The organism is Pseudoalteromonas sp. P1-9 (assembly GCF_001399975.1).
Taxonomy (GTDB): Bacteria; Pseudomonadota; Gammaproteobacteria; order Enterobacterales; family Alteromonadaceae; genus Pseudoalteromonas.
The window spans coordinates 1-57,671 of the sequence record NZ_LKBD01000009.1 but is presented as its reverse complement, the minus strand read 5'-3'; the positions used below and the strand labels follow the sequence as shown (position 1 = coordinate 57,671).

Below are 57,671 nucleotides of genomic sequence, written 5' to 3'. Positions count from 1 at the left end.
AAGAGTTCTACCACTCGTACAGTTTGTTATGGCAAGACATGCCAAGCACTACTGGCATTAATGTAGTAATAAAAGAAGCGGTTGTACCGCGCGCTGGTACTAAATTGTTTGTTGAAGTTAATAGCAAAGCAATTTATGCCACTTACATGGGTCGTCGTATCGAGCCAGTAAAAGATAAAGTAGAACAAGCGATTTTCGCGACAATTGACGCAATCGCCAAGTCTAAGTTTTCTGAGCAAAGTGAAGACTTAGCAAGCAGTGGATGGTAACCATAAAAATGATAAATAAAATAATAGTAAGCAGCGTTTTATTGGTATTTTCAAGCCGTGTTGTCAGCACCGAGTTGGTGTATACGCCGGTTAATCCAAGTTTTGGTGGCAGTCCGCTCAATGGCGCGATGCTGCTAAATAAAGCACAATCACAAAACAAACACCGTGCGCCCATCAACGAAAAAACCTACGCCGAAAAATTTCAAGAATCATTAGAGCGTTCTTATATTAACCGCATGGTGCGCGAAATCACCGATCTCGCGTTTGGTGAAGGTGTAGAAGACAGCATGTTCAATCAAGACTCCATTTTCACCAGCGGTGACTATGAAATTCAAATCTTAACCAGTGGTAGCGACACCATCACGGTGCAAATCACCAATATGGTTACGGGCGAAGTAGTGGTTGTTGAAGTACCGAGGTTTGGCGAATGATTTGGCGTGTATTTATTAGTATTGTGTTGGTGTTATTAGCAGGTTGCAGCACCATCAAAAAAACCTTACCACCCGAGCTTGAAGTGGCACAGCAGCTTGCTCAAACAAAAACCTTTAGTGAGCTGAGTGGTCTTCCCGCGCCCGCTGGCAGCATTCCTGTATCGGTTTATTCTTTTCGCGACCAAACCGGACAATACAAACCGCAAACCAATGTCAGTTCATTTTCTACCGCAGTAACGCAAGGGGCGAACTCGATTTTAGTGCAAGCACTGCACGAGTCAGATTGGTTTATTCCGGTTGAACGTGAGGGCCTGCAAAACATTCTCACCGAACGAAAAATTGTGCGTGCAGCGCTATCCAACAAAGAAGATGAAGCTGCCCAATTACCGCCACTGACCACAGCAAAAATTATCCTTGAAGGCGGTGTGATTAGCTATGACTCAAACGTAAAAACTGGTGGTTTGGGTGCCGAATATTTTGGTATTGGTGCATCTGAGTTATATCGCGAAGACATTATTTCAATTTACCTGCGCGCGGTTGATGTGCGTACCGGGCAAGTGTTGCTTTCCGTTGCGACCACCAAAAAAGTACTCAGCGTAGAAATGCGTGCAGGCTTTTTCCGTTATGTAAGCTACAAACGTTTAGCCGAAGCGGAAGCGGGCTTTAGTGAAAACGAACCAATGCATATTTGTGTCAAACAGGCGATTGAAAAAGCACTCTCTGAATTGGTGCATAAAGGTATTGATAAAGGGGTGTGGACTACTAAACAGCAAAGCATTGCCCTTGCTAAAGCACGTCAGCAAAAACAGCTGCAACTTGCCGCGTTAAAAGCAAAACAGCAAAAAGCACAAATTGCAAAACGTAACGTAGCACCAAGCATTTCATTTATGGTGCAATTTAGAACGGCAACCGCTGAAATCGAACCGCTATATAATACCCAATTAGAGCAGGTATTAGCGTTATTATCACAGCAAAAATCAGCTCACGTTGAACTATTTGGTTACGCCGACAAACGTGGTGACGACCAAAGCAATCATGCGCTCTCGCTTGCTCGCTCAAATGCCATCGCCAACTACCTCATTACTAACGGCATTGCCAAAGAGCGCGTAAGTATTATGGCCCGCGGTGATGATGATGCGCAGTACGACACAGCAGATAACGAAGGTTTATTTTTCGACAGACGTGTGATTATCAATTTAAAGTCGAGCTAATTGCGCGAGGCGAAAATTAACACGCATCATGCCGACTTAAACATGGTAAAAAGTTGGCATGATTACTTTTTGACTTAACCTAAATACGCGCTAGTTGGCATAACCAAAAACCGATTCGAAACTTTCACCTTCGTTTAACCGCTCGATGCCTTTATAAAATGTTTTAGGGTCTATGCTCTCAAATGCAACTCGTGATGCTTGATAAGCCCATGTATCGCTTGGCGAAAAATCGGATAACATTGTTACTTTTTCTACTAAAGCTTTATCGAGCGCAATATTTTCTAACTTTAGGGCGGCTCTGTAATCAACATATGTGCCAGCCCCTTCCAGCAACCATGGTTTGATTTTGAACGTTTGAGTTATAAAATTTGCGCGATAAAACACTTCTGCATGAGACGTTTCATGGGCGATAACATCGACATTGATGCCTTTAGGACCAATAAAAACACACTCTCGTGTTAATGAGCTTCTGGCCATACCTGTTGGGTTAAAGCCAAATTGAGCACTCTTTTTTGTCACTATATAACGAGGTTTTGAACTCATATCACCAAAAGCTGCACTAACCCTTTCTTGCGCTTTATCAACAAAGGTTATCAGGGCGTCTCGTTCTGTTTGACTTAATGTCGCATCGACATAAATTTCCGCATCAATTTGCTCAAACCCAAGCAGCGGAGCAGCCTCACATGCAATCCCATGCTTATTGTAAAAAAGCATAGATGACAGTAACAAAATACCTGTAGCGGTCATCGCTAGTTTAAATAACCTCATCTAACCCCCGTTAAAAACTTTTTTAGTTTCCAAGTAATAATTTTAACATCATGAAGTTGGTGTATTACCCTAAAAATAAGTATAAAAAAATCCGATGCTGTTAATTCATCGGATTTTTCTCGTTTTATGCTAAATGTCAATCACTTAAGCGATTGCCATAGCTATCCAAAAGCGCTATTTCTTGGATTTAACTTTGATGACTAATATCAATGCCGCTTTTAACCAGCGAAGGCAAAAACTGTTGTGCCCAGTTAACCAATTCAATGCGGTTTCGCGCTTTGGTTTTGCGAAACGCACTGTAAAGGTGGGTTTTGACCGTATGGTCACTAATATGCAGCTGCTCAGCAACGTCTTTATTTTGTGCGCCTTGCGACACCAAGCGAATAATTGTGCGTTCGCGGTTGGTAAGCTTATCTAACGCTTCGTTGTGCCCACTGCTATCTTGCCGTTGTAACTGTAGCGCCAACAGATTTGAAAATGCATCACAAATTGCACCACGTTGAAACCACAACTCGCTGTTCAGTACTTTTTGTACGCCTTTAAACAATACATCGGGTGTATCGTTTTGGTAAAAAACACCTTTAACATTAGCGAGCAGTAGTAATTGTTCGCAAATATTATCTTTATGCGCGTCATAAATCACTACTTTATGATGACGCGCCAGATTAATAAGCGCGCTGGGCAACATATCATTCCACGGCGCATCTTTAGCGCAAATTAAATACAGTTCTGCACTGTCCGATGAATCGATTATTGCTGGGAACAGCGACTCTACCTTTACGTTTAAGCACAATGTTTCGAGTACTTTAAGTAGAATTTCCGTTGTGTTTTGTTGTTGCGCATTAGCGGCAACTTGTAAGTAAACTTGAGATTTCGTCCTTGTCACTTATAACGTCCTTTAGTTAATTGTCATAAGAATGCCATCTCCAGATTATGTGATTTTACACCGCAAGTAAAACAATAAGTTATAACAATATGTAATTAAAACGGGTACTAAAATTCTTTTCATATTGAGGTAAATTAGCAACTTTATACTAGAAAAGTGTAAGGCATAAAACGCAATTAAACCTTAGTTGTAAATCCTCGATATTTAAACGCATTTAATGACGTTTAGAAATGATAAAAGCACATCGTTAATTTAGGCATAACCGATTGATAAATAAACACTTAGATGTTTACTCGTTGTTTGAAACACTTGTATTCTCGCGTTTCATTTTGTACTTAAAATAGGCAATCAAGACGTCTAGATATTATTAAATCTCAACATCTAGCCAGCTAAATTTTTAATTTTCAATAGAGGGTAACTTTATTTTATATCCGAGCCCTTTGCTTGCATCGCGGTAACACTCAATACTGCCATTAAGGTCTTGTGTTACATTATTGTAGGCAATGTGCAAACCAAGTCCTGCATATCCGCACTGACGTTTTCGTGTATAGAAAGGTTCAAATATCCGTTTTTCATCGCCAACCTCAATGTTTTTACCGTTATCATAAAAATTTATTTCAACACCTGAGCCTACTTTAGACAGTTCACAGGTTATTTCTACATACGGTACATCAGCATGCAGTAACGCATTTTCTACAATAATATTAAATACTTGCGCTAATGTTGCCGCAAAACTAACTAACTCCACATCACCACTGATGGTTAAGTTGGCAGTTTCAGGGTCACGTTGCAGCGTGTTTAACGCCACTTTAAAGCTTTCTAATAATAGGGTCGAAAGGTTTATTACAGTCGGCTTTTGTTCGCTATTTTTACCGGCAAGCAGTTTAAACCGCTCTACCAGTTCGCCAGCCTTACCAACCCCACTTTCAATTAATTCGCTACTGTTATTTACATCATTTAAGAAACTCTCAAACGCTTGGCTTGATAAGGTTTTACTTTTAAATTGTGACTCAGTGGTCACTGTTTGCATTTTAAGATGACTTACCGCAGTAATGGCAGTGCCAAGAGGCGTATTTATTTCATGGGCAAGCCCCGCAACCATGCTGCCTAGTGCTGCGTGTTTTTCGGCTTCAATAATGTACTCCTGAGCAACTTCTAATTTTTCAATTGTATGCATCAGTTGCTGATTCATTGTTGCAAGTTCAGTCGTTCTTTGCGCAACGCGCTGCTCAAGCTCGCTGTTTAACTCTAATAGCGCAACTTCTTGTTGCTTTAGTTTTGTAATATCTCGTTGCGTTCCGGTAATGCGCAATGCTTTACCATGTTCATCGGTATCAACTACTTTGCCCCTATCAAGCAGCCAGCGCCATTCTCCTTGTTTGTCTAGCACCCGATAATTTGCTTCAAAAAACGGTGTTTTTTTATTGATATGCGCATCGAATGCTTGAGAAAGTGATAGGTAATCATCAGGGTGTACGTAGTCTTTAAGTGCCTCAGTATTTAAGCCCAAGGTTCGCTCCGCAAGACGGGATTCCACTGGCAAATTATTACGAGTAATTTCGCCATGGCTTAAGTCCCAGTCCCACAGCGTATCGCCGCTGCCCCAAAGTGCGAGGTTGAGTCTTCGTTCGCTTTCCTCCAGTGCTTCACGCGCCTGCACTTCCATTTTAATCCGGTTATGTTGCTGCACTTTGCGGTATATCAGCCAGCTAATAATAAAAATAACAACCAAGGTAAAAGCACTCCAGTTTCGGTGCGTTTCTACCCGCTCCAACTCGGCCTGCTTTAGCTTGCCCTCTTGCTGAGCCAATTTTAATTTTTGCTGTGCGTGAAATAATTGATTTTCTACAATTAAAGATTCAAGTCGCTGTTGGCTTTGCTTATCAAATAAGGCCGATTTTAACCCTTGATAGACAATTAATGCATTAAGCGCTTTTTGGTAATTTTGCTGTTGTTTTAACGCGTTAACTAAGCCCTCATAGGCGGCAAAGGTCACGACATTTTTTTGCACAGCCTGACTTAGTTCAATTGCGTGTTGATAACTAGTTTCAGCTTTTACAAAATCGTCTTGCGCGAAGTAAATATCTCCATATTCAACCCATGCTTCCGATATACGAGCTTTCGAATTTCGTTTTTGGTAAATCGTCATGGCATTGTCTAGATGCGTTAACGCTTGCTCTAACTTGTTGTTTTCTTTAGCTATGCGTGCTCTATATAAATAAGTAGAACCAAGTAACATAGTATTATTAAGCTTTACCGCAAGGGCTTGTGCTTCATCTAAGTAGCGCTGCGCTTGTACTTTATCGCCTTTTAGTCGATACGTTTCGCCCAAGTTATTGTAGGAATAAACCATGCCACGCTGATAGCCAATTTTTTCTTTTAGATTGAGCGACCGTTTGTGTAAGTTAATCGCTTCATCATAGCGGCCTAAGTCTTTATAGATAATTGCGGTGTTGTTATAGGTAATAGCAACTCGCCTTTCAGCCTGGGTACCCTCTAATGCTTTGAGTGATTTAAGCATATTTTCAAGGGCTTTATCGAAATCCCCAATTGAACGATACACCGAACCAAGGCGACCATAGCTCACAGCGAGCATGGTTTGATCTTTAATTGCCTTAAAAACAAATTGGCTTTTGTATAGCGCATCAAAGGTATTTTTGTAATCATTTATCTGTAGATACGTATCTGCGAGGGTTTGATAAGTCTTACCAATATTTTTGTTATTACTATCTTTAGGGTAAAGTGCAATAATCATATTTAAATCATTTATTGCTTGTGTGTATTGTGTCGTTTCACTGCTTATTGCAGCGCGCACAAACAAGGCAATTGCCTGTGTGTCAGCTGATACATAGCTCTTACTGATTATGGTAAATGCTTCAGTTAACATAGCGTTGGCTTTTTCAATTTCGCCTATAAACTGATTTGCCTGAGCGTAATAACTTAATACTTTAATTTTCTCTTCATTGCTAAACGCTTTTTGCGTTAACTTGTTGTCTTCTATATAACTTATGACTATTTTTGGACTGTTGATGGAATTTTTTTTAAGAAAATGGATCACTTCAGAAATATCAGCGTTATTTTTTGGCAGCGAAACCTCGTTGGCATGCACAAAAAACGCTAAGCAACACATAACAAAAAAACATAATACACAACGTGACATAGCATTAACCTACGGCTGATTCATCTAAAGTGTAGACCACTTTTTCACCCTATGATGTGCAGAAAGGTAAAGTATAGAGGTAGATTTATGGTTTTTTTAAACGGGAGATTAAAGCTTGGCAACTGTGTATTTGCCAAGCCCAATAGCCGTATTAGTTCACATGAAAGCGATTTACTAGGCTGCGTAAATCTTCCGACAATGCAACGAGTTGCTGAGAGCCTTCGGCTAATTCATCGGCAGAACCAGCTGTGTATTTTACCGAATCGCTAATACCCGTGATGTCGCGGTTAATCTCATCGGCGGCATCATACTGAGACTGCGCGGCATCTGAAATTTGTGAAATCAGTTGCTTAACTTTACTAACCGCACTACTAATGTCATCAAACGAGTTATGTGCTTTTTCTGCCTTTTCGATGGCGTCTTGTGATCGCGTAACACTGCTTGCCATTTTATCTGACATCAAGCGGGTTTGTTCAATTAAGCTGTTGAGAACTTTGTCGATTTCTTCGGTTGATTCGTGTGAACGTTTTGCCAGTGTACGTACTTCATCTGCGACCACCGCAAAGCCACGCCCTTGCTCACCAGCACGCGCTGCTTCAATCGCCGCATTCAGTGCCAACAAGTTGGTTTGTTCTGCAATTCCACGGATCACATCAAGTATCTTGGTGATATTTTCACTTTCTTTTTCAAGTTGCGTCATGGCCTGTGATGATTCGCTTAACGAGTCGTTTAAACTAGTTACTTCATTCACCGCGAGCCTAACATCATTATTACCTTCATCAGCAAAGTTTTCTGCTTGCACAATATCACTCATAGCAATAGTACAATCATCAGAGACTTGTTTTGCTACGTCAGCAAGTGATGCCGTGCCTCTTGCAGCTTCTTCACTGCTTCCCTCTTGCTCGTGACTTGCGTTCATAATCTCTGTGACTTTTGCGCCCGACGCAGTGGCCGCATCATTTAGAATTTGCGATTTATGATTTATATCTTTAACAAGATCGTTAATTGTAGATAGGAACTGATTAAACCACTTTGCTAATTGGCTAATTTCATCATTGCCAATCACATCAAGGCGTTTCGATAAATCCCCTTCACCTTGCGCTATTTCTTTTAGGCCTTCAGATACTTTTTCGATTGGGTAAACAATGCGATTGGCTAAGATAACGCCAACTACCACAAATAGTGCAATCATTATCAATGCGATAATGCCTATAAACACCTTCATTTCCGATGCAGATTGTAGAATTTCATCTTGCTCTATGACAGCCACAAAACGCCAATTTAGATCATCTGAAAAATAAGTAGTTGCTTCTAACGTGTTATTACTGGTTTCGATGGTAAATGATTTGCTTGATAGGCTATCCGCAAGCGATGTATAAATCGGTGACGACAATTCAGAAATAGCTTTAAAATTGTTATCAGCATTTTTAGGGTCAGCAAGCACAGTGCCCGAGCCATCAACCAAAATTAAATAGCCTGTTTCCCCAATATTAATGCTCGATACAATATCGGTCAGTGTGGCTAAGGTCACATCAAGGGATTGCACACCAACAAATTGACCATTGTCATTATTAATCGCTTTGGCCACTGACACCATAGCTTGTCCTGTTACACCTTGATAGGGTTCGGTAATAACGGTTTTGCCTTTGGCGCTTTGTGCTAATTTATACCACGGGCGCTGACGCGGGTCGTAATTTCCAAGTGGTTCTGCTGGGTATTGAATAAACCCGCCTTGCTCTGTGCCCAAATAAACAAACAGCAACTCTTGATGGGTTTTGCCAAAGGTTTCATACAGAGTAAAAATATCTGCCTCACCGGCCACTGCTGCCAGCGGGTCCATCGACTTTTCAGCGCCCATATATGTGGTGACATCTGTTGGCACATTTTTTACAACATTGGCCTGTGCTAAAAAGTCAGCATTGTGTTTAACTTGTTGAAAAAATAGATTAAAGCCTTTTTCTACTTGGCGGATCTCAGCATGGGTGGTTGCTAAAAATCGGGTGAAACCATCACTTTTCGCCTGCGAGAGTGCGAGCATAGCGATTGCCAGAATAGGCACAATTACGGTGATGGCGAATCCCGCAATTAACTTGGTGCGCATTTTCATAATACTGCCTTTATTATTGTTTTGTATAACAGGTTACAAATTTAATATACCTATTTGGTATCGGTATTAACACTCAAAATGTTAACGATATTTACACCTGAATATAACATTCAATAAATAAATATTAGAGCATTCGGCTGCATTACGATTTATGTATTAGCAATGCGGCATACGAATTGATATGAAGTATTCTGGGACTGGTTACCTTTATTGATATTTTAATTTATGTTTTTAACAAAACAGAATGAGTATAGTTTGCTTGTCCTAAATGAACTAAATGGCAATACAGGCAAAAGAGGAAATCGCTATTTCCCTTAGTGCTTAAGTTGCACTATAAAACAGACCTTAAGGTTTTTTAATCACTTTAGGATGCTTTCGATTGGGATAACAAGTTGTGCAGATCGGGCATACTAAACCGTGGCATCCACGCGCAGTGCAAAACTCACGTCCATAATAGATAATTTGCAGATGCAAATCATTCCAGCGCTCTTTCGGGAAAAGTCGCTTTAAATCTTTTTCGGTTTGCGCCACATTTTTACCATTGGTTAGCCCCCAACGTTGTGCAAGACGGTGAATATGTGTATCGACTGGAAACGACGGTACACCAAATGCTTGCGCCATTACAACACCTGCTGTTTTATGGCCCACACCTGGCAGCGTTTCTAAAATAGCCATATCTTGTGGCACTTGCCCATTATGATTTGCGACAAGCATTTCAGACAGTACTTTAATGGCTTTGGACTTTTGCGGCGATAGCCCACAGGGCCTTATAATTACTTGAATATCCTCAACTGTTTGCATTGCCATATCAAACGGGTTATCGGCTAGTTGCCATAGTTTTGGCGTGACTTTATTTACCCTTTCATCGGTACATTGCGCCGACAAAAGAACCGCTACTAATAAGGTATATGGATCGTTGTGATCAAGCGGGATAGGAGGATTTGGGTAACGCTTTTCAAGTTCATCTAAAATAAACGCGACACGTTCAGCTTTTAATAAATTTTTTTGCGTCACAACTACAACATCCCTAACGATCAAAACTAAAAAGGTAAAATACACTGCTTTTCAGCTGGCTTCCAGCGTAAGCAGTGCATTATATTGTCGCAATTTTCAGTTAAGCAATTATTTACAACATTGGTCGCCGTAGTAATTGTTCGGGTAATTGCATACCTGCTTTGATGCCGTCGCTGGTTGCGTCAGTGCTTGTTTTAACGAATTGATTAATGTACTCATTTTGTTCTCCAGTGTTATCCAAGTAACAAGGCTATTATGAGCAACTCGCCGCTAACAATAAAATTAATTAATACGAACTTTACGTTCACTTTTATCAATCAAAAATAAAGCTCAACAACCCATCTCGCTACAATTCATTGCGACCATCAAAATAGGTAATTGTTAATTCACGCGGCTCAAGATTATCAACACAACCCAGGTTCAAACGATACTCGCCCGGTTTGTATAGGGTGTCGTGGAACGGATAAATGCCGCAGTGTTTGCAAAAATGATGATTTACATCGTGATCACCCCAATGATAGGTATTCAAATCATCCTTGCCAGAAATCAATGTAAACTGCTGCGCGCTAACGTAATGTTTAGACATTATCGCATTTTTACGAATGCAAATTGAGCAATTGCATTGCAACGCATCTTTAATAGGTAGACTTTCAAATTCAAATTGCACCGCTTTGCAGTGACAACTACCTGTATATTTCATAATCGCATTCCTTTTATTTTTACTGTATATCCAACCAGTTAAAATAGAAAGCGATTTTTACAGATTAATCTGTAAATATTGTTGTAACGCGTTAACGTGAAACTGATTATTGGTTGCTTATAACGCTTTATACATAATGTGTTGCGGGCCAACAGGACCACCTAAATAAAGGGATTCAGCCTCAGTAAAACCGCTTTTTTGATAGCAGCGTTGTGCAATGGCATTTTTACAATTAACGGTTAGGTAAAGCCAATTATAATCGCCGTAGTACTGCGTTAAATATTTAAGTAATGCAGCAATCGCCTGCTTACCTAAGCCATTTCCTTGTTGCTTCTCATCAATTACAAACGATCTCAGCCCTAAACCGTCAGTTGGGCAAAAATCGTAATGCTTGCTGTAATGGGTATCGAGCTTAAAAAAGCCAATGATCTCATCATGCTGTTTAATTACATGTAAATGCACCGCTGGATTTGCTTCTTGAATAAACTCCTTAGCACTGCAAGCAAACTTTAATTGCTCACTTGCCAATGTTACGTTCGCCAGTCGATTCAGATGGGTTTGATTCAACTTTTCAATCGAAACCATAGGGGCTTACTCTCCTTTGCCGCTAAAAACCGCGCGGGTCCAGTTGCTGTTACTTTCTAGTTTAAAATGGGCTTTTTCACGGTCAATGCATATAGGCGTAAGTCTTGTAAAATCAATATTGCTGCGTGGTGTTTCAAAATAATGTTCTACTTGATTGTCCTCGATAAAAACTAGCAGAGTCACGCCGTCATTATTTTTAATACGAGTTAATTTTTCAACATCGAAGCTAAACCCTAACACCTTCTGGGCTCGCTGATTATCTGTGTATGGCGTAATAAAACAAACCCGCTGCCACGACCCTTCAACAGTATTAGTTAAATTAAGTTGTTTAGCCGTAGAATCAAATTCGTGCACTGGGGCTCCGAAATAACCACATCCAGCTAACACAGTAACAGTCAATGCACATACCCAATTTTTCAAAGTGATATCCTTATCAATATCGAAAAGTACTTTCATGTATTACAGTTCTGTCGAGAGGGTTACATTCTCTTTACGAGCGACTAATTTGCCAGTAGCGCGGTATTCTTTTAAGCGTGAAAGCGCTTGCTGTGAACTCATTAACGCATAATCCACATAAAACTTAATTTGTTTAAATTCGCGCTCCACACCGTCTAAGTAACGTTCATTTAAATCGCTATCGGAGAATTCACTTAAATCGTCATGGCCTTCAAAAATAAAGGTGTTCACCATGTGTTTGGCTTCAGTATTACTACGATTGGCAAGATCAAGCGCGATTAACAGCTCAACAGGTAAGGTATTTAACTCCTCACGACTTTGTGAAAAACGCCATGCCCCTTGATCAACGTTGAGCATTTTTAATACAAACTCAAACCTTGGCGATTCACCGGTTTCTTCGAGCTCAGCGACATAACGCTGCGACTTAATAATGTTATCGTTATAAGCACTTGCTGCACTTTCTAATCGCTGTATGTTTTGCGTGAGTTCGTAAGCAATTTTACCCAATAACACTTCGGCTTGTTGTCGTTGTTGATACGTGTTGTACCAAGCGTTAATGCCAAGTGCGACTAATACACCTAAGGTGATTACAATTAACTCAAACGCCACCTTGCTTATTATTTTTCTCACAGCGGTCATTTTACAACTCATTAAAAATTATCATATTTTTATTGTACCGAGTTTTTAAACTAAAGCCATGACTTGCTCAATTGTGTAACAGAAACTGCACTTTAAAGGTTGAATAAAATTCATCTAAAGCGTAAATTAATTGTGCTAGTCAATACGTTCACATGGTGTTTTCGATGAAACATAAATACCCGCCGCTTCATCTACTGAGTATTTTTGAAGCAGCGGCACGTCACCAAAACTTTAAAGCGGCCAGTAATGAGCTATGCATTACGCCCTCTGCGGTAAGTCATCAAATAAAAGCACTTGAGCAGCAATTAGGGTTTAGTTTATTTCAACGCAAAAGCCGTGGTGTTGAACTAAACGCTGCAGGAGAAATGTACTTAAATTACGTGCAACAAGGGCTTGACTGCTTTGAACTTGGTACGCGTAAAACCCGCAACCGGTTTTCATCGCAAGCATTAAAAATCTCGTGTTTTACAACCCTAGCAAGTAGCATCATCATTCCAAAACTAGGCGCATTTCAAGCAAAACACCCAGATATTGAACTCAGAATAGAAACCGGTAACCACGTAGCTGATTTGCGCTACGACGACATTGATTTAGCAATTCGCATTGGCCGAGGTAATTGGCCCAATACCACACACCAAAAGCTGCTTGACCTATCAGTATCTGCGGTTTGCTCGGCGCCATTTTTAGCTCAACATAAAATCAATAAATTAGCGCATGTTAACCAGTTGCCGTTAATTGATTTAGCCTACATGGACGATGTATGGCAACAATGGTCTCGTGCTGTAGGCATTACTTTATCCAACACAAAACGCGTGCTTACCTTTAATGATTACGACTCTTCAATTAATGCGGCAACTCAGGGATTAGGCATGGCGTTGGCGATTTTCCCACTTGAAAATCAACGGCTGGAAAACCAATCATTGATTGCACCGTTTAATGAGTTTGTTCCTTTTGAACGTGGTCTTTACGCCGTGTACCGAGAAGAAGACGCAGGTCGTCACGATATTCAGTGCTTTATAAATTGGCTAACTACATCACCAGAGCTCTATGTTGAAAATAGATGAATGCCATTCACCCATAGAGTGAATATTATCCTTTTGTCATGACCACTTATTAGCTCTAAAGTAGCAATTACGCAAACAGTTATACACAGAGCCATTACCATGTTTCAGATATTTCTAATTTCCTATCGTTTACTTGCTACATTGGTCGTTTTAACGCCATTAATGATCAACTTAACCATTAAAGGTGATGTAATTGCATCACTGGTGTATGCGCCCTCTTTAACGATCTTTGCGCTGGTTTTAGCGATTTATTTTGATAGTAAAGTAGCCGACTTTTACGCCACGCGACGCAAACAATCACAGTTAAAAAAAACAACTCTTAAATTTACGCATGCTCCATTACTCTCACGCTTTAAAAGCAAACAATGTTGTTTGAAACATTAAGTCCTAAGCTCGAAATCACAAATTACTCTCTAGCAGCACCTTTTACATATTACTGCATTAAACTTGATGCAATAGACTCGCTTTTGACGCACAAATTTGCCTTTTGCTAAGAAAAACTATCAAGCGAGAGCTATAAAACAACATAGCTCATAGGTGCCTGTGGGCGTAACACCTTAACCCGAGTGCAGGTTAAGCCTTTGCGTTTGCAGCTACAACTTGTTATAAGGTTGAAAAACAATAAAAAGATAATGGATTATGTCTAAGGCTTGGCTCGCTTTTTTTATTCTAAGTTACAGCGTATTTTGTACCTTTACTCATGCGTTACCAACGCAAAAGCCCGAACAGGTATGTGCAACGTGCCACCAAAGCCAAGTTGCAGATTGGCAGACTTCACACCACTTTCACGCCATGGAAGTCGCAAGCGACTCGTCAATTTTAGGTAACTTTGACAACGCAAGCTTAGCTTATCAAAACCAAACAGCGCGCTTTTTCAAAAAAGACAGTGGTTTTTATATTGAAATGCCAAACCTTACTGGCGAATTAACAACTTACGCCGTGGCATATACCTTTGGCTATCACCCTTTGCAACAATATATGTTTGATTTTGGTAACGGTCATTACCAGTTTTTTCCATTTGCATGGGACAGCCGAAGTAAACAACAAGGAGGTCAGCACTGGTTTGTGCTTCACCCAGAGCAAACTAAAACCGACGCCTTTCACTGGAGCCAAAAAGGGCAAAATTGGAACCATATGTGCGCCGATTGTCACTCCACTGACTTTCAAAAGAACTTCGACTTTAAAAGTAACACCTTTAACTCAACGTTTTCCGCTATTAATGTTAGCTGCAACGCATGTCACGGCGACAGTGAGCAACACTTAAAGTGGGTGAGTGGTAATAACAAAATCAAAAACAAAGGCTTTACCCATGCTATTGGGCAAAAAACACCGCTATTTCAAAGCCAGGCTGATGGCACGATGAAAAGTGTTTCGCCTTTAACAGAATCCAAACAAGTTACTATGTGTGCCACCTGTCACGGCCGACGATCAAATTTGGCTGACCGCCAAGGACCCCATGATTTTTTCAACGCATTTCAACCGGCGTTATTAACCCCTGAGCTCTATCAAGTAGATGGTCAAGTATGGGATGAAAATTATGTTTGGGGCTCATTTGTGCAAAGTAAAATGTACCAAGCAGGTGTCACCTGCACTAATTGTCATAACCCGCACAGTGGTAAGTTAAAACTTCAAGGTAATTTAACCTGTACCCAATGCCATGCAAGCACCACGTTTGATACACCAAAACATCATGGCCACACAACAAATGAAATTGGCAGCCAATGTGTAGATTGCCATATGCCCACCACGACTTACATGCAGGTTGATGCCCGTCGCGACCACAGTTTTAAAGTGCCAAGACCCGATTTAACGATTAAAACGGGTGTCAGTAATGCGTGTAACCAATGTCACCAAGATCAAACGGCAAGCTGGGCGGTTTCGCAAATTAAAACGTGGCACCCAAATAGTAAACATATTGGCAAAGCACACTTTGCCACCAGCTTTCACCGTGCCGACGAGCGTGCGCCAAACGCCGCTGAATTACTGACCCGTATCGCGCAAGATAAACAGTATTCGAGCATTGTTAGTGCCTCAGCACTCAATCGTATGCGCGATACTCCCGGTAATAACGCGTTAGTTGCGATTGCGCGGGCAGTAAAAGACCCATCGCCACTCAAACACATCGCCGCGATTAATGCTGCAACACCCTATCCAGTGACCGACCGCTGGCGTCTTTTTAATGTTTTATTAGATTCAACTCACCACAGTATACGTATTGAGGCAGCGCGCGCACTAGCCGGCATGTTGAACGCGCCCTTTCCAAATGAACTATCAGAGCAAGATAAGACGCGTTTAAACGCCGCACTAAACGATTACAAAAAAAGCCAAGAATTTAACGCGGAACGTGGATTTTCACACTCTAATTTAGCCTTGTTAGCGCTTGAGTTGGCAGAGCCTAAAGCCGCAGAAATGCACTATTTCGATGCGATAAAAATTGAACCTATTTTTATGCCAGCGTATGTAAACCTTGCCGATTTATATCGCCAGCAAGGTGATGAATCAAAAGCTCAAAATATTCTTAAGCAGGCGCTCAGTGTCAATCATGAGGCAAGCGATGTTTACTACGCATTAGCAATGAGCCAAATACGCAGCAATGAAAAGAAAAATGCACTTCAAAGCCTAGAAAATGCCACTCGGTTTGCACCTGAAAATGCAAATTACTTATACACTTACGCGTTATTGCTGCAAGACCAAAAGAATATTCGCCAAGCTATTCGTTATTTTGAAAAGGCCTATGCGATTACCCCTAAAAATCCGGATATTAGCTATAGCCTGAGCCAAAGTTACATTGCGTTAAACCAGTTTAAGCAAGCGTTATTTTATGCCGAAAACCTTGCGCGTTTACTGCCAAACGATCGGCAAATAGCGCAAATGGTAAACCAGCTAAGAATGATGCAAGGGGTTAATTAACCTTCGAACTCAAGCAAAGGAAAATGGAAGAGTACCGTTAAATAGGCTTGCGAAAAATTGCTAAAACTGAATTGAAACGACATAAAAAAACGGCAAGCTATTACGCCTGCCGTTTTTTATAAATAATCTGAAACGCGATTATGCTTTTTTAACGAACTTCGCGGTTACCATCATTTCGCCAACACCATCTACTTTACAGTCAAGCTCGTGATCCTTTTTATCAAACACGCGACGAACTTGCGCTTTGGTGCCAATTTTAATTACTTGCGAACTGCCTTTGATTTTTAGGTCTTTAATTACAGTAACTTTATCACCTTCAACCAATAATGCGCCGTTCGCATCTTTTACCTCAATAAGGTCCTCTTTTGCTTGCTCCTCAGGGTTCCACTCAAACGCGCATTCTGGACAAACAAGATTATCTTGATCTTGATATACATATTCTGATTTACAACTAGGACATGGAGGTAACGACATAACAACTCACTACTGCGAAAAAATTTGCGATATTTTAATTGATTTAACCCTATTAAGCGAGGGGCTTTTAATTAACATTTAAGTTTTTTTTAACTAATGCCACCCCGCCTTAGAAGAATAATTCTCACTTAAACATATAGTTAAAATAATTATGTGGAAATAACTTGATCAAACACATAAAAAATACGCTTTTCACAATCAAAGTTTTATAAATGCACTGATTTTTTGATTTAGTGCAGTTTTAGCACTTGCCAACAAATATAAAATATCGTCATTAAATCAATTTGTTGGAACACCCGTCGTGACCAAATTAGCAAGCGCTTCACAGCAAATTCATTTTGCTGAAGACGAACTTATCATTAGCAAAACCGATATCCGTGGAAATATTACTTACGCCAATCGCACCTTTATGCGGGTAAGTAACTTTCCTGAATCAAAACTCATTGGCCAACCACATAACATTATTCGTCACCCAGATATGCCAAGAGGTGTGTATTACGGCATGTGGAAAACCCTAAAAGCCAAGCAAGAATTCTTTGGTTTTGTTAAAAATCTCACCGCCGATGGCGATTATTATTGGGTATTTGCAAATGTCACACCTGATCTGGTTAACGGCGAAATACAAGGCTTCTTTTCTGTAAGGCGTTCTCCGCCTGACGCCGCTATAAAAACAATTAGCGAGGTGTATCAAAAAATGCTTCAAGTAGAAGCACAACATGGCAAACGTGATGGGGCAAACGGCGCATGGTGTTGGTTAAATGAGTATTTGCAAACCTACCACAACACCAGTTATGAAGCCTTTGTATTAGATCTGTACGCAGCCGAATAAGGAGATTTTTATGCCAAATCATACAAGCAATGTAAGCAAAAACATCCCTTTTTTGAGCCAAAAACTGTTTATTGCCTGCGTAACCTTTGTCGCCTTAAATTTACTGGTTGCCATTAATAGCATAGTCACCAGTGGCATCAGCTTAATAAATATCTTATCGCCGCTACTGGCCATGGCGTTTGCCTTTTTTGCTTACCAAGATCAAAAACGCCCACTTAACGCGCTAAAAGCAATACACCTTACTCTCACTGAAGCAATTGCAGGCAAAACACATGTGCGAGTAACCCGCACCAAAGGGCTTGGTGAAATTGGTCAAGTTGCATGGCAGCTAAATGATTTTCTCGATATCGTAGAGACCAATTTTAAAGAATTTTCGAACAGTTTTTCGCGCGCCGGAAAACGCGAATTTCATCGCAAGGGATTAGTGCAAGGCTTGCCTGGAGAATTCGCTTACATCATGAATAACGTTAATGTAGCGATTGAAGCAATGGAACAAGCCGATAACTTTGCAAGGCAAAATCGCCTGCTAAGCGAAATGCACCACCTTAACACCAGCAATTTACTTGATAATTTAAAAGACACGCAACACCAAATGGCTGCATTATCAGCCGATATGGACGATGTTGCGGCCATGGCTATCGAAAGTAAGCAAGGCGCTGATTTTAGTCATAAAACCGTAGCTGAATTAAAGCATGCTATTGAGCAAGTTAACGAGCGCATGCATACAGTAGAAGAAACCGCCAATGTATTAGCGAACGACAGTAACCGGATCGAGCAAACAATACGATTAATTAGCGATATTTCTGAACAAACCAACTTATTGGCGTTAAACGCAGCAATTGAAGCGGCACGTGCTGGTGAATCAGGCCGCGGATTTGCTGTAGTTGCCGACGAAGTGCGTCATTTAGCGGTAAAAACACGTGAATCAACCGACGAAATTACTGCAATTATTTCAGGGCTAACCTCACGCGTGGAAAGCATGGTGCAGCAAACCTATGAAGTGAGCAACAGCGCGAAACAAATTGGCGATGAAATGACGACCTTCTCGGCCGAATTTGACACTATAGCCACATCGGCCGAGCGCACTATCAATGTTGTGGGCCAAACCAAAGATCGTGCATTCGCCTCACTGGTTAAAATTGATCACATCATCTACATGCAAAATGGCTACATTGGCGCTGAAAAAGGCGGGCTTGGTGCAGAATCTGATGCTGTGCAAGAATCTCACTCTGAGTGCCGTCTTGGTCAGTGGTATCATCACGGGGAAGGCAACGCGGTATTCTCGCGTCTAGCTTCATTTAAAGCGCTTGATAAACACCATAAAACAGTGCATCAGCATGTACGCCAAGCCATAGAACTGGTGCAGCAAGACTGGCTTAAAGACGATGGTATTTTTGATGGCATCATACATCATTTCCAGCAAGCGGAAGTGGCAAGTGGTAATGTGGTGCATTGCTTAAATGAGCTGGTGTTACAAAAACACGCACAATAATCAAAGCCAACGACGCGTTTTTAAAGGCCGTGTGGCTTATTGCTATAACGCCACATCATATTGATGTAACATACAAAAACTTCACTTATGTGAGGTTTTTGTATTTCAAACAATGCTGAATAAGGACAATCATGCGTTTTTTCTTTCTCGTTATATCACTGTTACTCTTTGCAAGCCCACTTTATGCAAACCCATTTTTAGGCAAATGGCATGTCACTAAAGTTGAAACACCAAACACTTACTTTGGTGAAATTAAATACCCTAAACACTTTGAATTAACTCAGCAAAACGGACAACTTAGCGGGCAATATCACGACCAACATGGCTATAGGTGTGACTTTTCCTTAATCGAATTAATCAATGCTGGTAATGAGCTGTTATTAATCGGTTGTGGTGTGACAAAACATACCAAATCATGGATGCCAGTGCATAAAGTAAAACTCATCAATGATCAGCTGGTCGGTAAAGTGATCACGCATTCAACACAATTCACTTGGTACGCAGAGGCTGTAAAACCCGACTCACAATAAACCACAAACTTCACCATAAGGACGTGTTTATGAAAAAATGGAAAGTGCTCTTTTTTACAACCTTGTTCGTGCTATTTACAAGCAACCTGTTTTGGCTCTATGTGGTGATTGATCAAGGCGTAAGCTACACCTATTTAAATCAATCATATCAAGATGCAAACCACACTATTGATCACTTAAGCAAGTTAATCGTAAAAGGCAGCGCGCAATACAGTCAAAGCGATATACTTCATTTGCTCAGACAAACTGAGCCCAATATGTTGATTAGTGAAAGTGACAATACCATTACCACTGAGTTTGCGACATTTACGTTTAACAACAATCAATTGATTGCCATCAAACAATCCCAATTTTAATCAGTCTCTTGGCAATCATAGTGCTAGATATATTAAGCATTGCCAAAAAATACTTTTTAACGCGTTGTTCTAAAATAATAAATATTATTCCCATTAACTGGGTATTTAATTCGCCAGAGTCATCAACTCTAAAACTGAATTTGTCTTGGCAAAGCGCAAAACAAATTAAAAAGGCCAGATTATTCTGGCCTTTTATTCGTTTGCTATTGGGCATAGCAATTAACTCAGCGATGAAACCACTGATAAGTACTGTTCTGTTACTTGTTAAGCTGCTCTTTTGCAGCTTCAACCTTTGAAAAATCAAGGCCGAGTTCTGCAACAGCTTCTTTAATAAGTGCAGGGTTTTGCATCACCTGACCCATCACTAATTGCAGTTTATCTTGCGGTAAGCCCAGTTGACTAATGGTTAGCATTGCAGCCATTGGGTTTTCAGTAAGCACCTGAAAAATTTCATTAATACGCTCATCGCTAATGTTGTTTTCTTTTAACAGTGCAATAATTGGATTCATTCTACTACCTTGAATAACATTATTTGTGTTGCAGTGTAGCAGGTGATTAACATGCTGTTAATCACCAAGCTAAAAATCTAATAGACTCTGCGCTATTGTTTTAATGAAGTTTCATTTTTGGCCTGACGCTACGCATTAACTTTTCACACAACCAAAGCGCCATGGTTTTTAAAGGTCCGTGAATGGCATTTTGATGCATGCGATACAAAGACACGTACATTAAGCGTGCTAGTTTGCCCTCAATGAACATACTGTTATTGGTTAAATTGCCCATTAAACTGCCTACCGCACTAAAACGCGATAAATTAACCAGCGACCCATGATCTTTGTACTTAAACGGTGTTTTGGCTTTACCGTTAAGCTCCGCAAGAATATTACTCGCTAAATTACTAGCCATTTGATGCGCTGCTTGTGCACGCGGCGGCACAAAACTTCCATCAGATTGCTCACATGCCGACGCATCCCCAAGTACATAAACATGCTCTATTCCTTTGGCTTGCAAATACGGGTCGACCAATACTTGGTTGCTGCGATTAAACGCTAATCCGTCAATATCTTTTATAAAGTCAGCTACTTTCACGCCCGCCGCCCACAGCATTAAGTCTGCGGCTATCTCCTCGCCCTCAGCGGTGATAAAACCATGCTGATTGGCTTCGCTAATGCGTGTATGTTCAAGTACCTGAATGCCTAAATTAAGTAGTTCACGTCTCGCTGCATCACTGATACGCTTTGGCAATGCGGGTAAAATAGTCGGCCCAGCTTCAATTAAATGAATACGTAACTGCGTACTTTTAAATTCGCTTAAGCCATAGTGCTTTAACAAACCAGAAACATGAATAAGTTCTGCGCTCAACTCCACCCCAGTTGCGCCACCACCGACAATAGCAATTGAAAGTGAATTTGATTTAGTATTTTCTTCACCACTTGAGTTTTGATGAACACGGGTAAAGCTATTTAGCAGCGCATGCTGAAAACGCTCTGCTTGCTGTTGAGAGTCCAAAAAGTAGCAATGTTCGGCAACACCTGGGGTATTAAAATCATTACTAATGCTGCCAATTGCAATAATGAGTTTATCGTAGTGAATAGTGCGCTCAGGCAAAAGTACTTTGCCGTTATCGTCATTATGTTGTTTTAAACTGATAGTTTGGTCGTTGGTATCGAGTTTTATAAACTCGCCCAAAATGAATTGAAAACCGTGGGTTGCTGCGTGAGCTGAATACGACACGCCATCTAAACTGGTGTCGAGCGAGCCTGTTGCTACTTCGTGCAGCAAGGGTTTCCATATGTGCGTGCGGTTTTTATCAATTAACGTAATATTTGCGCGTTGTGACTTTCCTAATTTTTGTCCTAATTTACTTGCAAGCTCAAGGCCGCCTGCGCCACCGCCAATAATAACGATATTAGGATGTGTGTTAATCATAATTGTGCCCTTTAAAAGTTATAAAGAGCTGAATACATAGATTTTTACCGTGGTTATAACGTTGGCTAGGTGAGCCGCTTAATCAGTAAAAATTGGTATAATTAGGCATTCAGGTCATTATAACCTGACACAATACCCTTATGTTACGCCGCAACGTACCTAAGTTAAAGCCATAAAGTATTGCAAAATATGTCGTAAGTGTTACCGCGTGTTCAGTTAATATTCATGGCGCATTTTCTATTTTTGAAACAATTACTCAAAACTGTGAAAGACTATGACCTTATCGACACTTTATAAAACAGCTAGCCTCGCCGTTATTTATTTATCACTTAGCGCTTGCGCAGCTATTTCACCAGAAAAATGTAAAACCGCTGATTGGTATAACTTAGGATACAGTGACGGTCAAAGCGGCTATAAGCGCAGTCGGGTCAATGACTATCGTCAAACTTGTGCGGAAGTAAACGTCGATGTAAACACCAAAAAATGGCAAGAAGGATACGAACAAGGCAACAAAGTGTACTGCACGCCAGAAAATGGCTATCGCATTGGTCGCGCCGGACAAACATACAACGGAGTGTGTTTAAACGAGTCATTCGTTAAAAACTACAATAAAGGTAAACGGCAATATGATATCGACGAGGAAATCAAACAGCTAGAAGACCGCTTATACCGCCTCAAAGAGCAATATCGTAATGAAACAAACGATGATATTAAGCGCGAAATTCGCCATGATATTCGTGATTTAGAACGCGAAATTGACCGTTTGCGCATTCCGCAAGTCATTTACCAAGTAGTGTTTTAGTTATGATGACCCAAGTGCGAATTGTTTTTTAACACCTAGCATCACACCACCAAATGCCACGCTAAAAATGCCAGCCAGCATTGCCAACGACGATAGCGTGGCGTTAGCGATGCCAGGACTTGCCAACACGGCTAATGTGTTAATAAATACTAACATCAACGCAGAGAGCAAATAACCTTGATAGCCAATTACACCGGCAAATATCAAAAACAAAAAGGTAAAACCAAGTGCAGGCGTAAACGCTGCAGTAGCAATCACCCCAACAACTAAAGAAAGCGCTATCACCAACCCTATTACTATTTTATACATCTTTGCCTCCGTGCATATGCTTTTGTTTAGCCAAGTAATTTTTCAAATCGAATTTCATAATCTTGAAAACTTGGCGCTTTTTCAAGATCAATTATCGCATAGTTGTTTTTGATAAGCATTGCCAACATCGCACGAAAACGATTCATGGTTTTTACCTGAACAGCAGTAAACCCATGTTGTTGCAGCCAATTTTCCTGCTGCAATAACATTTTTTGAGCAAGACCTTGACCGCGATGTTCTGGTACCACAGCACCTAACCAGCTGTAAAATGTTGTATCGTTTAACGCATAACCAAGTTTATAACCAATCGGTTCGCCATTGTAATAGGTAATAAGTAACAAATGGCTTTTACCAGCAAGGCGTAATTTAATATCTGCAAGCTTTTTTGGTGATGAAAATTCAGGAATAGCCAATTCGATTTGCACCATTTGTTCAAGTTGCCCAATTTCAATTGTATACATAATTCTTGCTTACTTGGCTTTAAACTGCCGCCAGTATAGAGAATTTAAAAAACTGAATCGATCTTCCTTCACGCTTTTTTCACATCTCTCAGGTTAGTGTAACGGCAAACAACACAACAGGAACTGAAACTATGATTAAAAAATTAGTCATTACAATAGCAGTCATTGCCGTGATTGGTGTTGCTTCACTTTACGGCACCAAAACCTGGCTTAAAAGCTTACTGCCTGATAAAGCCCACTTTACAGCGCTTAAAAATACACAAGTAAGTGATTTACCTTATATCGCCGAAAACTCCGTACCCTATCGCGGAAAAATCCTCGCAGTCGTCACTAGTACTGACAAAATGGCACAAGATAAACCAACAGGCTACGAGCATACCGAACTTGCCAGAGCCTATTGGGTGTTTATTGCCAACGGTTTTGAGGTAGATATTGCAAGCCCTAAAGGTGGTAAGCCGCCAGTGGTTATTGATGGTGAGGATATGGGGGCTTACGATTACGCATTTTTAAACGACAAAACCATTCAAGCACAGGTCGCAAATACCTTGTTACTATCACAAATTGACCCAAATGATTATCAAGCGGTTTATTTTGTTGGTGGTAAAGGCACCATGTTTGATTTTCCCGATAACAACGATGTGAAACGGATCACCAAAGCCTTGTATCAAAATAACAAAGTTGTAAGTGCCGTATGCCACGGTCCTGCGGCACTGGTAAATGTTACCTTGGATGATGGCTCGCATTTACTCGAAGGCAAAACCGTATCGGGCTTTACCAATGAAGAAGAGTTATTTTTAATTCCTGATGCAAAAACACTCTTTCCGTTTTTGCTCGAAAATAAACTGGTTGCACGTGGCGCGATATTTCAACCAGGCCCACAATATCTAGAGCAAGTAGTGCAAGATGGAAAATTGATTACGGGGCAGAATCCATGGTCAGTATGGACCTTGGCTGAGCGCGTAATTGCTGAGCTAGGTTACACACCCAAACCAAGAGCACTTACCGGTGAGGAGCATTCAGTTCGGCTTTTAAAAACTTATCAACAACATGGCTTAGCCGCAGCAAAAGCAGATATCGTTAATAATCCAAAAGCGCATCAACAAATATTAGTCGTGATGCATGCAATATTGGCGTTTATGCAGCTCGATATAGGTAAAGGGTTTGATTTATTGAGCCTCGCCAAAGCAATTAAAGCGCAACACGCTTAAATTGCTTAGTAACGTAACCCTTCAAATAACAGTGGGGTTACGTTATGTCCGATACTACTCTATCACGGCCAAGCTCTTTGGCGTCGTAAAGCAAATCGTCAACACGTTTAAACATCATTTCAATTGCTTCACCGTGTTGATATTGGGTAACACCAATACTAGATGTGATTGTAATGCTGTTTTCATCACTCATTTTTATCGGCTCTGCTTTTAGCGCCAATGCAATTTGCTCAGCACAACTAATTGCTTGCGTGGTGTGTGTATTCGGTAAAATTGCCACAAACTCTTCGCCGCCATATCGTGCAACAATATCATGGCGTGTTAATTTGCTTTTAATAATGTGCGACGCCACCTTTAACACGTTATCGCCTGCAAGATGGCCGTAGGTATCGTTAATTCGTTTAAAGCGGTCGAGGTCAAACATCACTACACTAAAGCCGATATTTTGTTGTTTAAGTTGTTCAATGTGACGCAACATGACGCGTCGATTAATCAATTTTGTTAGCGGATCAACCGTTGATTCACGATACAAATTCATCAACATTGAAAGCTGTGCAATTTGCAACCACAGGCTAATACCGGCAAACAAACCAAATAGCCAAACGCCATTAAACAAATGCCAATAATCACCGTTAAAAAAATGCGCTTGTACTAGCATAAATGGAATAAAAATCAGGCTAATTAAAATCACACCACCGCGAATAGTCAGTGGAAATAACCCGATCATCGCCAATGTTAAATACGGCATCATGGTAAAAATTAACGGCACACTATCAAGGCTGTTAAACGTCAGCATAATGTACAAATAAAACAACGACGGGCATAAAAACGACAGTGCAATCACATGTTTTATTAAACTCACCGAAGACGAGCGTTTTACGCGATAAGCCATAATAAACAGTGCCACCGAGAGCGAAATACGCGCCACAAGTAAGGTTTGAGCATGTGCTTGTGGTAGTGTTAGAAAATCAAAAAAGCCAAATAAGGGCACCGAAAAGGCAAAAAACAAACACATAATCCATAAACGTCTACGAATATAATCTGACCGCTTATGCGTAAAGTCAGTTGAATGGGAATGCGATGAAATAAGCTCGACGAGTGGGTTATTTTCTAAACGAAGGTAGGTTTTGAGTTTTAGCGATTTAAACTTAGATAAGGGCTCTTTTTTGTCACTATACGGCTCGCTTAGTGCGGTTGGCTTCATACTTAGTCTCACTTACGTCTATTACAACGCCAAATAATGTTGACGCAATAATCATCAATTCGAAGCAAGTTTAACCGTTGAACACATTTGCGTGATTATTCTAGATCAATAAAAACACAGTAAACAAAGTACCGAAATTAAACACTTATCCTTTAATTTAATACACCCCTAGGGGTATACGCATGCAAGAATTTGCTAAATATAAAATGCACTTTAACGCAACCTTACAATCTCTTACAAAAGCAATAAAGTTGAGCGGTAGCAGTACGTTGCAATATCTGGTACAACTATAAGTTGCTAAAGCTAGCTAATTACACAGGGATTGGCGCCATTCACAAAGTGTAAAAAGCACAACGGCATTTGAATCATTGTTTGTAACGCAATACTTGCAAGGAACGCGAATGAAATACCTATTAACCTTACTTTTGAGCATATCCGTTTGCGCAGAAGCGATAATCATTAGACACGATGTTGCTGACGCACAATACAAAGTACCAAGCACTGAGTTACCTCAATTAGCAACATTTTATTTTGGCGGCGCACACGGCACGCTTATAGCACCAACTTGGGTATTAACAGCAGCCCATGCAACATTTTGCGTGAGTCCTAACTCTCCCATATTACTTAACGAAAAACACTACGCGGTTAAGCGTGTTTATATTCATAAAGATTACACTCCCGGACAAAGTCACGATATTGCCTTAATTGAATTACAGCAACCTGTTTTAGGCGTCACGCCTTTCTCACTCAATACAGAATCTGATGAGTTAAACAAAAATCTCTGGTTTATTGGTATTGGTGGCACAGGAAATGGGTTAACGGGCCAAACAGTTGATAATTTTGAAAACAAAGGTCAAATGCGCAAAGCACAAAACACAGTGGCATTGGCACAAGGTCCACTTTTAAAGTTCACCTTCGATAAAGGTGAGAACGCGCTGCCACTCGAAGGCGTGTCAGGTGGCGGTGACAGCGGCGGCCCCGCATACACACACCAAAATGACACAGGCGTTATTTACGGTATTAGTTCACGCGTCGAGGGCGGTAACATAGGCAAATATGGTGTTAAAGAAGTTTACAGCCGAACATCATTTTTTGCGCCTTGGATAAACAAGATTATAAATGGCAAGAATATAGACACACTTTCAGACACCAAATTGAAGCAGTTGCCCTCGGGGTTAACAGAAGACATTTTGCCACACGTCTGTAACGACATTCGTATTAAATAAAGCAAAACTAGTGCGGCACATATAAATGTGTTGTATCACCTTAGATTAAAAAAAAAGAGGGATCTTATGAAACGAAATTACATCTTAGCGCTTGCGCTATTGACGACTACTCACTCGAGCTTGGCCTTTGATTTAACCGCCAAATGCTTAAAAGTGAAAGAAATCTTCAACAAGCAACCTCACACTGCAACAACATGGCAAAACTACTCAGCTGGCGCAACAACCCCCTTTAAACAAATAAACGCAAACGGTTTTGGCGCGCCCGTAGTGCTTAAAAATGATAAACAAGTTACCGTTGACCTATTGAGCCAACATCCATTATTGGTGTTCAACTACGCTGAGGAAGAAAAAGCAAACAAGTGGCAAAAAATCGACCTATACGCTCACAAAACCTACCAACAACATACCGACGTTACTAAACAGCCAGATATAGTGACTGTGCTAAAAGAATCGCTCGATTTGTCACCAGAAAGCATAAAATGCAACTACGACACTAGCTCTCCAAAGGACCTACGTAAAAACTTAAATGAACAAGTTGCCTGGTCAACATTACTGACAATTAAGTCGTTTATGATGCCAGAAGATGTGATTGGTGCGATAAAAATTAAAAATCGCAATGCAGTGATTATTCGCAGTAAATCAGGGTTTGAGTATTACGAATCAAACGACGAGAAAGCCATTAAAATTACGGTGAACAGCGAAGAAAAAAGTGATCTCGATAGCTTTATTGCAACAGTTGAAAGTAACCCGCCGTTCACAACACCAACAGAAATTACAGCAAAGCTAATTAGCGGTATTCACAATAATAATATTGCAGACTGGCAAAGTGCACTGACCCTAATGAAACGTGAAAAATACACAGTACCCGCGATGGAACCCGTCCACATACGCATTGTAACGCTCCAACATCAACTTTGATATTCGCGTAAATTTTATCAGCCCATAGCAAAAGGAGTTATTAGATGTTCGAATATTTAGTTGGGTTAGAAGTAACAAACAACCAAATGTATACGCAGTATCGAAATGCGATGACGCCCATACTTGAGCAGTATGGTGGCGGGTTTGGTTACGACTTTGTGGTATCTGAGGTATTAAAATCCGCAGTTGATGTACCGATAAATCGCGTGTTTACCATTTTGTTTCCAACAAAACAAAGCGCTGAGACGTTCTTCTCGTACGACTTGTACTTAGCGGTGAAAGCCGAATACTTTGATTTATCTGTTGCGAATACCACGATTATTGCCGGTTATGAAAAGGCGTAAGAATAACCGCGAATCGTCACTTATACGGCACGCTAGACTTGCGCATTCAGCTCACGATTATATCGAAAAGGTAAACCCACTTAGCAAACGCTAAGTGGGTTTATTTGATTATCGTGTTGTAGAGACTGATTTCGCTTTTTTAATCGCTTCATTAATATTTAGCGACGCTGCTTCTTGGCGCGGTGGGAACTTTTCAAATGTTTTAATATGCTCCGTTAGCATCGCGATTGCAGGTTGAAATACCCAGCTTTTTCTCATGATTTGATGAAAGCCTGTTACGCCATCGTAATGTTCCATTGAATCTTTACGTAAGTTAAACAGTTTGGGCATGGTATGGGTAACCAAATCTTCGTAGTAACGACCACCAGGTTTTGATGCAAAGTGCATTTTCCAAGGGCCAACACGAATTGCGGTTAACTGCGATTCGTAATAATAAAAGAAGTGATTACGCGCAGATTTTTTGCTTTTGCCACGCCAATAATCAAGGTTGTTTTCACCATCGATATATACTTTAAACTTTTTCTCCATTGCTTTTCGCAAGTTTTTCTCACCCACTGCTGCAGCAATGGTTGGAAATACATCTTCATGCGAGGAAATACCGTTAAGCTTTAACCCTGCTGGAATTTTTTTCGGCCAACGCACCATAGACGGCACACGCACACCGCCTTCCCATGTCGTCATTTTTTCACCGCGGAATTTGGTTGTACCCGCATCAGGCCACGAACTTTGCTCAGGGCCATTATCTGTGGTGTAGATTACAATGGTGTTATCGGCAATTTTTAGCTCATCGAGTTTATCGAGAAGCTTCCCTACATGACCATCGTGCTCTAATAAACCGCTAACAAAAACATCTTCTTCAGAGCTAATATGAGTCGCAAGATGACGGCTCTCTGGTTTCAAGCGCGTGTAAACATGCATACGACTTGGCGCATGCCAAATAAAGAAGGGTTTATCTGCTTTAACCGCGCGCTCCATAAAATCTAGGCTTCGCGCTAACACTTCTTCATCAAATGTTTCCATGCGTTTACGCGTTAGCGGACCTGTATCAATGATACGGCCGTCGGCATACGCTTCAATCACACCGCGCGGGCCAAACTTCTTCTTAAATTCTTTTGTTTTTGGGTAATCTTCCTGCTCAGGTTCTTCTGACACATTCAGATGATACAAATTGCCATAAAATTCATCAAAACCATGGCGCGTTGGCAAGTGCTCGTCAAGGTCACCCAAGTGGTTTTTACCAAATTGCCCCGTCATGTAGCCTTTATCTTTTAAAAACTCAGCAATGGTTGGATCGGCTTCTTTAATGCCCAAAGGATTGCCGGGCTGACCAACCGTTGTCAGTCCTGTGCGCACCGGTAATTGCCCCATTAAAAACGCTGCACGCCCTGCGGTACAACTTGGCTGGGCATAATGGTCGCGCCTTCATTGGCAATTCGATCGATGTTGGGGGTGTTGTAGGTCATGCCATGCGAATAGGCACTTAAAGAAACCTGTGCCACATCATCCACCATAATGGCGAGAACGTTCGGGTCTTTCGCGTGGGCTGACAACGAAAGTAGCCCAGCTAACACACTGACTAATGGTAATTTCATTACTTCTCCTTGTATTATTGAAGTATAAGTTGAATTTGTTTCTTAAAAGCACTCACACAGCAAACCTTGATTACATATAGCCATCATCAGCCAGATGTTTAACATCCTAAAAATAAACATCACTTTTGTTGTTAACCAAGATTAAATGCTCATTTTACGAGCATTTTCAATTTCTACCTTACAAGAAAATTTGAGACAAACACAGTGAAAAACGATACATATTACGAAAATTTACTAACGTTTATTTACTCAAAAACAATGCGATATAAGCGCTAAACACGTAGTATTACGTGCAGCTAATTGCCCATGTAAATTTAAGTTATCCACTGAGCTCACGCGAAACAATAGACCTGCGCATTAAATATAAGCAGCGCAATAGTGCAAGGTTTACTAAAAAACCGGCTTGACCTAAACCAAACTCGAGGTTTTAGCATGCCATTTTTCACAGCAATAAGAACAAAATAATGAACAGTGATATTTCAATTTCTCGTATAAAGCAGTTTCCACCTTTAATGTGGATTATGCTATTTGGCTCATTTATAACGCGCGGTAGCTTTTATATGGTGTGGCCATTTTTGGCCGTGATTCTGTATAAAAAGTTTGCCCTTTCTGCAACCGAAGTGGGCTCGGTATTGTCGCTCGCTGCGGTTATTTCGGTGTTTGTCAGCTTTGTTGGCAGCACCCTGTCAGATAAATTTGGCCGCAAGCCTATGATGTACGCCACAGGCGTGCTTTATATTGTTTCGTTTAGTTTGCTTGCCATCGCCGACACAATCTTAATGTTTACCATTGTAATTACGCTCTGCTCTATTGCCACATCACTTTGGCGGCCGCTTGCATCGGCTTTAATTGGCGATATTATTCCAGAAAAAGCGACCCGCGAACTTGCGATGCAATCACTTTATTTTGCTGTTAATGTTGGCTGTGCAGTTGGCCCAATGCTGGGGGTTTGGCTTGGATTAACTGGCGAGCAATCGAGCTTTTTTATTACCGTTTACGCCTTTGCGTTTTTACTTGTGTTGTTAACCTGGGGGTTTAAACATCAAGATAAAACCCAATCAAAAGTGGATATAGATAACGCACAAAGTGCGCCAAAAAACCAAACACCAAAAACACAAACGGGCTTTAAACAAACCTTTAGCGTGTTAGTACAAGATAAGCTGTTACAGTGCCTTATTTTGGCAAACATTTTGTGCTTTTTTATTTATGGTCAAATGGATAGTTCACTGGTGCAATACCTTACTCGTGAGGGTGCAAATAACTTGCTCGAACTTATTTCATCAATGATCTTTACTAACGCGTTAGTGATTATTACCTGTCAGTTTTTACTGCTTAAACTACTAGCATCGCGACCAATTTTAGTGCGTATTCGTTTTGGCTTGGTGTTACTTATCATCTCGCAAATCTGGTTTGCTTTTAATCCACTTACTTTTTTTGCTGGTTGGTTAGGCGCGGTGGTAATTATGAGCCTTGCTGAGGCCATTTTATTTCCTACCATGAGCGTACATGTTGACCGCATTGCGCCAACTAACCTTCGCGGTGCATATTTTGGCGCAACCGCATTTTACGATTTAGGCTATGCCTTTGCGCCCATTGGTGGTGGTTTACTGCTTGATATGTTTGACGGTCGAACCCTGTTTTTAGTTTGCAGTGGCATTGCTGTGGCGGTATTTTTACTTTACCTCATTATGGATAAATTAGAACGCCCAGCATTTATTACAGAGCAGCTGGCAACTGAACAAACGGCTAAAACAGCTTAAGTTCTTTGTTTTAAATTTGTGTTAGTTATTGCAAGAAAAACAAAAAAGCCAGCACTTACATGCTGGCTTTTTACTCAACAACTTAAATACGTTAATCGCGTTTATACACCGCCTCAATCGTTGCTTTTGCCAGTGTATTGGCATTCACCATATACCCTGCCACCGCACTTTTGCTATTTCTTTTTAAACCAAGTGGCTTTGCTAAGGCGAACACTGTGAACTGATAACGATGAATGCCATCTCCTTTTGGTGGGCACGCGCCACCAAAGCCATTTACTCCAAAGTCGTTATTAATTTGTACCGCACCCTCGGGGAGTTGTGGATTTGAACTACTGCCCGCACCAGCGGCTAGTTCAGAAGTGCTCGCGGGTAAATCTGTAACCTGCCAATGCCACCAGCCGCTGCCAGTTGGCGCATCTGGGTCATAGGCAAAAACAGCAAACGCTTTGGTGTTTTTGGGTGCACCGCTCCATGCTAAATGCGGCGATATATTTTCTCCTTCACAACCAAAGCCATTAAAAACGTGCTTATTTGAAAGCATTTCACCGTTTGCAATATCATTACTTGTAAGTGTAAAGGTGTTCGCCCAAAGCTGCGCGGCTGATAACAATAACGTACCGCCTATAATCTGTTTTAACATGGTATGTCCCTTTTTAAATTATTACCCCATCTTAATCATAAACACGTTTAGAATCATAGTGTTTTAAAGTGTGTGGAAGTTTTTCCTGATTTGTAAGGTTAAAAAACGAGGCTTTAATGTAACTATGTGCGTTGCTGTTATCACTAGATCACTTAGACAAGAACTGTAATGGTTCTATTTTAAAATATCTGTTACAAATAAAACCTGTGATAAAGATATTAAGTAACCTAAATTCAGCATAAAAAACTAGGGAACTAAAGTTATGGATGAAGTCAGCACAGTTAGAATTTACCTGTTAAGAGCAATGTATGCATTTATTGCATTTGGTTTAGGTGTAACCACTTTGCCCGATGTAGTTTCTGGCTCAGGTCAATTTGCTGATTCAGACACCATTATCAATGCCATCTTAATGGGCTTTTGTCTTCTCTCGCTGCTAGGCATAAAGTACCCACTTAAAATGTTACCCGTACTGCTGCTTGAGTTCATTTGGAAAGTGTTTTGGCTTTTAGTTTATGCCCTACCTATGTATTTAAATAATAGTCTTGATGAATACGCTCAAGAGTTAGTTTTTGCGTGTGCGATGGGAGTGATTCTTACACCACTCGTACTGCCATGGGGTTATTTAATAAACCATTACCTAAAAGCCCCTGCAACACAATGGAAGTAAACTCTAGTCATCAATAAAGTGAGGATTAATTTTGGCGGTCAGAACGTGATCTTGCCATGTGCCTTTTATTTTTAAATAACGTTTAGCCAGCCCTTCTTTTTCAAAACCTAAACGCGTTAATAACTGGGCACTTTTTGTATTATGTGGCATATAGTTTGCCATCACGCGGTGCAAGTTTAGCTCATTAAAAACATAATCGAGCCCTGCCTCTACTACCTCAAACATTATGCCTTGCCCTTGGTATTTTTCGGCAACACAATAACCTAGATAGCACGCTTGAAAAGGCCCTCGTACCACATTAGTAAAGTTACACATTGCCATTATTTCGCGGCGTTCAAAATCAAAGGCGGCAAAATGATATGCGCTTTGATTATTAAGGTGCGTTTGATAACCATTAATTAGATTCTGCACATTCACATTAGTGTAATAGTGCTTATCGCGCGTTGGCTCCCACGGTGCTAAATGTGCTTTGTTCTCGTTAATAAACGACAACAGGGCTTGTATATCGTTACTGTTTGGCACATCAATAAATGTACGTTTGGTTTTGAGTATCATTGCCTTTGGTCAAGCGCCTGTTTGTCGGTGGCATGCTGAATTAAATTAACCAATAATCGACCATGCATTGGGGTAAAACCGGTTTTCTCGAGTTTTTTCTCAAGGTAATTAGCAAAGTTCTTACGCTTATCGTGATGGGTGCGAAGCGTAAACAGCAGTTCATTTTGCTTTTGGTTTATTAGTCGCGTGTTATAAATTGGGTCTTCATCAGGCCAATTTTCAACGGGCACACCTTTGGTTTGATACACATAATTAGAAAGGGTTTGGTTGATCCGAGAGTAATCACTTTGACCGATAAGCAGCTCTAATTCTTTCAATAAGCCGCGGTACAATACGCGCGGAAATAAGCTGTAAAAATCTTTATTTTGGAATGCCTTGCCTTTTTCGGTTTGCTGCCAATCGGCAAAGCTTGATTTAAGCGCATGGACAAAAATACGCCCAACAAAATGTACTTTTAAATAGCTACCACCTTGGCTATCTGCACTTTGTAGCAAATTACTTAAACGCTTACGATAGCTGCGGTTCTCGGCTTTTAAACGGCTTACTTCGGCTTCTAACGCAAGTTCGTTTTCGCCTTTTTCAAGCTGCTGCTTTTGCAATTGTGCAATACGCAATTGGGCGCTTTGTAATACATCGCGGGTGTCTTTTAGCTCTTGTAGCACACTGCCATTTTTAATCTTGAAATTAAAATTGTGCGTATTGTGCTGAGTGGTTTGAGTTACTAAGGGTCTGGCTGCTTTGGTAAGCGCTTGGTTTAATTTTTTTTCTAAAATTTGGCCGGACTGGCTGCCTTTTAGTAGCGCAGTTAATTGACTATTTATCTCATTTAAATACCAAGTATGTAACTGCTTACTTTGCGCTGTGCTTAACCCATTAAAAGGATTACTACTTTCCTTATCAAATTCAGACACCTACTGCCTCAAATCCATTAATTCTAATTATTTATTCTGAGCCGGATAGTAACAGAAAAAACCACTAAAACTCTAGCTTGATAATGCACTTTTAGCACTCACTTGCGAGCGCTCTAAAATGGCCACACCTTGCTCTTTCATAAAGGTTTCAAACGCGCTGGCAAGTAAGCTTTGTTTTCTATCTTGGCGTTTAGCTAAAAACCACGTGCTACGAATTGGAAACCCTTTTACATCTAATTTTACCAAACCCGGTACTTCACCATAATCAAGAGCGTGACGGCTTAAAATGGAGAGCCCGAGACCCGATGCAACAGCGTATTTTATCGCTTCGTTACTTTCGATGGTCATTTTTTCATTCAAGGTTAATTGTTGCTCTTTGCAAAATTGCTCAATTAAATTACGCGTACCCGAACCTTTTTCACGCATTATAAATGGGTAATGCGATAAACGGTTTAGGCTGACTTCTTGTTGTAAATGCAATTCATGCCTTGCCGGAGCAATTACCACCAGTTCGTTATCGAGTAACGGTGTTTTAATAATTTCGGGGCGCTCAGGGCACTGACTAAAAAAGTAAAAATCATCTTCGTTGGCTTCTATGCGCTCTTTTACTTCTTGGCGGTTACCTATTTTTAAATTGATATCGACTTTTGGGTGTTTTTTACAAAACGCCCCTAAAATTAGCGGCAAGAAATACTTAGCAGTTGAAACTACACATAAATTAAGCGAGCCCGATGTCACGCTTTTAAGCTCATCAATCGATACCGACAAATTATGAAAGCTAGTAAATACCTCATTGGCGCATGTTAGTAGCGCTTTTCCCGCATCGGTAAGCACAATGGTTTTGCCATGCTGGCGATACACCGGCATATCCACCGTTTCGCTTAATTGCTTTAACTGAATCGACACCGAGGGTTGCGACACATGTAACTGCTGCGCTACCAAGGAAATACTTTTGTATTGGTCGAGCGCTTTTAAGAGCTGCAACTGTCTTACTGTAGGTAACCGCATAGAAATATAGATTTTTATTTATACAAATTCACATAAATATATATTAGCGTTTATTTAATTGCGCGCATAGACTAATTTTTGTCTTATAAATGCATAAAATACAACCTGCATCTCAGAACAACAACGCAGGTGGTGATGCTTTGTATTGGGGAATGAGGAAGTTATGTTAGAAACCATATCAAATAATGTGCGTGCGTTAGGTGAAGTACTTGGCCAAACAATTGCCGAAGACAAAGGCGATGGTTGGGTTGATAAAATTGAAGAAGTACGCCTACTAGGTAAGCGCATTGTGGCAGGTGAAAACCATGCAGTTGAAGACCTAAAAACAATCTTTGCAAATAGTACTGAACAAGATTTATTAATTCATGCTCGTGCATTTAGCCAGTTTTTAAACCTCGCTAATGTGGCAGAGCAACAACACACCACCAGTGAGCAAGGCTTAGCAGAGCTTGATTTGCCCCACCCGCTTGATTCTCTATCAGAAAAATTAACCGGTATTGATGCAAACGCGTTTAAACAAGCGCTTAAAAAGCTGCATATTGAACTTGTGTTAACTGCGCACCCAACCGAAGTTAACCGTCGCACCTTTATTCATAAATACAACGAAGTGGCTGATGAACTCAGTAAAGGAGAAGCGCCACTGAGCGAACGCGTGCAAGAAATCATTGAACAAGCATGGCATACCAATGAAATTAGGCAGCAGCGCCCCACACCGCTTGATGAATCGCGTTGGGGCTTACATGCCATTACCGACAGTTTATGGCATGCGGTACCACAATTTGTACGCGAATTAGATGAGCTTTCACAAAACTTGATTGGCGAACCGTTAGCCGAAGATATTGTGCCAATAACTATGGCCAGCTGGATGGCAGGCGATAGAGACGGCAACCCGTTTGTTACCGCCAAACTCAGTAAACAAGCCATTTTACAAGCGCGATTAATTGCCGCAGAACTCTACTTAACTGACTTTGAATCACTTTATTTAGAATTATCGATGCATAAGGCAACCGATGATTTAATTGAAGCGGATATTAATAATATTGGCCCGTATCGCGCGGTGATCACCAAGTTAATTAGCGAACTCAAAGAGTCAATCACACTGTTACGTGATGGCAAAACAAAAGGTGCAATTTCATCTTCTGAAGATTTACTTACGCCATTAAAAGCATGCCGTAATAGCTTATTAGCAGTCGGCCTTACTCGCGTTGCCAATTCACAAGTGCTCGACCTAATTCGCAAGGTGCAATGTTTCGGTATTTCTCTGGTAAAACTGGACATTCGTCAACACAGTGAACGCCACGATGAAGCCATTGGCGAGATTGTAAGCGCGCTCGATTTAGGCGATTACGCCACTTGGGATGAAACACGCCGTGTTGAGTTTCTACTAAGCGAAATAAATAATCCGCGCCCATTATTACCCAATGTCACTTGGAGTGAAAATACCCAAGAAGTGCTCGATACCTTTGCTATGGTGGCTAAGCAACCGCGCGAAGTGCTGGGTATTTATATCATTTCAATGGCGAGTAAAGTAAGCGATGTGCTTGCTGTTAATCTTTTAATGAAAGCCACTGAGTTTAGTTGGGATATGCCAATTGCACCGTTGTTTGAAACATTGGATGATTTAAACAACGCGCCAAAAGTCATGGGCGACTTGCTAAACATAGAGCAATATTTAACACGCTGTAAAAAGCAGCAATATGTGATGATTGGCTACAGTGATTCGGCAAAAGATGCGGGCGTATTAGCGGCCACATGGGCGCAATACCAAGCGCAAGAAGCGCTAGTACAGGTTTTTAAACAGTTTGAGGTGGAACTTAAATTATTCCACGGCCGTGGTGGTACCATTGGTCGCGGGGGCGGTCCTGCACACGATGCAATTGCATCGCAACCGCCAGGAACACTTGATGGTGGCTTACGTGTCACCGAGCAAGGTGAAACTATTCGCTATAAGTTTGGTTTGCCAAACCTTGCTGTGCGCAGTTTGCACTTGTATGCCAGTGCGATTTTAGAAAGCCTAATTCACCCTCAACCTGTGCCGCCAGCATCATGGCGAGCGCTTATGAACAACATGGCATCGCTCAGTTGTGAAATTTACCGCGGTTATATTCGCGAAGAACCAAATTTTGTACGCTATTTCCGTCAAGCAACACCTGAGCTAGAGTTATCATCGTTGCCACTAGGCTCGCGTCCAAGCAAGCGCCGCTCAGATGGCGGTATTGAATCACTGCGCGCTATTCCGTGGATATTTGCGTGGAGCCAAAACCGTTTAGTATTGCCAAGTTGGTTAGGACTTGGTCAAGCAATTAAAGCGTTTTATCAAGAAAACAGTGCGCTGATGAACGAAATGTTGGAAAACTGGCCGTACTTTAAAGCCCGTATTTCATTAACTGAAATGGTGTACTTAAAGTCCGATCCGCAGTTATCAGCACTGTATGACGCAGCGCTTGTAGAACCTGAGCTACAAGGTTTAGGTGAGCAACTGCGCAGCCAATTACAGCAAGATGAACAAGCAGTACTGACATTGCTTAACCAAGCTCATACGCTCGAAAGCGATCCTTGGAACTTAAGCTCGTTTAGATTACGCCAGCCTTATTTATTGCCACTGCATTTGTTGCAAATTGAGGCTTTAAAACGTTTACGCAATAAACCTGAGCACCCTGAAAGTGAGCAAGTGCTAATGGTTACCATGGCAGGTATTGCTACTGGTATGCGAAATACTGGGTAACCACGTGAAATTAGCATGAGACTATGTGATTAGTGTTGTATCAAGCACTAATCACAATTTTAATAAGGTATTGCTTAATGCCATTTATCAACACGCCTCATATCGTTGGCAAACACCGACGAAAACGCATGCATTTTCGCTTTAAGTAACGATTTTCTTCCCTCAAAGTTGCGAGTATAAATCAAATCAGCTGATCCTACGTATTTATTCCATGCAACCACATAGCGCTCTGCAAATTGCTTTTTTACCCCAATACACGTTGGGACCGCATGATAGTCTTTTCGTGCAAGCCCCGCGAACTCACCTTCTCTAACAACTAAATAACGTGGGTTATCAATTGGTGCGAGTACCTCAGCCACACAGTCTGCAAATAACGACGATTCATAAAATGTACCGCCTGTAAGTGCAATTGTTAAGCTTCCGTCATAGCCTTGAGATGTTTTTACATCAAGCATTCTGAGCGGGGTTGTAAGCTTATTTGTTTTCGCTAATGTTTCGAGCACCGCGTTACCAATTTGCTTCAATGACCCATCGACAGGTAAATGCAAAAGCATTATGCGCAACGCTTTGAGTGTTTTAGGTAAGTTTTTAACAAATCCATACGTAAATCCGCCTGCTAAAAACCATAACATTACTGTCACTGACTGCGGGTATTTCATAAATGACAGACTCATTGCAAGGGCGCTCATCATTCCCAACAAGAGCTCTTGCGTTAAGTACTTAAACGTATTTTTTAAATGGACTGTTTTAAACCGCGTAACTGCTTGGGTTTCTACGGATGGCAAGGTACGGCCTGTTTTATCAATAGTTAATGCACGTTGCCATTTAGCTGGTAGCTGCTCAATATTTTTAAAGCGTTTGATCATCTGCTTGTTGTTGGCATATACCGCAAACTTCATTGAACTTGTTGTGTTAAAATAAAACGCTAATTTTGAATCAAGCCGCTCAAATCCGCTTTCTATTGCGTTACTGTTTTCAGCTAACCCAACGAACGTTAAAAAACGTCTTTGTAAGTTGTTAAAGTCAATTAATCCGTAATAGCTTTCTTTATCAACCGCAACCAAATGCCAGATACTACTTGCTTTTTGAGGTGATGACTTATCGAGGCGAATAGCCCTTCCTCGCATTTGATTCGTCAACATAAACGAACCAACCGAACTTGCTAACACTAAAGAATTTACTACTGGTGCATCCCAACCTTCTCCAAGCAGTGCCCGCGTCCCAATCAAGGTTTTAATATCACCATCACACAGTAACTTGGTAAATAACGAAGTAAGTACGTTCAAAGAGCCGGTTACCTTTACATAACCATTAAGCTCAGTGATAGGTGTAAATGCCAGCTTTTCACTTGCATCATCACTTTTGAAATACGCTACTTTACTTTCATGAACAATTGATAAACGTCCTGTCAGTAACGCAACATCTTCATTAAGTTTTGAATGCTTTGCGAGCGTCTCAAATACCGGCCAACTCCCGAGTGTTGTTTCACCAATTTGAGTATTATTGCACAGTGACTCATCTCGAATAAAATCTGTCAGGATCACTTGTCTAAGCTGCTGCTGCCTTTTCTTATATTCAATGCGATGAATATCAAGACACCCTTTTATTTTTGCTGAGCTTAACGATAGAGACCGCTCGAGTCGATTAGAGTGCGCTAACATTAAATCGCGTTTGTGCAGAAGTTCGGAAGCTCTAAGCTGCTTTTTTAGCTCAGTAATAAAACGCTCTTGTTCATCATTCTGTGCAAAGGTTTTTGAAAAAAGCATTGCTTCTATTAACTTTTGCCACCATGACCGAGTTAACTTAGGAACATCTTCACACGTTAAATCAAGCAGCGCTAACGCGTTTTGTGGTAGTGCTTGTTTGGTGTGTTTAAGCAGCACTAAAATTGCAATTAACACATGCGGAGACTTAATAATATCAGCGGTACTGACTTGTGGTTGTGTAAGCCAAGTATGATGCTTACACATGTCTAAAAATGTCTCATTCGCCAATAAATACTTAAACAACTGTTTTACGCGCGCATCAAACTCACGCAATTTTGACCGCTCATTAGCGGACGCATCAACGGCCCAAACGTAATCTTGATGTGGGCACAAGGTATTTGCTTTAACCAGCTCTGGTACTGATATTTCTTCGTCGATAGTACCGCACAACTGCTCGTACTTTCCCCATTCATGACCATCAGAATCATAAGGTGGGGTAGCAGTTAAAGAGACCAGTGTGATTTGTGGCAGTGCGTCACATACTGCAGTTAGTACTTTCCACCACTCCTGTCGTAAATGGTGTGCCTCATCTAAAATAAGTACGCTTATTTCTGCATTTTTCAAACTTGAAATAAACGCATTTATTTCACAAGAATCGAGTGTTGTTGGCTCATTCTCCTGCTCATCACGCTCATATTGTGCGTCTTCATTTTGAGAGATTTTAGCGTGTAATGCTTGGTAGGTAATTGATGTAAAGCTTTTAGGAGTATGCAAGTCATTACTGACCCAAGCCAATTCAAATGGGTTATCACAGTCCACAAAATCAGCTAAACGTTCAATCCATTGATCGCGAATGACACGAGTCGGAGACAAAATTAGTGCGTTTTGTGCCAATCGCTTAAATACTTCAATACCTAGTGTGGTTTTTCCAGCCCCTGGCGCTGCAACAATATGAAGTTTATCATCTTCAAGATGTTCATCAACAGCGTTAAGCACTCTGGATTGATACGGACGCCAAAAATATTTAAAGTTTAACTGCGAGAAATCCATTCGTTATATAACTTTAATGATTACAGAGCCGTATAGTAATCATAAATCTGCTTCAAGCCAACAGCGCTCTTCTTAGCTCATTATTCTCAGTCCATTTGAAATGGGTAAATTGAACCCAGTTTTAAAATTTGGCTTAGTTCGTCAAGGGCTGTTTGACTTTCTATCAGTAAACTTGGGTCGGCTAAATCATCTTCTGCAATCGCATCTCGATAATGCTTTTCAACCCAGGCTGTTAAAGTGTGGTATTTCGCTTCATCCATTAAACATTCAGGAGCAACGGCGCTTAATTCTGACACATTTAATGGCACGCGAAGGCGCAAACACGCTGGCCCTCCACCGTTTTTCATACTTTGTTGCAAGTCAAAATAAATCACTTGAGAAATGGGATTATTTTCATCACAAAGCGTCGCAAGATAGGTCGCAACTTTATCGTTATTTTGGCATTCGGTGGGCGCTACAATGGCCATAGTGCCGTTTGGTAATGTAATTAACTGGCTGTTAAAAATGTAGCTTGAAACTGCATCTTCAACACTCACATAATCGCTGCTGACTTCAATTAAGTGGAGTGGTTTTTCACCTTGGTATTTTGTATAAATAGCATCAACCGCGCGTGCGGATTGATAAAATGCCATTTCATGATAAAGCAGCACATTTTCATTACCAATTGCGATTACATCATTATGAAATACACCTTGGTCGATAACATTTGGGTTTTGCTGCACAAATAAGCAATTCTTTTCACATAAGCCATGTGCGCGAGCAACGGCTTCACTGGCAGCTAACGTTTGCCTTGCAGGATAAATCTTTGGTTTGATATCTGATAACGCATCTTCACCATAAACAAAAAGCGATAACCCTTTTTCGCTGTGCGAGTTTGCTAAACGCGTGTGATTTGCCGCCCCCTCATCGCCTAACAATGGATGATGTGGTAGTGGCTCGTGATGGATAAAATACTGTGTATTATTAAAAATGGCTTTAAACGTACGGCTTGTTTGCTCAGCTTCAATGGCACGGTGTAGTTTGTTACTTAAATTAGCAGGCGTAAAATGCACTTTGCCATCGTCACAATCCAAACTGTTCGATACCGTTGCCGCATTTGCCGACCACATTGAAGATGCCGAATAACAGGCTTTTAAAAACTGCGGCGCGTGTTTGGCTGCTTTTGTAATTACGTCTTTATCGCTACCTGAAAAACCCAACTTTCGTAATGTGTAAGTATCTGGGCGAACCTGAGGCGGTAAAATACCCTGCTTTAAGCCTAGCCTTGCCATCGCCAGCATTTTTTCAAGGCCTTGTAGCGCAGCTTTTTTCGGATTGGCGATTTGCTTTGCGTTATTTTTAGATGCGACGTTACCAAACGATAAGCCGCTGTAGTTATGGGTTGGGCCAACCAACCCATCAAAATTCACTTCGTACACTGTCATCTTTGCATCCTTTTAGTGCAAGGTTGCACTCTTATTAGGCGTTTTTCGTGTTTAAAACCGAAAAAACGTGAATACAAAGCTAAGTTGCTAAATACATGCCAGATACTAAAAATTAAGTTGAGTGCTGTGTGCTCCAGTTTTTAATAATACGATGAATTTGATTTATGCCATCCGTTAGCGCGGCCGGACCTGGCTGCAGAATATCGCTCGAATTAATTTCATAAACATGTTTGTTTATAACTGCTGGAATGGTTTGCCAGCCGTCGCGCGATAACATTTTCTCAGGCACAAAAGGGCGACCACACCAAGCTGCAAAAATAATATCCGGCGCTTTTTCGATTACGTCGCATGGGTCTTTAATAATGCGATTTTTGGCAAGGCTTTCACTGGCAAATTCCTTGTAACAATCAATGCCACCGGCGATTTCTACCAATTCACTGACCCAAGTAATGCCAGTAATAAGTGGATCAAACCACTCTTCAAAATACACCTTAGGTTTTACTGTAAGCTGAGCTGCACCTGCTTTAATCGTGTTTAGATTATTCACCAATTGGTTAACTAGTTTTTCGCCTTTTTGAGGCTCGCCAATTAATGCCGACAGCGTTCGGATCATTTGCAACACCTCTTGAATACTGCGGTGATTAAAACAGTGTACATTGACGCCTTGTTTTATTAAATCACGCACAATGTCAGCTTGAAGATCAGAAAACGCCAACACTAAATCGGGCTCTAACGACATAATTTTATCGATACGAGCGCTTACAAACGCCGAAACTTTAGGCTTTTCACGTTTGGCTCTTTCGGGGCGCACAGTATAAGCAGAGATGCCAACAATACGGTGTTGCTCACCCATTAAATAAAGCGCTTCTGTGGTTTCTTCCGTTAAACAAATTATGCGCTCAGGCCATTTTGCTGTTTTGAAATCACTCATCCCGTGTTACTTCTCCATTAAAAAACGCAACAAAAAAGGCCATATTGCTAGGAAAATACCAATGCATATAAGATGCAAGTATTTTGTCACACGCATAAATTGCCTCAGCTTGCGTGTGACGCGGGTAAAACTGTGAATACGCTAAAGCGGTGAGGTTAATTTCGGCGCTAGAATAATGAAAGCTGTGCCCTCGCAATTCACAAGGTTCAGCAATATTTGGATAAACAGCGCTTAAATCGACATACTGTTGACCAATACTAGAGAGGGTTTTATTCATTGTGGCTTTGCCATTTAACACGCCACACATAGTGAAGTGTGTGTTTTCACTTATTAATTCATCCAATAAGTAGAGCATACCGCCACACTCCGCTAAGACCGGATTGTTGCTTTTTGCAAACTGTTTTACGGCTTGTTTAAATGCATTATTTTGGCTTAATTGCCGAGCATAAAGCTCAGGATACCCACCTGGAATATAGAGCGCATCACCCTTGGGCAAGGTTTTATCCTTTAATGGTGAAATGTAGCTTAACTCTGCGCCAAAATCTGCCAACATCGCCAAATTGGCACGATATAAAAACGAAAACGCATTGTCTTTGGCAACCAAAATACGTTGCCCTTTAAGTGGTTTAGCACGTTTAAAATCTGCGTATTGCTTTGCATCATCTCCCTCTTTTGAGGGCCAAAACACCACATCTTTGGGTAGTTGATTAAAGTGTGAGTTAGCAAATTGCTGTGCGGCTTGTTCTAAATACACGTCGATATTTTGTAACTCACCTGCTTGCATAATGCCAAGGTGACGCTCAGGCAAACTAATATGGGAATTTCGTAAAAAATAGTCTTGCGTTAATGCCTTTTCGTTTATGGATTGCAAAACCATTTCGCCATGTCCTTGACCGGCAATTTTATTGGCTATCACACCGTAAAAGTTAAGGCTTGGTTGGTAATTTACTAAGCCATGAACCAAGGCACCAAAACTTTGCGCCATGGCTGAGCCATCAATCACCGCCAAAATCGGAATACCAAATAGGTCACTTAAATCGGCAGTATTTGGTGTGCCATCAAACAGCCCCATTACGCCTTCAATCAAAATAAGGTCTGCAACGATAGCTGCTTGGTAAAGCATGCGCTGACATTCACTTTCACCCGCCATCCACAGATCCAATTGATATACAGGACGGTTTGATGCCGCTTCTAAAATCATGGGATCAATAAAATCGGGCCCAGTTTTAAATACCTGAACCGTTTTGCCCATATTAGTAAAATAGCGTGCCATGGCGGCTGTTAATGTGGTTTTGCCCGCCCCCGAATTTGGTGCACTAATTACAAGTGCTGGGCAAAATACCGGTGAATTAACGGCCATGATGAGTTGTTTTAAAAATGCTGGTGTGTGGTTTTAAGTAATAACACGCAAGGTACAATGCCAACGCAATCGCCACGTAGCCAAACGGGCTCGTAACATATGGCGCGTAATACTGTGCTACACGCTCTGAGTAAGTACCTAAGGACATATCGCTAAATTTACCTGATAGCCAATAATAGCTCGCGTTTGAGGTTAAAAATGCAATTGAGCTTGCAAGCCATAAGTTAACCAGTGTCATTACCGTTTTTGCTGCAACCGCAAACTTTGTTTCATCGAGCTTTAGTTGCAAGCTTTTATGACCCGCCCACCACAGCACATAGTAGCCAACAAATATAAATGGGTATGAACGCGTAATACAATCGCCAAAATCACCGCGATAATAGCTGCTGGTTAAATCAATCGATACACTTAGTACTACAAATACGGCTAAAGTACGGTGCTTGGACGCCAGCAAACCTAAAATAAAGAAAATTGCTGTACTGGCACTTGGTAAATGGAGTGCAGACGCAAAATGATACGGGCGGGTGGCTATCATCAATAGCGCTAACAACGCGTAAATCAGCAAGGAGAATTGCTGCACTTTGATTGGGGTAAATAAACTTGAACGATCTGTCATTATAATGTTTCCGCATACTAGAATTGATGCGATAGGAAATGACAAGATACAAGGCACACGCCTTTGCCTGTTAAAGCAAGGAATAACAATATCAGGTTCAGGTAATTAGATGATCCATTATCGCGGCCACAAATTACTGTAATTGATATAAAAGCGATTGTGTTCTCGTTGCTCACCGCCCACCGCAGTACTTGAGTTAACTAGGCCGGTCTCCGGACTCCTGATCATCGCTTTGACAGCACCTTCCCATCATAACCAGACAGTGGTGGTTGTCGCTCACAGTTACCGTTGCGGGGGCAGTTCCAGATTTTAACTGGATTCCCGTTTAAACATTGTTTATAAAAAAACAATAGTCACCTAATTACAACGCAAATATATGTCAGCTAGCATTGTTAAATCAAGCTAAGACATTATTCTTATTAAAACTTTTTGTTTGTTGATATAACGAGGCACTGCCAAAAATTACAAACTGCGGTATGCTAAGCAAAAAGTTAATCTTTAATTAGCAATGTCAAAAGTAAAAGCCAAAGTACTTCGTTTCAACCAAATCTCAGTTGAAGCGGTTTTTGAAAAAGAAAATGAATTAATTAAGCAACTGCAAAACGGCAATTTAGACCAAGCACTGTTACTTTGGCAAAGCGATAAGCCAACTTTGGTTTTACCGTCAGGTAATAAGTGGCAAAAAACTGAAGCGCTCGAAACAAAGCTAAAGAAAACCGGTTGGCAACTATACGCCCGCAAAACTGGCGGCGCTCCTGTGCCACAATGTGATGGGGTAATTAATGTATCTTATATCTATGTGTTAGAAGAACATATTCCCTACTCTATTCCAAACGCATACAAAGACTTTTGCGCTATTTTATCTTCGTTTTTTGAGCTGTTTAATATTAAGGTTGAAACCCACGCCACCCCTGGTAGCTATTGCGATGGTGATTACAATCTTAATATTAAAAGTAAGAAAATCGTCGGCACAGCCCAGCGTGTATTACTAAAAAAAGGCGGTTGTAAAATTGTACTGGCGCAGGCCTGCATTTTAGTAAATGTAAATGTGCCAACCTTAGTTGCACCTGTAAATTTATGTTACGAACATCATCAGCAAGATGATCGTGCAATAGCCGATGTGCATACCAGCTTGTTTGAACACACCCAAGAGCGACCCGATATCGACGAATTATTTCAGCGCATATTTACCAGTTTTATAAATCATCAAAAACATAAATCGAGCTGACCGTAAAACCCTTTTTTTAGTATTCAGCGGTGTTACACTTGGGACTTATTTCACCTTTAATTACCTTGGAGTGCTCCCTTGAAATTCGCTCTTCTTCCATGCGCCGCGTTACTGGCAAGCCATGCGTTTGCATCTGTTAGCCCATCAACCGATGAGTTGGCAAAATACGCCGTAGCCGAATACCAAAATGCGCAAATACATACGTTAGCCAACATGGTGTCGTTTCCCACCGTTAATAAGAAAGACATCGACACACCGCAAAATCCGGATTTTATTGGCTTTAAATCGCTATTAAAAATTAAAGCGGCGGAGCTTGGTTTTGATTATCAAGATTTTGGCCATACCGTATTAATTGGCATGGGTGAGCAACAAGACAAAGTAACCATAGTGACCCATGGTGATGTGCAACCGGCAGATCCGACAAAATGGCAGCAGAGCCCATTTGTACTCGATAGCACCTCTGAGCCAGGTAAGTTAATTGGCCGTGGCACCGAAGACGACAAGGGCGCAATTGCTACCGCGCTCTATGCCATGAAAGCACTAAAAGATAATAACGTTACGCTTAATAATCGTATCGAACTGATGGTATACCTTGCTGAAGAATCAGATTGGGAACCACTAAAACACTTTATGAAACGCTATCAGCAGCCAAAATATGCTGTGACCATTGACGCTTCTTACCCTGTGGTTGTTGCCGAAAAAGGCTGGAGCTTAGTTGCCCCAGCATTTACAGGTTCATCACCACAAACCGGTGTTTATGTTAGCGAATTAAAAGGCGGTGCATTTGTTAGCCAAATACCTGAAGATGCCAGTGTGGTACTTCATAATGCGGATGCGAAAGCGCTTAACATACTTAAGCAAAACATAAATTCGCTAAAACATGTGCAAGTAACACTTACGACAAAAGGCGATAACGTGCTTGTCAGTGTTAAAGGGGAGTCAGCGCACTCTTCTGAGCCAGAAGCAGGGCACAATGCCATCGCTCACTTGGCAGAAGTGTTCAAAGGTATTGATCTAGAGAATAACAGCGACGGTCAGGCCATTGAATTTATTAATCAACTTATCGGCCTTGACTTATACGGCGCACAATTTGGTGACATTGCCTACCGACACGATTTTATGGGGCCAATGACTGTCGCGCCAACACTACTACAACGCAGCGAAGAGGGTCTTAAATTATCGGTTAATTTACGCCGCCCAGTTGGTAAAACAGAATCGCTATTAAAATCACAAATTGATACCGCGCTTAACAATTGGCAAGCTAACAACAATGTGACGTTAAACAATGTGGAAATTCATATTGGCACGCCTATGCTGCTTGATGATGCACCGCACGCCCAAGCGCTTTTAGACATCTTTAAGCATTTTACTGGCGATGAAGATGCAAGCTTTGTTTCAATTGGTGGGGGCACTAATGCTAAGCTATTTGATAACGCCGTGTCGTTTGGCCCGTCAATGCCAGGTAAAAAATATACAGGTCATTCTGAGCACGAGTATTTAACACCAGAGCAAATGGCGCTTAACTTAAAAATGTATACCGCAATGATGGTGAAACTTGGCAATATGTAAACGGCCAATTTAGAACAACCATAATTTATAATGAGGCAACGTTATGCTTTGTGACAAAAGTATGACGTTCCTTAGTACCTTGATTGCACTTAAAAAGTAGCACTTTTAAACAGACTTACACACCATTTCTGGGGATAACCTTGATACCCAAATACCACTCGTATTTACGCCTTATCTAATACCCCTTTAAAGATTAATGGGTAACGTCTTATGCGGTTACCAATGTAATCATCTGCCATTATTTGTTGGCAAAACTCATCAATGGTTAGATTTGCTTCAAAAAGCCATTCCATTCGTTCCAGTGCGCGCAAAAAACCACGTTTTAAAAATGCTTGGTTTTGATAATGCGCAATATTTTGCTTTACGATATTTAGTTTTTCGGGATCAGCTTGCAGCGCGGCAATCACCGCTTTTAAATATTGCAGCTGTTGCGGATGTTGCTTTTCCTTACGAGGGCGACTTAATGACACGTATTACTTCTCTTAATTAACCTTAAGTAAAAGACATAAACTCGGGATTATAAATAGTTGGTTAACTTCATAATCAGACTTCAGGTTAGTTATATGGTGTTGCCATTAAGTTGGATTACTTTTCGCGTTATTTATTGAAAAACAGGCTCGGGAAGTTAGCATGCTCATAATGCTCACCAAACACCTCTGCCAGCTTCTTTGAGTGATAAAGCTTCTCAAACACTAACTCAAATTGATTTTTGAGTTAGCGTCCTCGCTCATTATCATGAAAAACCAACCAAATTGGCGTTTTTCCCTGTAACTCGAGGGTTTCGAACATCCGTTTTTGCCGTTCCGTTAAGTTATAAATATGGTCAACTACGACATCTACTTTACCTGATTCCAATAACACGAGCGCTTTGTGAATATCGGTAAAACGGTAGCTCTGCGCATGTTCTGGCACATAACGGTTGTAAGCGTATTCTTCAAACCAGCCAACGGTTAAGTTTTTAAAATCTTCACTGTGACGGAGTTTTGTTGTGCGCGGGTTGTAGATAGCAATGATTGGGAATTCCATATCTAAATAATATTTTGGATAAGTCACGTCGCCTAGCAACGTTTTATCATTTTTGTAGACACCCACTAACACATCAGCTTTTTGATTTTTAAACAAGCGTTTGGCACGCGCATAGCTACCAACATCAAATTTTAACTGCTTGTCTGCAAAAGTTTGCTTAATCAGCTCGAGGTAAATGCCCTCTCCTTCCGGCTCTGAAAACTCACGCCAATGCGCCGCTGCAACAGTGATTTGTTCGGCCTTTGCAGGTAATGCACCTAACAAAGAGATAAGGCAGATTATACAAACAACAAAACGCATAAAACCCAGTTTGTTTATTAAATCAATATCCAGAAAGTATAGATAAGTTTTGTAATTGTGTAGTAACAGCGTTATTGCCCACAGCCATAGCGCGCTAAAAACAGTTCGACCGTTTGTTCAATTAAATAGGCTTCTTGTTGTTCATTGGGTACATCGAAACCGTATAAACGTGGATAAAAAATATGAGATTTCAACTGATAAACAAACTGCTTGGCTGCAAGTTCTTTATCATCAACCTGCATTTTATTTGCTGAAGCTGCATCAGTTAAAAACTGTTCTAAATACGTCATACAGCCAATTGAATTGGCGCTCATTTGTTTAGCAAATTCGGGGGCTTGCAACATTTGTAAAAAAGCAATTTTAGCAACACGTAAAAAATTGTCGGAGCGAAACAACGACACTTCATGCTCCGCGATAGTTAAAAGCTGGGCTTTGAGCGGCTTATTTTCATCAAATACAACTGTTTGTATATTATTAAGTTTCCCCATCATACGTTCAATAATGGCGTAAAAAAGCGCATCACCCTTTACACTTATGGGACCAAAGCGTTTTCACCCAACCCCCATTTCGATAGAAGCGCTTCCTCCTATCGATAAGGTGCTAATTTCCCATAATCATTATGATCATCTCGATAAACACAGTGTAAAACTGCTTGCAGATAAAACTAAACAATTTTTAGTGCCGATGGGGGTTGCTGGCGACTTGACAATATGGGGGATCAGCCCAACAAAAGTAAAAGAGTTTGATTGGTGGCAAGAGTTAGCAACGACACGCGGTTTTGTTGCTTTTACGCCCACTAAGCATTTTTCAGGCAGAGCACTGAATGATGGCAACAAAAGCTTATGGGGTTCTTGGGTAATTTCGGCTAACGCTAAAACCTTATATTTTAGCGGTGACTCCGGTTATTTCTCTGGCTTTAAAGACATTGGCGAGCGCTATGGCCCATTTGATATGACCTTTATTGAAACCGGTGCCTACGATAAAGACTGGCCAGATGTGCACATGACACCAGAGCAAAGTCTGCAAGCGCACCTTGATTTAAACGGCAAGATAATGACGCCTATTCATAATGGCACATTCGATTTAGCGTTTCACGCATGGTACGAACCACTTGAGCGGATCTTAACCCAAGCAACACAGCATGCTGTTAGTTTAAATACGCCAATAGTGGGTGAAATTCAGCAGCTCGGACAAGCGGCAAATACACATGCATGGTGGCAAGATTATATGCCATCTGGCACGCCTACGACTCTCGTTGCAACGAACTAAACTATGATGTTTTGTTATTTAAGGGCGCACTGCGCGCTTAAATAACAAACAGCGATAAATAGCGTTTAATTTATACCCTGTTTGTCGGTTGATTGTTTGCTGTTTGACGGCAATTGACTGACTAACTTCTAAAAAACCCCATTTCGTTTTATTTCAGTCAAGCCTTTATTAAATGCGTTTAGATACTCACTTGACGCTTCGCGATCTTTTTTAAACAGTAAATGTGTAGTGTCGCTGCGCAGCGGTTTTTTGCGATAGGCTAGCCGCTTACGTTGACGCTTAGAAAACTCTCTTTTCAACATGTAGTTAGCGGGAATAAGCGACATTGGAAAAGCATCAATACGCCCTTTTATTAATCGCGCTAAATTTTGTTTATCGGTATTTGCCCAATCGAGTGAGAGCTTTGATTCATTTCCCGCTGCTAATAATTCCTTGGTATAGCTATAGCCGGTTGTAACGCCAATTAACTTGCCTGCCAAATCATCAATGTCTTGCCAATCCAACAGCGGCTTATTGGTGTTGTAAAAAAAGTAGGTAGTTTCGGTGTAAAGTGGTTCACTACAATAAAATTCCTGTTGTTTTTCCTCGGTACAAAACCAATAGGCAGCAACATCGAAATGACCTTTTTGCACTTCTACAAAACTGCGTCCCCACGGGAAATAACTAAATTTTACGCGATAACCTTGTGTTTGAAATGCGGCGCGAATAACCGCAGGTACAAAATTAAACTCGCCTTTGGCACGGGTTGAATAAGGCGGATATTCGCCGATAGCAACACTCACCGTTTTTGCTTGGCATGGCATAGCCAACAAGCACATGGCAATCAATATACACGCTATCAGTTTTAAAGAAGTGGTCACATTTTTATCAAGCTAACACGCCTGAGCCATAAAAACCAAAATAGGTACAAAACAGTAACCCTAATCGCCTTTATTGGCAAGCTGAGATGATTTAGATATACGATTTTTTACGTGCTTTTATATAAAGATAAAGCATAAATAGCCAAATTGTATTCGCACCAATTATATGGAACCAAAATGACACTGGAGACTCTTCTCGTAAAATTGCCTCACCGCTACGCCCCGCAGGAATAGCGCCGCTTTCAATATAAAAAATAGTGGGAAGGAGAAAAAGCAACATAATGATAATCACCCAGCCGAGTGTTGGCGCTTTTGCGTTTTGAATAAGCTGTGGCATCTGCATCCATACAGTAACGTGTTAATGTGAAGAGAATTATACTGGCAAGGTATAGCGCTAATTACAATATAAACAACTATTTATTTCACATACTCCGATAAACACAAACCAGCTACAGTGTCGTCACCTGAAACGTCAGCTCATAAAAAAGCCAGCGAAAACGCTGGCTTAACTTCAGAGAACTTAATGTTTAATAACTTGCTGTTAGCGTAACACCTGCGTAAGCAGAGTAAGCGTTAAGTAAGATGTGGTAGGTGCCACCCGTTGCACCACTGCTTAAACTACATGACTCATTATTGCCCCAGCGATAAGGACGACATTCATAATCGGTTGTCGTCGGTTGAGCACCTTTTTTCACGTACAGATCCACATCGCCGCTACCATCTGCTGTGGTTACCGTAAGTGTTTGGTTTGCCGGCACTTCAATTTTAAAGAACACTTGGCTGTTGGCATCGCCCGATAAGTTTGCCATCGGTACACCGTTATCTAAGCAATCCGTACAACCACCATCAGCACTATACGTGGCGACTAAACTTGCGCCTGAATATGCCGAGTAACCTTGAAGCATCACGTAATATTTGCCAGCCGCTGGGGTATTAAACTCACAACTTTCATTATTACCGTTTTTATAAGGACGACAATCATAGTTACCTGTGGTGGCAGCTGAGCCTTGTTTCACATAGAGATCTGCATCGCCCTGACCACCCGAAAGTGAAATAGATAAACTCGATTGTCCCGCTGGCACGTCAACAAAATAGCTGGTTTCACTGCCCGCAGCACCTGCAGCCGATATGGCTTGATCTTTAATCAATTCTGTCACAACAGGCGGCTCTGGGTCGACTGTGCCTTCAAGCGCATATAACAACTCGTTAGGTGAACCCGATTTAGCATCCGATACTTTGTTTTTGCTAGCACCAGCTGAGAGTTTACTGTCGATTTGTGCTGGCGTTAAGCTATTGTCTTCATCAAGATAAAGTGCCACTACACCCGCAACATGCGGTGATGCCATTGATGTACCACTGATAGTATTTTCAGATGAGTCTGAGTTATACCAAGCGGATTTGATACTCGAACCCGGCGCATAAATATCTAAGCATGTGCCATAGTTTGAGAAACTTGAACGACTATCACTCGACGTAGTCGAGCCAACAGTAATCGCCGTTGTTGCACGTGCAGGCGAATAGTTACAGGCATTGCTGTTATCATTGCCCGCTGCAACCACAAAGCTCACGCCCGAAGCCACCGCCGCCTCAACCGCTTGGTCAATTGCCGATGATGCCCCGCCACCTAAACTCATATTCGCAACCGACGGGCCACTAGCGTTGTTTTTCACCCAGTTAATACCATCAATAACACCCGACGTACTGCCAGAACCGTTACAGCCAAGTACGCGAACACCTACAATGTTAACGTTCTTCGCAACACCATAGTTTTGACCACCAATGGTGCCAGCTACGTGAGTACCATGACCATTACAGTCAGATGCATCCGAGTCATTATCTACAAAGTCCCAACCACTGCTTGCACGGTTACCAAATTCGTTATGAGTATTACGAACACCGGTGTCAATTACGTAAGCAGTCACACCTGAGCCATCAAAGTTGTATGAATAATTGCTATCCAATGGTAAATCACGCTGATCAATGCGATCTAAACCCCAAATCGCATTTGATTGGTTTGCATTGCTAGATACTATTGGGTCAACCGAGATGATTTGCTCAGGTTCGATAAATTGAACGAGATCTTCTTTTAATAGCTGTTTTAGCTGACCTTTCGACAACGTATACTGTGCGCCGTTTAGGGTATTACCAAACACTTTATTAGCTTTGACACCATATTTACCACGGATTCTATCGACATTTTCTTTAGCTTGCTCCGCGATACCAAAGTTCGCCAAACTAGTTGGAGCATTTTTAAATACCACAATATATTTATTAGGTACTTGTTTACTGGCATTTACTTGAATCAACTTATCGCTATTTGCATGGGCAAAATTAGCAGAACATACGGTTGCTATGAGTAACATTGTTTTTGAATATTTAAACATGACGTTTCCTTGTTGCTTTGGGGTTAAGTACTGCTAAAAAACCTAGCTCAAAAAATAAACACATTAAAGTTTCATTTTCATTCTGTTAACATTTGTACCGATAAAAGGGCGTTAAATGATGAATTATTTATACTTAAATAAGATTACTAATCACAAATATTAGATATAAAAATCTAAATGGTAATTATTTCTAAATAGTTTATGCTTTGTAAAAGTTTGTAACCGAGAAGCTAAAATAATAAAAAAGAATGAGTGAAAAAACTTAAAAAACAATACCTTTTGCTTTATAAATTTACGATGCAGTAAGGTTAACTAAAAACCCCGATTTTGCCTTACATTACGGATCAAGTTGAAAACCACATTTATATTGCGATATGCAGCACTCGCTTTTTACAAATCAATTAAAATTTACATGTAAACAAAATGTAAATTAATTTATTCGTCATTTCATATGCGTGTTTATGTATTCAAGCAAGTAAACATGAGCTTTAGTTTATAACTCCTTATATTCACTCACACATTATTCAAATCACAAAAAGTAGGTAACTGTAGACCTTGTTGCTTTTGACTGATCCATGCCTGTTGTTTTTTGCTTGTTATAAAAGCGAAAGCGGCTTATTTAAACAACGCAGCTAAATGATGTGGTTAACTGAATTTATTGATGTATTAATACAAAAAAGGCGCCTAAGCGCCTTTTATTTTTACTTTTTACGTAACCTTAGGTTTGGGTTAGAAATACTTTTCGCAATGCGCTGTTACCGAGTTAACGTTACAGCGTAAGCACAACCAATATTTCTAATCAAAAGGTTAATCACGTAATAATTAGAATGTCATTGAGTAACGTACACCAAATTCGCTTGCGTCATTACTCTTAATTACTAATACGTAATCGCCAGTATTTAAACGCGCATCATCGTAACGTTCGTCAAAGATGTTACGACCATATAGGTCAACGCGCCAGTTTGCATTTGCCGGAGAGTAACCCACGGTAAAGTTAACTAGGCTGCGCGCTTCAACTTCAGTTAAACGATTTGGATCTGAGCTCGGCTCACCATACATGTCGCTGCGGTAAGAGTAATCAATACGTGTATTGATAATTGACCCATCAGACAGCGCAAACTCATAGCTTGGGCTAATTGACGCCGTTAAATCAGGTGTAAGTGGTGCAACAGGTTTCACACCGTCTTGCTCATCTACGTCAACATCCATATAACCTAAGCTAGTGTGTACGCTAAAGTTATCAGTGATATAAGCGGTACCTTCCCACTCGATACCGCGTGACGTTTGTGACACCACTAAGTTACGCGTATCAAAACCACCTTCAGATGTGGTACTCACTTGATATGGTAAATCGTCGTAGTTTGTATTAAATAGCGCAATGCTCATGCTAAAGTCGCTAGTTACTTGGCCTTTTAAACCCACTTCGTAGTTAACCGCAGTAATATTGTCAGTTGCTACAAAGCAGCTTGCATCACCGAATAAACAGTAAGGACGCGCTGGGAACTGACCACCTTGGTAACCACTTTGAATGCTACCGTACACGTTTAAGCCATTTTCAAGGGTGTAATTAGCCGATAAATCGTAGCTTACTTGGCTCCAATCATCTTCCGCATACGTTGGACCAATACCTACGTTTGCCGTTGCTTCTTTTTCATCTTGGGTATAGCGCAAACCGCCCGATACACGTAAATCGTCTGTCATGTCGTAGCCAACATTCACAAATACCGCTTTACTTGTTGTTGTTTGGTCTAGCTCAAGTAAGTTTGCACCGCCATTGAAGCGTGAATCAGCACCTTGACGGTTGCTTCCTTCTTCTTCAAACCAATATAGGCCCGATACAAAATCAAACTGACCTAAATAACCATTTAGCTGTAGCTCAACAGATGTTTGGTCAGCTTCACCGCGCTCTGGGTAATGATCAAGTGCATAAATTGTACTGTCATCATCAAGGCCCGCTTTATATTCAGACGAGCGTTTACTTAAAATAAATTTCGCACCAAGGTCGTTTGAAATGTCGTAATTAGTGGTAAGTGACACGCCGTTTGCTTTATTGGTTACTTCCGTTACTTCAATCGAGCCTGTTGCGTTGTCGTATGGGTCTGCTGCTACATCAGAGTTGCGTAATGGACCCGTTGGTGTTGGGCTGCCAAAACGCATGCCTGTGTAATATGCGCCATTTGGCATTTCATCAATTAATGTCGTGTATGGACGAAGGCCGCCTTCTGCATCATTTGCATCAGCTGTTACCACAAAGCTTAAATCATCGGTTGCATCGTACTTAACCGATACACGTCCGTGGAACTCGCGGTTTTCACCTACATCGTATTTTGCTTCTGGTAAATTAATAAACTCACCTAAGCCACCGCGTTGGTTGTAGCCTGCGTTAAAGTTAAAAGCTAAGTTGTCGGTAAGACCACGGTTAATAAATACATCACCTTTAACACGTTCGCGCGTACCCACTTCAGCCGAAAGTTTAGTAACCGACTCGCTGTTTGCTTGTTTGGTAATGATATTAATCGCACCGCCAATTGAGTTACGACCATAAAGCGTACCCTGCGGGCCGCGTAATACCTCGATACGCTCAATGTTTGCTAGGTTCCAGTTTTGACCTACTTGGCGACCTAAATAAACACCATCTACATAAACACTTACGCCAGGATCCGTTGTGATCAGGTGGTCTTGTAAACCAATACCACGAATAAACGGGTTAGCCGATGAGTTATGACCTGCTGAAAAACCAGTGATGTTTAGGTTAGGAACAAATTTACCTACATCAGTAATTTCAGAGATACCTTGTTCAGCTAGTTTATCGCCACTAAACGCACTCATCGCGATAGGCACTTCATAAATAACCTGAGAGCGCTTGGTAGCTGTTACCGTAATCGCTTCGATATCTTTTTTAGCTGTTTGCGTTTCGTTTGCTTCATTCGCCACAGTGGCAAAGCTTGAAGCTGCAATCAAAGAAAGGGTGATTGAATTTAACTTGCTAAAACGCAAGAAAGAATTGGATGTTGTCATTAAGTAGCGCCTTTTTGCTCATACCGAGTAATTGCTAATAATGGATTAGCACGACAGTTAATCGGTAATTTATAATCGTTTCGCTTCAACTTTGCGCAACAACAAAGAGTTGTATTTTAACCACATCATTATTTTGCAATATCGAATTAATATGTAATCTTGGTAAATCAAACAGTTAACAGCTGCGTTACCAAACGATTAATACACAAAAAGCAATATTAGCATTTATTTCATAAAAATATCGCAAAAGTTAAATAAATTTCGTGATTATTTCTCGCCATTAGGATGGGTTATCTATAAAACTGATGCTTTTTTGTGTAGCAAATAGCGCCAAAACGATTATGAAAAATAAGCTAATTGGCGCCACAGCAATCAATTTAAAGCAAATCTAACCGCTTCATGTTTATGCCATCGCCATGCAAACCACGAATTTTATGATAATTTTATGATGACACCTGATAATTTTATGATGACACCCACTTTAATATCACTATCTTATGTTGAACCGAAAATATTTATCTAACCTATTCTTGGGCTATCCATCTTGATTTCTTTCGTTTTGCAGACTTTATTGCGTTAAAGTCGATTTTGGCGCACGCCGAATAGCAAAAGTGCACCACTTTTGCTTATTTACAACTTATTATTAAAATTACGCGAGTAAAGCTGTTGCATTAGCAATATTTGGTCGTCGTTTCTTTTTAAGATGTTCACAATATTCAATCATATTGTCTGGTTTTCCAACAGCACCATGAAATGATTTGGTAAATTGCGTGGTGAGCTTAAGCCAATT

Annotated in this window: 53 protein-coding genes, 3 pseudogenes and 1 riboswitch (1 of these 57 running past the window's edge); of the genes and pseudogenes, 22 read left to right on the top strand and 34 right to left on the bottom strand. The window is 40.9% G+C overall.

Going from position 1 to position 57,671, the window contains the following annotated elements; genetic code table 11:
• The 4 genes and pseudogenes from AN214_RS08195 to AN214_RS22990 form a co-directional block, all read left to right on the top strand.
• On the top strand, positions 1-269 hold the 3' portion of the coding sequence (locus AN214_RS08195) for a CsgE family curli-type amyloid fiber assembly protein (protein WP_010559511.1). It extends 127 nt beyond the left edge of the window; the window shows 269 of its 396 coding nt (coding positions 128-396); its start codon lies beyond the left edge, outside the window; its stop codon occupies positions 267-269.
• Between the two features lie 8 nt (positions 270-277).
• Positions 278-700, top strand: coding sequence for a curli assembly protein CsgF (locus tag AN214_RS08190; protein ID WP_232732390.1), 423 nt, complete (start codon positions 278-280; stop codon positions 698-700).
• Positions 697-1,467: pseudogene (locus AN214_RS22995) on the top strand (CsgG/HfaB family protein); the annotation flags it as partial. The gene AN214_RS08190 and the pseudogene AN214_RS22995, both read left to right, overlap by 4 nt.
• Positions 1,468-1,587: 120 nt before the next feature.
• The gene (locus AN214_RS22990) at positions 1,588-1,911 is read left to right on the top strand and encodes an OmpA family protein (protein ID WP_232732411.1); all 324 of its coding nucleotides are present in this window, start codon (positions 1,588-1,590) and stop codon (positions 1,909-1,911) included.
• A gap of 90 nt (positions 1,912-2,001) precedes the next feature.
• On the opposite strand, the gene AN214_RS08180 is transcribed toward AN214_RS22990, so the two are convergent.
• The 9 genes from AN214_RS08180 to AN214_RS08140 form a co-directional block, all read right to left on the bottom strand.
• Positions 2,002-2,679, bottom strand: coding sequence for a hypothetical protein (locus AN214_RS08180; protein ID WP_054979281.1), 678 nt, complete (start codon positions 2,677-2,679; stop codon positions 2,002-2,004).
• A 187-nt stretch (positions 2,680-2,866) separates the two neighbouring features.
• Positions 2,867-3,565, bottom strand: coding sequence for a helix-turn-helix transcriptional regulator (locus AN214_RS08175; protein ID WP_054979280.1), 699 nt, complete (start codon positions 3,563-3,565; stop codon positions 2,867-2,869).
• A 397-nt stretch (positions 3,566-3,962) separates the two neighbouring features.
• Positions 3,963-6,725, bottom strand: coding sequence for a tetratricopeptide repeat protein (locus tag AN214_RS08170; protein ID WP_054979279.1), 2,763 nt, complete (start codon positions 6,723-6,725; stop codon positions 3,963-3,965).
• A gap of 151 nt (positions 6,726-6,876) precedes the next feature.
• On the bottom strand, positions 6,877-8,832 hold the full coding sequence (locus tag AN214_RS08165) for a methyl-accepting chemotaxis protein (RefSeq protein WP_054979278.1): 1,956 nt from the start codon (positions 8,830-8,832) through the stop codon (positions 6,877-6,879).
• A gap of 345 nt (positions 8,833-9,177) precedes the next feature.
• A complete protein-coding gene (gene nth / locus AN214_RS08160; protein ID WP_054979277.1) occupies positions 9,178-9,846 on the bottom strand; it encodes an endonuclease III in 669 nt (222 codons plus the stop codon).
• A gap of 346 nt (positions 9,847-10,192) precedes the next feature.
• A complete protein-coding gene (locus tag AN214_RS08155; RefSeq protein WP_054979276.1) occupies positions 10,193-10,546 on the bottom strand; it encodes a GFA family protein in 354 nt (117 codons plus the stop codon).
• Between the two features lie 117 nt (positions 10,547-10,663).
• Positions 10,664-11,131 carry a GNAT family N-acetyltransferase gene (locus AN214_RS08150; RefSeq protein ID WP_054979275.1) on the bottom strand — a complete coding sequence of 156 codons (468 nt, stop codon included), beginning with the start codon at positions 11,129-11,131 and terminating at the stop codon, positions 10,664-10,666.
• Positions 11,132-11,137: 6 nt separating this feature from the next.
• Positions 11,138-11,551 carry a hypothetical protein gene (locus tag AN214_RS08145; RefSeq protein WP_152960742.1) on the bottom strand — a complete coding sequence of 138 codons (414 nt, stop codon included), beginning with the start codon at positions 11,549-11,551 and terminating at the stop codon, positions 11,138-11,140.
• Positions 11,552-11,590: 39 nt separating this feature from the next.
• Entirely contained in the window at positions 11,591-12,226 is a 636-nt protein-coding gene (locus AN214_RS08140; RefSeq protein ID WP_152960741.1) for a hypothetical protein, read from the bottom strand.
• 164 nt (positions 12,227-12,390) lie between these two features.
• Between AN214_RS08140 and AN214_RS08135 the strand changes: the two genes are divergently transcribed.
• From AN214_RS08135 to AN214_RS08125, 3 genes are all read left to right on the top strand, one after another.
• The gene (locus tag AN214_RS08135) at positions 12,391-13,290 is read left to right on the top strand and encodes a LysR substrate-binding domain-containing protein (protein ID WP_054979272.1); all 900 of its coding nucleotides are present in this window, start codon (positions 12,391-12,393) and stop codon (positions 13,288-13,290) included.
• Between the two features lie 99 nt (positions 13,291-13,389).
• Complete coding sequence (locus AN214_RS08130; protein WP_054979271.1) at positions 13,390-13,674, top strand: hypothetical protein; 285 nt, start codon at positions 13,390-13,392, stop codon at positions 13,672-13,674.
• A 255-nt stretch (positions 13,675-13,929) separates the two neighbouring features.
• Complete coding sequence (locus AN214_RS08125; protein WP_054979270.1) at positions 13,930-16,200, top strand: tetratricopeptide repeat protein; 2,271 nt, start codon at positions 13,930-13,932, stop codon at positions 16,198-16,200.
• A 138-nt stretch (positions 16,201-16,338) separates the two neighbouring features.
• Here the strand turns inward: AN214_RS08125 and AN214_RS08120 are convergent, their stop codons facing one another.
• Positions 16,339-16,674, bottom strand: coding sequence for a zinc ribbon domain-containing protein YjdM (locus AN214_RS08120; protein ID WP_010559526.1), 336 nt, complete (start codon positions 16,672-16,674; stop codon positions 16,339-16,341).
• Positions 16,675-16,975: 301 nt separating this feature from the next.
• On the opposite strand from AN214_RS08120, the gene AN214_RS08115 reads away from it, so the two are divergent.
• The 4 genes from AN214_RS08115 to AN214_RS08100 all read left to right on the top strand — a co-directional run bounded on the left by AN214_RS08115 (position 16,976) and on the right by AN214_RS08100 (position 19,881).
• Positions 16,976-17,503, top strand: coding sequence for a PAS domain-containing protein (locus AN214_RS08115; protein WP_054979269.1), 528 nt, complete (start codon positions 16,976-16,978; stop codon positions 17,501-17,503).
• Between the two features lie 10 nt (positions 17,504-17,513).
• A complete protein-coding gene (locus AN214_RS23265) occupies positions 17,514-18,995 on the top strand; it encodes a methyl-accepting chemotaxis protein (protein ID WP_054979268.1) in 1,482 nt (493 codons plus the stop codon).
• 131 nt (positions 18,996-19,126) lie between these two features.
• Positions 19,127-19,525 (top strand): hypothetical protein, encoded by a 399-nt coding sequence (locus AN214_RS08105; RefSeq protein WP_054979267.1) that lies wholly within the window; start codon positions 19,127-19,129, stop codon positions 19,523-19,525.
• 29 nt (positions 19,526-19,554) lie between these two features.
• Positions 19,555-19,881: an Imm58 family immunity protein gene (locus tag AN214_RS08100; RefSeq protein WP_054979266.1), complete on the top strand. Its 327-nt coding sequence runs from the start codon at positions 19,555-19,557 to the stop codon at positions 19,879-19,881.
• Positions 19,882-20,138: 257 nt separating this feature from the next.
• Here AN214_RS08100 and AN214_RS08090 read toward each other — a convergent pair whose 3' ends face one another.
• Positions 20,139-20,390 (bottom strand): DUF2999 family protein, encoded by a 252-nt coding sequence (locus tag AN214_RS08090; RefSeq protein ID WP_054979264.1) that lies wholly within the window; start codon positions 20,388-20,390, stop codon positions 20,139-20,141.
• 100 nt (positions 20,391-20,490) lie between these two features.
• Positions 20,491-21,810 (bottom strand): NAD(P)/FAD-dependent oxidoreductase, encoded by a 1,320-nt coding sequence (locus tag AN214_RS08085; protein ID WP_054979263.1) that lies wholly within the window; start codon positions 21,808-21,810, stop codon positions 20,491-20,493.
• 274 nt (positions 21,811-22,084) lie between these two features.
• Between AN214_RS08085 and AN214_RS08080 the strand changes: the two genes are divergently transcribed.
• Positions 22,085-22,612, top strand: coding sequence for a DUF2799 domain-containing protein (locus tag AN214_RS08080; RefSeq protein WP_054979262.1), 528 nt, complete (start codon positions 22,085-22,087; stop codon positions 22,610-22,612).
• Here AN214_RS08080 and AN214_RS08075 read toward each other — a convergent pair whose 3' ends face one another.
• Entirely contained in the window at positions 22,613-22,921 is a 309-nt protein-coding gene (locus tag AN214_RS08075; protein ID WP_054979261.1) for a DUF6419 family natural product biosynthesis protein, read from the bottom strand.
• Between the two features lie 26 nt (positions 22,922-22,947).
• Positions 22,948-23,382: a GNAT family N-acetyltransferase gene (locus AN214_RS08070; protein WP_054979260.1), complete on the bottom strand. Its 435-nt coding sequence runs from the start codon at positions 23,380-23,382 to the stop codon at positions 22,948-22,950.
• A 131-nt stretch (positions 23,383-23,513) separates the two neighbouring features.
• On the opposite strand from AN214_RS08070, the gene AN214_RS08065 reads away from it, so the two are divergent.
• Entirely contained in the window at positions 23,514-24,590 is a 1,077-nt protein-coding gene (locus AN214_RS08065; protein ID WP_054979259.1) for a type 1 glutamine amidotransferase domain-containing protein, read from the top strand.
• A gap of 37 nt (positions 24,591-24,627) precedes the next feature.
• On the opposite strand, the gene AN214_RS08060 is transcribed toward AN214_RS08065, so the two are convergent.
• Entirely contained in the window at positions 24,628-25,794 is a 1,167-nt protein-coding gene (locus AN214_RS08060; protein ID WP_054979258.1) for a GGDEF domain-containing protein, read from the bottom strand.
• Positions 25,795-26,195: 401 nt separating this feature from the next.
• Between AN214_RS08060 and AN214_RS08055 the strand changes: the two genes are divergently transcribed.
• The 3 genes from AN214_RS08055 (at position 26,196) to AN214_RS08045 (ending at position 28,282) form a co-directional block, all read left to right on the top strand.
• Positions 26,196-27,020 (top strand): trypsin-like serine protease, encoded by an 825-nt coding sequence (locus AN214_RS08055; RefSeq protein ID WP_054979257.1) that lies wholly within the window; start codon positions 26,196-26,198, stop codon positions 27,018-27,020.
• Between the two features lie 66 nt (positions 27,021-27,086).
• Positions 27,087-27,938: a hypothetical protein gene (locus AN214_RS08050; protein WP_054979256.1), complete on the top strand. Its 852-nt coding sequence runs from the start codon at positions 27,087-27,089 to the stop codon at positions 27,936-27,938.
• 44 nt (positions 27,939-27,982) lie between these two features.
• A complete protein-coding gene (locus AN214_RS08045) occupies positions 27,983-28,282 on the top strand; it encodes a DUF1330 domain-containing protein (RefSeq protein WP_054979255.1) in 300 nt (99 codons plus the stop codon).
• Positions 28,283-28,390: 108 nt separating this feature from the next.
• Here AN214_RS08045 and AN214_RS08040 read toward each other — a convergent pair whose 3' ends face one another.
• Together AN214_RS08040 and AN214_RS22975 are read right to left on the bottom strand one after the other, a co-directional pair.
• Positions 28,391-29,650 carry a sulfatase-like hydrolase/transferase gene (locus AN214_RS08040; protein ID WP_054979254.1) on the bottom strand — a complete coding sequence of 420 codons (1,260 nt, stop codon included), beginning with the start codon at positions 29,648-29,650 and terminating at the stop codon, positions 28,391-28,393.
• On the bottom strand, positions 29,650-29,874 hold the full coding sequence (locus AN214_RS22975; protein WP_054979253.1) for a hypothetical protein: 225 nt from the start codon (positions 29,872-29,874) through the stop codon (positions 29,650-29,652). Before AN214_RS22975 ends, AN214_RS08040 begins: the two co-directional genes overlap by 1 nt.
• 464 nt (positions 29,875-30,338) lie before the next feature.
• Here AN214_RS22975 and AN214_RS08030 point away from each other — a divergent pair, with 464 nt between their 5' ends.
• A complete protein-coding gene (locus AN214_RS08030; protein WP_054979252.1) occupies positions 30,339-31,634 on the top strand; it encodes an MFS transporter in 1,296 nt (431 codons plus the stop codon).
• A gap of 91 nt (positions 31,635-31,725) precedes the next feature.
• On the opposite strand, the gene AN214_RS08025 is transcribed toward AN214_RS08030, so the two are convergent.
• A complete protein-coding gene (locus AN214_RS08025) occupies positions 31,726-32,274 on the bottom strand; it encodes a YbhB/YbcL family Raf kinase inhibitor-like protein (protein ID WP_054979251.1) in 549 nt (182 codons plus the stop codon).
• Positions 32,275-32,536: 262 nt separating this feature from the next.
• On the opposite strand from AN214_RS08025, the gene AN214_RS08020 reads away from it, so the two are divergent.
• A complete protein-coding gene (locus tag AN214_RS08020; RefSeq protein WP_054979250.1) occupies positions 32,537-32,941 on the top strand; it encodes a hypothetical protein in 405 nt (134 codons plus the stop codon).
• A gap of 3 nt (positions 32,942-32,944) precedes the next feature.
• On the opposite strand, the gene rimJ is transcribed toward AN214_RS08020, so the two are convergent.
• The 3 genes from rimJ to AN214_RS08005 all read right to left on the bottom strand — a co-directional run bounded on the left by rimJ (position 32,945) and on the right by AN214_RS08005 (position 35,391).
• Complete coding sequence (gene rimJ / locus AN214_RS08015) at positions 32,945-33,496, bottom strand: ribosomal protein S5-alanine N-acetyltransferase (protein ID WP_054979249.1); 552 nt, start codon at positions 33,494-33,496, stop codon at positions 32,945-32,947.
• Positions 33,493-34,407: a hypothetical protein gene (locus AN214_RS08010; protein WP_054979248.1), complete on the bottom strand. Its 915-nt coding sequence runs from the start codon at positions 34,405-34,407 to the stop codon at positions 33,493-33,495. Before AN214_RS08010 ends, rimJ begins: the two co-directional genes overlap by 4 nt.
• A 72-nt stretch (positions 34,408-34,479) precedes the next feature.
• Complete coding sequence (locus tag AN214_RS08005) at positions 34,480-35,391, bottom strand: LysR family transcriptional regulator (protein WP_054979247.1); 912 nt, start codon at positions 35,389-35,391, stop codon at positions 34,480-34,482.
• 187 nt (positions 35,392-35,578) lie between these two features.
• Between AN214_RS08005 and ppc the strand changes: the two genes are divergently transcribed.
• A complete protein-coding gene (gene ppc / locus AN214_RS08000; protein WP_054979246.1) occupies positions 35,579-38,140 on the top strand; it encodes a phosphoenolpyruvate carboxylase in 2,562 nt (853 codons plus the stop codon).
• A 74-nt stretch (positions 38,141-38,214) separates the two neighbouring features.
• Here the strand turns inward: ppc and AN214_RS07995 are convergent, their stop codons facing one another.
• From AN214_RS07995 to AN214_RS07975, 5 genes are all read right to left on the bottom strand, one after another.
• Positions 38,215-40,896 (bottom strand): DEAD/DEAH box helicase family protein, encoded by a 2,682-nt coding sequence (locus tag AN214_RS07995; protein WP_054979245.1) that lies wholly within the window; start codon positions 40,894-40,896, stop codon positions 38,215-38,217.
• A gap of 86 nt (positions 40,897-40,982) precedes the next feature.
• Positions 40,983-42,320 carry an N-succinylarginine dihydrolase gene (gene astB, locus AN214_RS07990; RefSeq protein ID WP_054979244.1) on the bottom strand — a complete coding sequence of 446 codons (1,338 nt, stop codon included), beginning with the start codon at positions 42,318-42,320 and terminating at the stop codon, positions 40,983-40,985.
• Between the two features lie 112 nt (positions 42,321-42,432).
• Positions 42,433-43,251, bottom strand: a complete 819-nt coding sequence (locus tag AN214_RS07985; protein WP_054979243.1) for a cobalamin-binding protein — start codon at positions 43,249-43,251, stop codon at positions 42,433-42,435.
• Complete coding sequence (locus AN214_RS07980; protein ID WP_054979242.1) at positions 43,244-44,611, bottom strand: cobyrinate a,c-diamide synthase; 1,368 nt, start codon at positions 44,609-44,611, stop codon at positions 43,244-43,246. Before AN214_RS07980 ends, AN214_RS07985 begins: the two co-directional genes overlap by 8 nt.
• The gene (locus tag AN214_RS07975; RefSeq protein WP_054979241.1) at positions 44,601-45,227 is read right to left on the bottom strand and encodes a hypothetical protein; all 627 of its coding nucleotides are present in this window, start codon (positions 45,225-45,227) and stop codon (positions 44,601-44,603) included. Before AN214_RS07975 ends, AN214_RS07980 begins: the two co-directional genes overlap by 11 nt.
• Positions 45,228-45,412: 185 nt before the next feature.
• Positions 45,413-45,603, bottom strand: a riboswitch (cobalamin riboswitch).
• A gap of 132 nt (positions 45,604-45,735) precedes the next feature.
• Between AN214_RS07975 and AN214_RS07970 the strand changes: the two genes are divergently transcribed.
• Positions 45,736-46,455, top strand: coding sequence for a lipoyl protein ligase domain-containing protein (locus AN214_RS07970; protein WP_054979240.1), 720 nt, complete (start codon positions 45,736-45,738; stop codon positions 46,453-46,455).
• A gap of 78 nt (positions 46,456-46,533) precedes the next feature.
• Positions 46,534-48,024: a dipeptidase gene (locus tag AN214_RS07965; RefSeq protein WP_054979239.1), complete on the top strand. Its 1,491-nt coding sequence runs from the start codon at positions 46,534-46,536 to the stop codon at positions 48,022-48,024.
• A 164-nt stretch (positions 48,025-48,188) separates the two neighbouring features.
• Here AN214_RS07965 and AN214_RS07960 read toward each other — a convergent pair whose 3' ends face one another.
• From AN214_RS07960 to AN214_RS22455, 3 genes are all read right to left on the bottom strand, one after another.
• Positions 48,189-48,494, bottom strand: coding sequence for a hypothetical protein (locus tag AN214_RS07960; RefSeq protein ID WP_200911123.1), 306 nt, complete (start codon positions 48,492-48,494; stop codon positions 48,189-48,191).
• 244 nt (positions 48,495-48,738) lie between these two features.
• On the bottom strand, positions 48,739-49,350 hold the full coding sequence (locus AN214_RS07955) for a hypothetical protein (protein ID WP_054979238.1): 612 nt from the start codon (positions 49,348-49,350) through the stop codon (positions 48,739-48,741).
• A gap of 71 nt (positions 49,351-49,421) precedes the next feature.
• Positions 49,422-49,841 (bottom strand): TetR/AcrR family transcriptional regulator C-terminal domain-containing protein, encoded by a 420-nt coding sequence (locus AN214_RS22455; RefSeq protein WP_235576724.1) that lies wholly within the window; start codon positions 49,839-49,841, stop codon positions 49,422-49,424.
• A 25-nt stretch (positions 49,842-49,866) separates the two neighbouring features.
• Here AN214_RS22455 and AN214_RS07945 point away from each other — a divergent pair.
• Positions 49,867-50,619, top strand: a pseudogene (locus AN214_RS07945) (MBL fold metallo-hydrolase); the annotation flags it as partial.
• Positions 50,620-50,747: 128 nt separating this feature from the next.
• On the opposite strand, the gene AN214_RS07940 reads toward AN214_RS07945, so the two are convergent.
• From AN214_RS07940 to AN214_RS22970, 5 genes and pseudogenes are all read right to left on the bottom strand, one after another.
• A complete protein-coding gene (locus tag AN214_RS07940) occupies positions 50,748-51,479 on the bottom strand; it encodes an ABC transporter substrate-binding protein (protein WP_152960740.1) in 732 nt (243 codons plus the stop codon).
• A gap of 91 nt (positions 51,480-51,570) precedes the next feature.
• Positions 51,571-51,816: a hypothetical protein gene (locus AN214_RS07935; protein ID WP_054979235.1), complete on the bottom strand. Its 246-nt coding sequence runs from the start codon at positions 51,814-51,816 to the stop codon at positions 51,571-51,573.
• A gap of 190 nt (positions 51,817-52,006) precedes the next feature.
• The gene (locus tag AN214_RS07930; RefSeq protein WP_408002956.1) at positions 52,007-53,863 is read right to left on the bottom strand and encodes a S8 family peptidase; all 1,857 of its coding nucleotides are present in this window, start codon (positions 53,861-53,863) and stop codon (positions 52,007-52,009) included.
• Positions 53,864-54,685: 822 nt separating this feature from the next.
• The gene (locus tag AN214_RS07925; protein WP_054979234.1) at positions 54,686-56,881 is read right to left on the bottom strand and encodes a TonB-dependent receptor; all 2,196 of its coding nucleotides are present in this window, start codon (positions 56,879-56,881) and stop codon (positions 54,686-54,688) included.
• A 649-nt stretch (positions 56,882-57,530) separates the two neighbouring features.
• Positions 57,531-57,671, bottom strand: a pseudogene (locus AN214_RS22970) (transposase); the annotation flags it as partial.

Bases quoted from the DNA above. Each gene is read 5' to 3' on its own strand.
- AN214_RS08190 (WP_232732390.1), top strand. From the start codon at position 278: ATGATAAATAAAATAATAGTAAGCAGCGTTTTATTGGTATTTTCAAGC.
- AN214_RS22990 (WP_232732411.1), top strand. From the start codon at position 1,588: ATGGTGCAATTTAGAACGGCAACCGCTGAAATCGAACCGCTATATAAT.
- AN214_RS08180 (WP_054979281.1), bottom strand. From the start codon at position 2,679: ATGAGGTTATTTAAACTAGCGATGACCGCTACAGGTATTTTGTTACTG.
- AN214_RS08170 (WP_054979279.1), bottom strand. From the start codon at position 6,725: ATGTCACGTTGTGTATTATGTTTTTTTGTTATGTGTTGCTTAGCGTTT.
- AN214_RS08165 (WP_054979278.1), bottom strand. From the start codon at position 8,832: ATGAAAATGCGCACCAAGTTAATTGCGGGATTCGCCATCACCGTAATT.
- AN214_RS08155 (WP_054979276.1), bottom strand. From the start codon at position 10,546: ATGAAATATACAGGTAGTTGTCACTGCAAAGCGGTGCAATTTGAATTT.
- AN214_RS08150 (WP_054979275.1), bottom strand. From the start codon at position 11,131: ATGGTTTCGATTGAAAAGTTGAATCAAACCCATCTGAATCGACTGGCG.
- AN214_RS08140 (WP_152960741.1), bottom strand. From the start codon at position 12,226: ATGACCGCTGTGAGAAAAATAATAAGCAAGGTGGCGTTTGAGTTAATT.
- AN214_RS08135 (WP_054979272.1), top strand. From the start codon at position 12,391: ATGAAACATAAATACCCGCCGCTTCATCTACTGAGTATTTTTGAAGCA.
- AN214_RS08130 (WP_054979271.1), top strand. From the start codon at position 13,390: ATGTTTCAGATATTTCTAATTTCCTATCGTTTACTTGCTACATTGGTC.
- AN214_RS08125 (WP_054979270.1), top strand. From the start codon at position 13,930: ATGTCTAAGGCTTGGCTCGCTTTTTTTATTCTAAGTTACAGCGTATTT.
- AN214_RS08120 (WP_010559526.1), bottom strand. From the start codon at position 16,674: ATGTCGTTACCTCCATGTCCTAGTTGTAAATCAGAATATGTATATCAA.
- AN214_RS23265 (WP_054979268.1), top strand. From the start codon at position 17,514: ATGCCAAATCATACAAGCAATGTAAGCAAAAACATCCCTTTTTTGAGC.
- AN214_RS08105 (WP_054979267.1), top strand. From the start codon at position 19,127: ATGCGTTTTTTCTTTCTCGTTATATCACTGTTACTCTTTGCAAGCCCA.
- AN214_RS08100 (WP_054979266.1), top strand. From the start codon at position 19,555: ATGAAAAAATGGAAAGTGCTCTTTTTTACAACCTTGTTCGTGCTATTT.
- AN214_RS08090 (WP_054979264.1), bottom strand. From the start codon at position 20,390: ATGAATCCAATTATTGCACTGTTAAAAGAAAACAACATTAGCGATGAG.
- AN214_RS08085 (WP_054979263.1), bottom strand. From the start codon at position 21,810: ATGATTAACACACATCCTAATATCGTTATTATTGGCGGTGGCGCAGGC.
- AN214_RS08080 (WP_054979262.1), top strand. From the start codon at position 22,085: ATGACCTTATCGACACTTTATAAAACAGCTAGCCTCGCCGTTATTTAT.
- AN214_RS08075 (WP_054979261.1), bottom strand. From the start codon at position 22,921: ATGTATAAAATAGTAATAGGGTTGGTGATAGCGCTTTCTTTAGTTGTT.
- AN214_RS08070 (WP_054979260.1), bottom strand. From the start codon at position 23,382: ATGTATACAATTGAAATTGGGCAACTTGAACAAATGGTGCAAATCGAA.
- AN214_RS08065 (WP_054979259.1), top strand. From the start codon at position 23,514: ATGATTAAAAAATTAGTCATTACAATAGCAGTCATTGCCGTGATTGGT.
- AN214_RS08060 (WP_054979258.1), bottom strand. From the start codon at position 25,794: ATGAAGCCAACCGCACTAAGCGAGCCGTATAGTGACAAAAAAGAGCCC.
- AN214_RS08055 (WP_054979257.1), top strand. From the start codon at position 26,196: ATGAAATACCTATTAACCTTACTTTTGAGCATATCCGTTTGCGCAGAA.
- AN214_RS08050 (WP_054979256.1), top strand. From the start codon at position 27,087: ATGAAACGAAATTACATCTTAGCGCTTGCGCTATTGACGACTACTCAC.
- AN214_RS08045 (WP_054979255.1), top strand. From the start codon at position 27,983: ATGTTCGAATATTTAGTTGGGTTAGAAGTAACAAACAACCAAATGTAT.
- AN214_RS08040 (WP_054979254.1), bottom strand. From the start codon at position 29,650: ATGGGGCAATTACCGGTGCGCACAGGACTGACAACGGTTGGTCAGCCC.
- AN214_RS22975 (WP_054979253.1), bottom strand. From the start codon at position 29,874: ATGAAATTACCATTAGTCAGTGTGTTAGCTGGGCTACTTTCGTTGTCA.
- AN214_RS08030 (WP_054979252.1), top strand. From the start codon at position 30,339: ATGAACAGTGATATTTCAATTTCTCGTATAAAGCAGTTTCCACCTTTA.
- AN214_RS08025 (WP_054979251.1), bottom strand. From the start codon at position 32,274: ATGTTAAAACAGATTATAGGCGGTACGTTATTGTTATCAGCCGCGCAG.
- AN214_RS08020 (WP_054979250.1), top strand. From the start codon at position 32,537: ATGGATGAAGTCAGCACAGTTAGAATTTACCTGTTAAGAGCAATGTAT.
- rimJ (WP_054979249.1), bottom strand. From the start codon at position 33,496: ATGATACTCAAAACCAAACGTACATTTATTGATGTGCCAAACAGTAAC.
- ppc (WP_054979246.1), top strand. From the start codon at position 35,579: ATGTTAGAAACCATATCAAATAATGTGCGTGCGTTAGGTGAAGTACTT.
- AN214_RS07995 (WP_054979245.1), bottom strand. From the start codon at position 40,896: ATGGATTTCTCGCAGTTAAACTTTAAATATTTTTGGCGTCCGTATCAA.
- astB (WP_054979244.1), bottom strand. From the start codon at position 42,320: ATGACAGTGTACGAAGTGAATTTTGATGGGTTGGTTGGCCCAACCCAT.
- AN214_RS07985 (WP_054979243.1), bottom strand. From the start codon at position 43,251: ATGAGTGATTTCAAAACAGCAAAATGGCCTGAGCGCATAATTTGTTTA.
- AN214_RS07980 (WP_054979242.1), bottom strand. From the start codon at position 44,611: ATGGCCGTTAATTCACCGGTATTTTGCCCAGCACTTGTAATTAGTGCA.
- AN214_RS07975 (WP_054979241.1), bottom strand. From the start codon at position 45,227: ATGACAGATCGTTCAAGTTTATTTACCCCAATCAAAGTGCAGCAATTC.
- AN214_RS07970 (WP_054979240.1), top strand. From the start codon at position 45,736: ATGTCAAAAGTAAAAGCCAAAGTACTTCGTTTCAACCAAATCTCAGTT.
- AN214_RS07955 (WP_054979238.1), bottom strand. From the start codon at position 49,350: ATGCGTTTTGTTGTTTGTATAATCTGCCTTATCTCTTTGTTAGGTGCA.
- AN214_RS22455 (WP_235576724.1), bottom strand. From the start codon at position 49,841: ATGATGGGGAAACTTAATAATATACAAACAGTTGTATTTGATGAAAAT.
- AN214_RS07935 (WP_054979235.1), bottom strand. From the start codon at position 51,816: ATGCCACAGCTTATTCAAAACGCAAAAGCGCCAACACTCGGCTGGGTG.
- AN214_RS07930 (WP_408002956.1), bottom strand. From the start codon at position 53,863: ATGTTTAAATATTCAAAAACAATGTTACTCATAGCAACCGTATGTTCT.
- AN214_RS07925 (WP_054979234.1), bottom strand. From the start codon at position 56,881: ATGACAACATCCAATTCTTTCTTGCGTTTTAGCAAGTTAAATTCAATC.